The sequence below is a fragment of the Thalassotalea mangrovi genome, assembly GCF_005116735.1.
GTDB lineage: Bacteria > Pseudomonadota > Gammaproteobacteria > Enterobacterales > Alteromonadaceae > Thalassotalea_A > Thalassotalea_A mangrovi.
This window is the reverse complement of sequence record NZ_SWDB01000030.1, coordinates 1-57,671: the sequence shown is the minus strand read 5'-3', so window position 1 is coordinate 57,671 and position 57,671 is coordinate 1. Positions and strand designations below refer to the sequence as shown.

Sequence of the window (57,671 nt, the reverse complement as noted above, 5' to 3'; positions counted from 1 at the left end):
AATCCAGTGCATCGGGAAAATAACGGCGCAAGCCTTCCATCCGCTTATTAGCAAGCCGGGTAAGGATCATTCCTGGCAGCAAGTAGCCAATACCGACTAAACCAGCCACTAAATAGATACTCACCGTGGTACTGATATCTGGGTTTAGTTTCACCATGACAAAGGCGATAGCACCGAACACCAGTAACATCAATAACTTGACCGCGTTGTAGATTTTCAGTGCATTGTTGGAAAGGAACCCGGCATGGATCAGCAATCGACGGGTATCTTTATCGCCAGCAAATGAGTTACCCGCCAACGGCACTTTCGACAGGTTTTTCTCCAATGAATTTTTCAGATAATCCAGATTAGCTTTAGGTTTTCTCTGGTGATCGCGCATCCCGTCAATTTTAGCTCGCACCGGAGAATATGCCCCGGTAAACAATAGGTTTAAGGCAATGGCCAATGTGACTCCAGCCGCACCCGCCACCAGGTAAAATGCCATTTGCGCAGTTTGTCTGTCATCAATGACACTATTTAAAAAACCTAATAGATAATCCATCTCACACCTCTTCGACTTTCGTCGCTTGGCTATACATCAATTTTAATTAACTTACCGATCCACCAAATCCCAAAAACCATACCAACTCCGCCCCACTTCAATAAATCCAGGCCATCAGGGGTGCTGGTAAGAGTCGAGATATACCCTGGTGAGCTCATATACAACACCGCAAACAAGACAAATGGTGTTAACACTAAAACCCAGCCAGACATACGCCCTTCTGCGGTTAGCGTTCTTACTTTGCGCTTAAACTTAAAGCGTTTACGGATTAGGTCAGACAGCCCTTCGACTTTTTCAGCCAGGTTACCGCCAGTTTCCTTTTGAATACTTACTGAGCTGGCAAACGCCATTGCCGATGTCGTAGGTACCCGCTGCACAAATAACACTAAAGCGGTACGGACATCGGTGCCATAATTGATCTGATTAAACAGATGATGAAATTCTTCGCTCAACTCACCCTGGGTTTCTTCGCACACTAATTTAAGTGCTTCAGAAAATGCATACCCTGCCTGCAGGCCACGTTTTAACACATCAAGAGCTTCAGGAAATTGCTCTTCCATTTTCTGCATGCGATTATCAATTTTTCGCTTCAGCTGAAAGTGAAATAAAACCACAACAATGGCAAACAGGGCCAGGGAAAATACCAGGTCGCGACTCAAAAAGAAGGTGATGAGGGCCAATAACACAGCCGTACCCAAGGCAATGGTCGTATACTGATGACCAAATAGTTTAGAGCCGGAAAGTTGCAGTTTATACGTCAGGTTTTTCACCCATTCAATACTTTCCAGTGTCCGCGCCAGCGCCGATAACTTTTCCAGACGATTCTCAAGTACTAGGTCGACTTTAGTAGAATTGTGATCTTCAACAATGCTGTTAAGGTGTTTTTTCAGTAATTTGTTTTTTGCCCGTTGCGGACTGTAAACCGAGATAAAAAATGACTGGGACAAAAAGATCACAGCCGCAAACACGAGTAATAAAAACGCTAACTGATTGCTCATTGCTCTCTCCTTAATATATGCCTTTAAAATACTGGCATTTTAAAGTCGACGCCAAACACCGAGTTTGGCAGGTTAATTCCTTTCAATTGCAGTTGCTTATTGAAGTTAGGAATAACACCAGTAGCGACAAATTCACCAAGAACTTTGCCATCTTCATCACGCCCATTGCGGGCAAAACGAAAAATTTCCGACATGGTAATTACATCACCTTCCATGCCGTTGACTTCCTGGATACTGGTGATTCGGCGCCGGCCATCCTCATTTCGCTGAGTCTGAATAACCACATCAATTGCCGATGCAATTTGTGAACGGATATTTACCACCGGCATATCAAATCCTGCCATACACACCATGTTTTCCATCCGCCCCAGGGCATCACGCGGCGAGTTAGCGTGTAACGTCGTCAGCGAGCCTTCGTGCCCGGTATTCATTGCCGCCAGCATGTCTAGCGCCTCAGCACCACGCACCTCACCTATCACGATACGATCCGGGCGCATCCGCAGGCAGTTGCGTACCAGATCCCGTTGATGAATTTCGCCCTTACCCTCAATATTCGCCACCCGGGTTTCCAGGCGCACCGTATGAGGTTGTTGTAACTGCAGCTCGGCCGAATCCTCGATAGTGATAATGCGTTCATTGGCAGGGATATAGCCGGAAAGAATATTAAGCAAGGTGGTTTTACCACTGCCGGTACCACCAGAGATCAAGACGTTTAATTTTCCTTCGACTATGGCATGGATAAACTGCCCCATCTCCGCACTCATTGAACCAAATTCAATCAGTTGCTCGGCTTTGAGTTTTTCAACGGTAAAACGCCGAATCGACAGACACGGACCGTCCAATGCGAGTGGCGGGATAATGGCATTTACCCGTGAACCATCAGCGAGACGAGCATCCACCATAGGGGTAGACTCATCAATACGACGACCAACTCCAGAGACAACGCGATCAATAATGTTTAATAAATGCCTGTCGTCATAAAAGGTGACTGGAACCTTCTCCAGGATGCCGTTTTTCTCAACAAAAATATTATTGTGATTATTCACCAGGATATCGGAAATCGACGGATCAGCGAGCAAGGTCTCCAGGGGCCCTAACCCAAGAATCTCATCAATAATCAGCTTAATCAGCTTTTTTCTTGAGCTTATGTTTAACGGATGCGAACTGGCATTGAGTAGCTGATTACACAATTCAGTTATCTGTTCTTTCGCGTCTTTCTCGTCCATGCTTTCCAGCACCGCGAGATCCAGCATTTTCAGAATTTGTGCAAATATATCCTGCTTTAATGCCAGCTCTTTAACACCGAGGACATCATAATCCTGAGTAGTTTTTTGCAACGTAATCATACTTATTTCCTTGTATCCTTACCGATCAGGCGAGCCCAAAAACCAGGCCTGTTTATATTAATATCCATTGCAATCGGTGATGTTTTGGTGACGATATAGTTCAGTTGTTGGCGAATGCCAGCAGAGCCTTCAATTTTACTTAATGGTTTTCCTAAATCTGTGGCAGCACTGGCCAGTTCAAAGTTATTTTGCACAACAAAGACCGAGTCGATACCGATAGCCTGTTTTATATCATCAATGGAAATACTGATGTGCTTTTCACTATAGCGGTTTACAATCAGGTGAATTTTGCCTTTATCTATCTGCTGCCAGTTTATCAGCTGTTTAACGAGGGCTTTCGACTCACGTATGCTGGCAATATTTTGTTGCACCACCACGTAAATAATATCGGAACTTAACACCATATTGAGATGGTTTGCCTCCAGTCCCCGCGATAAATCGGCAATGACCAGTTCAAAGTGATAGCGCATTTTATTGATCAACAGGGCAATATCTTTTTCGTCAATACAGCTCAGTTCTGTTAAATGGGAATACGGCTTTACCGGCAACAGGCAAAGGTTATTGGCTTTACTCATCATCGATTTGATCGCAATTCCATCGAGGCTGCCCACCTCCATCAATGCATTATCCAGGTAGTATTCTGGCTCCACCCCAAGCATATTTGCTAACGAACCATGTTGAAAATCTCCATCATAAAGGGCAATTCCCTCTTTATATTGCTCGCTATAGATTTGCCCGATGGCATGACTTAAAAAGCTGGCACCCGAGCCGCCTTTACCATTAATAATGGAAACAATGGGGGCCAGCTTTACTTGCTGGGCAATTTGTACCACGATGCGCTCAACCGCAGGGAAAATTTCCTGCTCAAAGTTATCCAGGGGGATAAAGTCCCTGATCTGCAACTGAATGGCTCTACGCATCAAGTCTGCGGCAATATTATCGCCCACAAGTAACACGTGTTTCTCTGCCATATGCGCCTGTTCAAGCACTGACAGGGTGAGGTGTTGATCGCCTGAATCAACCAATAGAATAAACTGATAATCAGAAAGCTCTTCCGGTAGCCTGGGTTCAATAGCAACCATTAAATTGTGAGCCTGATCTAATGTTTTTTTGATCGCTGCGCCAATTACCGGGTTGGTACAGACCACCAGGCAATGTACCAGAAAAGGCAATGAAATTTGCTTACCCTGGGGTAAATCCAAGCCATCAGCTAGGGGTAATGTAGACACTTCATTGAGTTCGATGAGTCTGGTATTCATGATGATCCCTTAATCTTAAGTGCAATCGGTGTAACCCCAGCGGGTTACACCAAGGCTTTCTCTAGGTAACACAGTGGTAAATGTCGGAGAATTTAACGTCAGGCTGACAAATGGTATCAGTAACTGATGCTGGTAATTGACAATATCGGCACGGACAAAATTAATCTGCGTATGACTACTAGCGGGTGTACCAGCATCGGTTAAATAGCTGATTTGTAAATTTGCCGTTGACAGGTTTGGCAATAAGTTATCGTTAGCAAACGTCGCTAGATCACTCATCGGCACCGGTACGGAAATCGATGTCGGGTCACTGGTATCAGACAATAAATTACATACGGTGGCCAGACGGGCTCCCCGCCTTGAAACCTCTGTTAGCACGTTCCAGGTAAAAAATAACCGGCCTATTTCCAGTACCGCAAACAAGAACAGGAAGAAAATAGCGCCAACTATGGCAAACTCGACGGTGTAAACGCCTCTTTGAGTCTGTAATTTAGACATCGATTACCCTCATCGTGTATTGAGCCGAAATAGGGAAATTAAGGTTAATCTCGGTGTCACTGAAAAAGCCGGGAATAAAGTCAGCAAAGATAGGTTGCCAATAGTAGGTAACGGCAATGGTAATCAAATCATCACTTTCACTAACAACGATTGTCATCACACCATCCTGGTCGACATTAGGCAGCAATGAAGTGCCGGGTGTCAGCTGCCCATATTTAATAATGTTATTTATTTCATTGGAGATTTGGCTTAAATCAACGGCGCCGGTCGTTCCCGGGCTGGCATGACTAGTAGCGAAGCGAGTCGCGTCTCGGACGGTTTTGGTCAGAGCATTATACTGATACATTAAGCGGCCAAACTCACTGGTGGCAAAAAACAACAATAAGAAAAACGGCAAAATAATGGTCAGTTCTATTGCCGCCACCCCCTGCTGATTTTTCCGGCTCTTGTATGTCAATGTTTTCATTTTGCCATTCCTAGGAGTCGCTGCTGTCTGGTACATGGTAGAGCACTATCGTATAGGGACCATTGTTATCCGTAGCCTGCCAACTGGCTGCCCCTTCAGAGGTGCAGTTTTCGATAAACTGGCCAACGATAAAGGAATCCTGGCCGCCATGAGAGGTGATCGGCTGCATAATATAAAAACACCCGGTGCCCAGATAGTTGATTGTGGTTTGACCATTTTCGTCACCGGTGCAATGAGCAATGGGAATATTAAGGATGCGACGATCAACGCTTGCTGTCTCGCTGGCTTCTACGATGTTATTGACAAACACATCCTGACCCTGTCCGCTATCAGCAGCGCTTGCCGGGCATTCCGCCGTCGCATCATAGTCCTCATAATCATAAAAATCCTGAGTCTGATAGCTGTCGGTATCCTCGTCATAGGCGTAATATCCCTGACTCAGTGTTTCACCAGCCATTTTTGTCGTAAATCTCTCCGATGGATTCACAGGTCCCATCGCAGTAACCTGTACAATTTCCGGTAAGGCATTATTGGAATCCAGTTCGATTAGATCACCATGACAAGTATTCACATCTCGGGGATATTCGTCGGCCGGAAGTTGTGGTGTATCTATGCCAAATCGAGTATTCAGGCCATTATATATAGGGCCAACCGTGTTTCCAGGTTCCGTTTCCAGACCTGCGGTACTGGGAGAGAAACAAATATCGTTCTGAAAAGCAGCACCGGCCAGACTGCGCATCGCATCATTACCACCAGCATCGCCAGGCAAACGAACAATTTGAAAATTGCCTGGTCCTACTTCCGGATCTGAGTTGGAGCCAGTTTTCATCAGTTGAATCTGGTTATAGTCATAACCAAATAAATGATCATCCTGAGATCCCCCCGGAGGCGGTGGTGTACCACAGGCCATAATCGGCGCTAGATCATTGTAGCAATCGACAATTTCCGTACTTGGGCCGGCCAGCGCCGATGCCGATACCTCTTTGTCAAAGCCAAACACATTGGCCAGATAACTACTAAGCGCCAAGTCGTGCATCACCACTTTAACGTAGGTTGCCGAACCTAATGTTGAACTGATAAACGGGTCAGGACGCTCGGAAAAGTCGATTTCCAGATGTGGCGTGACGCTGATACTAAACTCATCGGCACTGGTATAGGTAAAACTTGCCTGAAGATCAGCATTTTCAGTAGCCTGAAGATTCTGATTAATAATTGCCAATGCCGCTAATCGAGCCTCATCATGACTGGCTCCAAGATCGATTTCTTTGGCCGCATGAAGCGCTGCACTATCAACAATGTTTTGCAAACGAGTTTTGCTCAACAGCATATGCCCACCATCCAGCGCCAAGGCGCTTAAACCGATCAGAGAAAGCAGGGAGATAGTAAATACCACAATAATATTTCCCTGTTGTTTTCTTAACGGTTTTAAATAATTAGACATTACATTCACGACTGATACCCTTTTGTTATTTACACGACTAGCTCAGAGCAACTTTTATCAATTGCGGCTAGTAGAACCTGAAGAAGAGCCAGCCGTAGAAGACGTACTGGCCCGGCCTTCCTTAGGTGCATAAGTACTTTTACGATAGTTATTCATCGCCTCTTGTCCTAGCGCGCCATTTAAAGAATTCACGACACCAGCATTGGTTTCTGGTGCAGATGGGTCAAGTATCTGCTGATCGATAATCGCCAGGTATTTTCCGGAGTTAGTAAACTTGGTCTCGACTACTTCCATTTCCTGGCTAACTTCCTCTGAGCCGTTATTGCTGCTGCACCCTGCCGTAAATAAAATTGTCATGCTAATCAGTGCGCAAGTATTCATTAACGTATTCATGCTATTTCCTTATTTTTACAGACGAACCGATTTAAAGGTTTGCCAGCTCATGGCCGTATTTTTGTTCGGTGCCACCGTCATCCGGCAATAACGTCTGATCATCCAGCTTTACCTGCCCATCCGATGCCTGTTGCTGCTTTTCCACCAATACTGGACGAGAGGACATGGTTCCTAACAGGTAAAACTCAAGATCACCTGGCTCTACAAAACCATCGGTTGGCAGTGAAATACCTTCTTTATTAAATGGACGAACCAGGCGGGGTGTTACCATAATCACCAGCTCGGTTTGACCTTTAACAAACTCCTGCGAGCGGAATAACTGACCAAGGATAGGAATATCCCCCAATCCCGGTATTTTATTAACGGACTCACGAAAGGTATCGCTAATCAAGCCACCGATAGCAATGGTTTGACCATCGCCGAGCTCCACAGTAGTTGACGTCGTTCGTTTTACTATTGAGGGCACTGTCATTTGAGTATTGGTTTCATCTGGCATGATAGAAATTGAAGCTGCATTACTCAGCTCACTGACTAACACTTTTAAATTAAGATTAATTTGCCCGGAATCTAATATGGTAGGAACAAAGCTAACACCAACACCAAAATCACGATATTGAATGGTAATACCATCTCTGTCTGGCACCGGGATAGGGAACTCGCCGCCAGATAAAAACTCCGCTGACTGGCCACTTAATGCGGTAATATTCGGCTCTGCCAAAATCTTTGCCAGGCCATTTTTTTTAGCTACATCCAGAGCAAAATCAAATAACAAATCGCCATCTACTAAGGATCCGAAAAAACCTCGTTCAATGGCGTCTGACAGTCCCAGCGAGTTGAGTAAATCAGAACCTGAAGCAATACCTACATTGCCATCACTGCCATCCACGGCCAGAAGCATTTTTGAATCCAGGCGACGGGCGACTTCGCTTTGAACTTCGGCAACGGTCACTTCCAGCATGACCTGATGACCGCCGCCAACCGACATCATATTGACAACCTTACTTTCGGCATCACCTACAGACGCTGCTTGCGCATAACCTTCCGCCAAATCCATGGCCTGGCTCATTTTATTCAATGAGGTGACTTCGCCGGTTAATACAAGGTTCCCTTGTGATGATTCAATGCCAATCGGCTCATCGGGAAGATACCGGTAAAAACGTTCGCGCAAGCCATTTAAATCATGGCTGACTTCCAGGTTTAAAATATCAATGACTTTGTCGTTTTTATCCCAAATCAGCACGTTAGTATGGCCAAGAGATTTACCAACAACATATAAGGTGCCTTGCCTTAGTACTAATATATCGGCGATTTCTGGGTTGCCGATCGACACCCGGCTAATATTACCGGCTACATTCAGGTGTTTAGACTGAAAAATTGGTATTTTAATACTGGAGCTTTCCAGTTCCGTGTTACCACCCGCATTGGCAGGACTGCGCACAAATAATACAAATAACAGTATCAGGCAGCAGGTGAATAAGTGTTTCGCTAATTCCATAGATTTCATCGATAAATTCCTTCTTATTCGGTTCCTTTAACCTTGACTGTTTCAGTCGCTACCACACGGATCACCTGAACTTTATGATCGACAAGCTTCGGTGGCTGGATCCCGTTCTTGGTTTTCCTAGTTTCCTTAATTGATTTTGGCACTGCCGTTGTCATCACCATTGGCTGCGGTTGTTGTGTTTGATGCGATGCCACTTTCGGCTCGCCACCATTTTCATGGGGGTTTCTCAGAGCTAACTGAATTGCCCCTTTACTCTGCGCACTCATTAACACTTCAGCCTGCTTAATATCGACCTCTAACGTCACCGCCCGCACCACCTGTGGCTTGTTTTCGTCATTCGAAGCGCGTTGATCGATGGCTAATATCTTAATATTTGACAGCACCAATTCAGTGGCCGTTTCAGCTCCACGTTCACGATAGGTGGTCAAAACATCAACCCGGTCACCGGGTAGAATAAAGCCCGATACACCGACAATGTCATTAACCCGAATGCTCACTGCCCGTTTGTTTTTCGGAATAAGACTGGCCAGGCTGCTACCCTCACCTTTTTTCACTAAGCGTTGCTGACGAATAATATCGCCACTGTAAAGTGGGTTTTTTACCAGCATATCGGTAGCCTGAGCTCTATCCGTTAACGCGCCTTTTGGCACCATGGCTTCAGGTACAAACTTTTCGTTTAAATGTTTAGGTTCCAGCGTCGTACCAGGGTTAAGGTTACTGTTGACGGTGATTACCTTTACCATGCCAGTAACGTTTTCCTGAGGGCGATTATCCGCAATCCAGTTTCTAGCCATGTAGACAGCGCCCAGCCCGAATATCAGCGAAAGCAGGATAAAGACGAGTGTATTCTTATTCATTGTTTCTCCTTAACAATCGGCGCAATGTTGGCTCCGACGGTTCCATTCAAACGAAATAACTTTTCCAGGCAAAGTCGAGTAATTCCTGGCTTACCTGCCGTTCTAATGTTTTAAACGCCATTTGATCACCCATGATTGAAAGCAAGTCTCGGGGATAACATGGCAGGAAAGCTTTGTTGTACTTACGGTGTAAATTTTCTATTAGATAGTTAAAATCCGTTTCAGGGCAGTTAATTCCGAATTCATCGCATGCCTGATACCAGACCTGGCTATATTGGTTTTGATCCATTGGCGCAAACGGGATTTTGTAACCAAGACGACGCAGGAAAGCGTCATCAATTAACTCACTAGGATCAAGATTGGTGGAGAACAGCATCATCAACTCGAATGGCACTTCAAAATGCAGGCCCGATATTAAAGATAGAAAATCACGTCGTTCTTCTAAGGGGATAATCCAGCGATTAAACAGCTCCTTAGGGCTCACCTTTTGCCGCCCTAAATCGTCCAGCAGTAAAATGCCATTATTCGCTTTTACCTGCAGTGGCGCCCGATAAGTTCTTGAATTGGCATCAAACTTGGTTTCCAGCATATCCAGGTGCAATTCACCGCCGGTTACCACTAAAGGCCTTTTGCATAACACCCAACGTGGATCATGGCCGGAATCGAGCTTTAATAAAGATTGCTGGTCAGGCTTAGATTCGACCGACTGATGAATTTCCGGATCAAACACCTGAATGATTTCATTATTTACTTCTATAGCGTTTGGGATAAGGACATTATCGCCGAAAATTTTATTAAGCTGCCTGCAAAAAAAGCTTTTTCCGGTTCCTGGTAAGCCGTAAATGAGAATGGGTTTTGATGAGTTTAGCGCGGGTCCAACATTTTCTACCAAATCATCGGCAAAGTTAACGCCGGCAAAGGCTTGATTAAATACTTTTTCAGTGACCGGCTCGCTGCGATTCGATTGTGCCCGACATACCTTGTGGTATTGTTTTATGGGTACTGGTGCGACACCGATATAGCCACTTTTTAGCATGGCTTTTTCTGCCTGGATGCTACCAATGTGACTAATATCGAAACGGATTTCCCCCTGCAGATTACGAGAGGTGTTTTCAATCAGCGATTTACTTTTCCCGATTTCAATGAGCCCTTTAATCACCCCCCCAGAAAGAGCAAGGTGATTACAAAGTGCTGGAACCGAACTAGCGCCATGTAAATTTAGCGTTTTTAATAATAAATCTAACAACAGGTTTTCGCTGAGCCCGGTTTCATCAATATCGGTTGGGCGTGGAGCCAGAGCAATAGGGTTAATAGGCTGACTTACAAGTGTATTAGCACCGGCATCACGATCATCAGCTGTTGTTGCAGATAACGAACCTAATTTGATCTGCTCTTTCTGTACTGATGTACCTGAGGGTTGAAATTCCTGAATAAAGTTTTCCGGGGAAGTCGATGTGGGATTTTGCGAATCGCCATTATCACGCATTGAAACTAAGTCTCTGTCTTGCGCCTCAGAAACTTCGCTTTGTACCTTATTTATGTTTAATGAACCCACGTCACTTGTTACTGAGTCAAAATTCTGTTCGTTTTCTTTTTTGCCAAATCCAAACATTTAGCCCCCTTATATCCCTATTGAGTAACGAAACGATGAAATGGCCCATTGAATATCGGAGTTGTGACTACAAGCCCACAGCCAACCGATTGCTAACGCAGGTGCGTAAGGGACTCTAAGGGACGCGGCTTCTGATGGCTCGGGTTTAAGGTAATGCCTTAATATAATTATCTGATAATAACGAGATGCGGTTTTTTTAAGACCCGATAAACCTGTTTTCCATGCAGCAAGGACAATGCAGGTAATTACCCCTGCAATCACGGCATAGAGGATAGACCATAGTATCAACCAGGGGCCGGTAAACGTACCTACGGCAATCATTAACTTAACATCACCCGCCCCAAGTGCTCTTATCATAAATGCGGGTAACAACAGGGTGCATGCGACTAAACTTCCCAGTAACGCACTCCCCAATCCATTCCATCCAGACTGTAGAGCCTGGATCAATATTCCAATTGCAAATACGGCTAAGCAAAAAACATTGGGAATACGCTGAGTGCGTAAATCCGATGTCAACGCAATCAAAAAGATCAGCAGAGTCATTAAGATTTTGATGATATCAGGGTGTTCAAACACAGCGTATTCTCCAAGACTTAACATAACAAACTAATGAGTACCTACTAACAGCCTGTACCCACAGTGCCGCTTACAGCGCTACCAAGACAGTTAATTTCTGCAGTAGCATTAGTACCTAACGTGTTGAACGCTACTACCATGCCGCCTACCACCAGGCCACCAGCGATGGCATACTCAACCGCAGTTAAACCGCTTTCATCTTCGATGAACTCTTTCATCAGGTTTTTGAACTTAATCATTTAACTTTCTCCAAAAATAAATTTGTAAATAAGGCCAGGATTTACCCTTCCTTGTCTTAATAATTAACTTGTTCAGACTCCTAAAAACCTCCCCGAACAATCAGAATATAGGAGCTGAAAACAATAGGTGTTATCACCGTATTGCTAACTCTTACCTGAAATTGCGCTTGAGAAAAAAAGGGGAAACAGGCCTAGCTATTTGCTAAAGAAAAGTCGTTTTACAAACCTATAAGAAGAAGCATTAAACGAGAGGGAATGCTATGGGCTAAGTTGCGATGCTGACGCATCGCAACTGTTAAAGAGGTAAGCTTCGCTGGTGGATAAAATGTTCTTTTTGTCACATTTTGGAGGTAATCTGCGATGGTGGAAGAAAAGGGCTTCGCCGACCCCCTATTCAGGTTAAGAATGTGCTCTCGCGGTCATCCCGGCGACGGCCGGGATCTCGTTTTTAGGTTAGTTTGAGATTTCCTGTCGAAGCAGGAAATGACGCCCCTATCGGTTTAGTGGCGAAGTCTTAAGATTCGCCACTTTTGCAATGAGGAAACCTTCGCTGGTTATGGCCAAGGATGGTCGGTAAGCAGAAAATGCAGGAGCAATTTTCTGAGGATAAAATGTTCTTTTTGTCACATTTTGGAGGTAATGTTGTGACGCGGTAGTACGTTATCAAACCTTTTAAGGGTTAAGGGGAAACCGAAATATCCGCAATTACACTTATCGGGTTTTCAGGCAGGAGTAATTCAATCGCTAATTCGTTTCGCACGTCCGGTAATCTATCGCGACGATAGACATCATCAAAAAAATGCAGTTCACCGGATTCATTAAACCAGGCGGTATGATAGGCAATAAAGACCGGCAGTGGTTGCTTCATATTTATGGTTCGGGTTTCACCGCTGGATATTAATTCATCCAACTCGTTTTCAAATTTATAAGAATTTCTTGCCCGAGGTAGCAGGTAATTGGCCAGTAAATCTGGCTGCTCCACGCGCACACAGCCATGGCTTAAGGCTCGGGAGTTTCTTCTGAATAAATGCTTGGCAGGCGTATCATGTAAATAGATGGCTTGATTATTTGGAATATTAAAGCGAAATGCGCCCAGTGGATTGGTTTTCCCTGGCATTTGCACCAGGCGATGGGTTTCTAACCAGGCTTGTATATCCATTTGCGGCGCATCAATTTCGCGAACATCGGTATAGCGCCAGTAGCCTTGAACCAGGCGAAATTTCTTGCGAGAAAGATAAAGGTAATCTTCTTCATAGGCCGGTAGTAGTTCGTTCTTTATGATTTTAGGCGGCGGTGTCCAGGTCGGGTTCAAGGTCAGCCCCGAAATCGTAGAGATCATTTCCGGGGTTTGATTGTCGGTATCGCCAACAATGACCCGCATTTCCAGTTTCGGCTCACTATTTTCAACCAGGTGCAAGCGATAATGAGGAATATTAACCAATAGATAATCTTCAGGGGCCTGGGTTGGAAATTTTAGCCAGCGCCAAAGATTCGCCTGCAACATATGAAGCCGTTGCGACGCGGTTATCTTGAGAGCGGCAAGTGTTTTTTTACCGACCCGGCCATCCACCACTAAACCATGTCGCTGTTGAAATCGCTCAATCGCTTTGGTTGCCACCGCATCAAAAATATCCTGGCGATTCTGGGTTTGATAGCGGCGCGGCAGATCGCCGAGGGCGGTCAAGATTTCTCTTAATTTATAGATTTCCAGGTGCTGCTGCCCAAGTTTAGGTTCAAAATCCAACTTAAGGTTTGGCCACGGCTTCCGCGACAGCTGTTGGTAATCGTTAATGGCCGTTCGCAACAGCGAAACCTGCCGATAAGCGGGAATTAACAAAGAGTCCAGGCTCTGTCGATCATCTAAACCGATTAGTGTGCTGGCAATCGCATCTAACTGTTCAATATCCAGTTCACCTTGATTACTGCGATAGGTTAAGATCGACATAAGACTTGCAGTCAATGCCAGATCAATCGCTTGCGGCGTCGCCAGCATGTGCCCCTGAGGATTGAAAGGTAATAAGCCTAAATCTGAGCTTAATTCACGCATCATCCGCCCAGATGCGCTCAGTTCACCATCTTCAAACCATATCCATGCAATATTGCCGTGTTCTTTCAATAACTGGTATCGATATAGCAATTCATCCTGGGTTTGTTGTTCAGCCTGCACCAGTAACAAACCAAGATGTTGTTCGACTGGAATACCGGCGCTGAATAAGGATTCACTATGTCTATCAGTGAGTTCAATTTTACCGTTATCTAGTGGTAATTTCGCTACGCCAGCGGTTTTGTGCTCTGTTTGTTGTTCAAGAGCACGAGTTAAGGTAATGCCAACAATGGGGGGGGTTAACGTTGATTGATCTTCGCCTGCTGTCTGGTTATTTTCTTCAAAAGCATAAATCTGAAAACTACAGGCGAGGGTCAAAGCAAATAACGATTTTTTGAAAAAGTTTAACGTTAATTCGTAAAAACACGCGATTTTTTCTGCGCAAACTAACTTCATAATGAATTCGCCGTTTTTTTGATTGCCTGGCATGGTTTCACATCCAAAAATCGATTATCTGAAACCCAGAGCCACTGATGTCCTGTCATATCCACCCTCCACTTTCGACTCTGAGCCAACCTTTTTCTCAGGATCGAGCGCGGGAAAATGTTCTAGACGAAACTTTTGATAATGACTATAGGCTGAACTGCATCTGATCTCATTGTCTCCATCGCTAAAAGCCTTGGGAGTCAGTCCCAAATGTTCTTTAAAGGCGCGACTAAAATGCGAAGGGTTGGCAAATCCGAGATGGTAAGCAATGGACGTTACCGGGGTGTTGGTTTCAGCCAGTAAACGTTCCGATTCTTCCAGCTTGCGACAGATTAAATACTGGCTGCATGTCTGGCCGGTGAGCTCTTTAAACATGTGGCAAAGCCTGGAAATACTCAATGGTATGTCGCTAGAAAAGTCCTGGATTGACGTTCCTTTTTTAAACCCTTTCTCGATATTGTCCAGTAACTCCACGATGGGTTGGAATTTGTGCGAGTCTAATGAGCGAACTCCGCCATCCTGCTCTTTGCGGTGCAGCGACATAAGTTCCGCCGGTAGAATTCGATTTTTATCCAGGGAGTTGAACAAATTCCTTTTATCACCCTCACCGAAAGGCAGCATAAATACCTCTTCGATTTTATGGCGTAAAGCCACTCTCAGAAGCGGTATCGAGACATTTTGACAGAATAAGTAAATCAGCGACTCAGGAAATATGCTTCGAAGTTGTTGTAAATTATTAAAATGCTCCTTGGAACCATACGCTAATGCGTAAACAACAACCTCGGTTCCTGCCCTGGCATTTAATGCCTGTAGGCCGGACTTTGGGTGCGGTGGGTCTTGTTTTTGCTTAAATGATTCAAGCTCATCCATTGAGCGCAATAAAATGAAATCAAAAAAGTTTGGTAATTCTCTAATTACCATAGCAGACATGTCCTCATCGAAAGCGACAAGAAGCATACGACTCCTCGCATTACTCGATTCCATAACTAGATCCCTTCCATATAAAAGTTACTTTTCAGTAATTTTTCCAAACTCCGTTTTGCTGCTACAAAAGTCTAGTCGCTACTTTGAAATTGCTGTAATGCAGACCCCAAAACAGCCAGTTGTTTTTGTTGTTATCAGGCAGAACAGATGGTGTACATTTTTAAAGCTAGCTTAAGTTTATGAAAATGCTAATTTTATTTTTTGCAACTCAGGAATAACTCAAAAATATCTAGCTAATTAAATGAGTTAGGGCGTTTGGAATGTTTTAGCGAATATGAATGGAGATATGGAATTGAGGTTGAGCTTTTCGGTTAGAAAATCTGCCTCAGAAATGAACATGTTGAGCCAGAATAATTTCTATTGCTGATGTATCAGCCTGCTTTATGTAAGTGATAAATAGCCGATTCCCCGCCTAACTGGGGGAAGTTTCTAGACTCTGTGTATATAAAATTCAGTTTTTCAAGAAGTGCTCGCGAAGCTTCGTTGTCTGGTGCGGTAATGGCCATAATTTTAGTTAACCCTTTGTAAGTAAACTCTTCAGCCAATACCTGTCTTGTCGCCTCAAACCCAAATCCCTGGCCGGTAAACTCCTGTAAAAAAGCAAAGCCTAAATCTGGAGCAGGTAGGAAATCTCGTTGTAACAAGCCACAAATGCCGATAGGCTCCCCTTCTCCGTGGTTTTCTGCTCTGAGCGACACCAGATGCAGGGCGAAACCATGTTCCAGAAAGCTTTGCATCGGCCCGGTGCGAATATACTCCCTCGCCTGTTCTAAGTTTCGAACTTGTTTATCGCCAATAAACTGTAGAAACCCCGGATCATTTAACAGCTTTAAAATGAACGGCGCTTCATGTTCAGTCAGGGGGCGGATTACCAGGCGTTTGGTATACAGTGGGTACACGGCAATCAAAGTTATATAGTTAAAGGTGATTATTAAGGTGCGGGAAACACAGGAGAAAGTAAAGGGCTAAGTTGCGATGCTAGCGCATCGCAACTGTTATGGAGGGAGACTGCGTCGGTGAGAAAACCTTCTCGTTGTCAGGTTTCCGGGTGACAGCTGACGCGGTGACAACGAAGTGCCCTAATTTAAGTTTCAGGTGTCATCCCGGCGACGGCCGGGATCTCGTTTTTGGGGTTAGTTTTAGATTTCCTGTCGTGGCAGGAAATGACGCCCCAATAGGTTTAGTGGCGAAGTCGTACGATTCGCCACTGTTCGATGAGGTAATCTACGATGGTGGAAGAAAAGGGCTCCGCCGCCCCCTTTTTCGGGTGGAGAAAATGCTCTCGCGGTCATCCCTGCGACGGCCGGGATCTCGGCTTTTAAGCTCTAACAGAGGGAACTTCCACCTCCCACTTCCACCATAACTCTTGCTCTTTTCTAGGCGTAATCTTCGATTGCATGCTAGGAACGATTCATCGTGTGCCAGGAGCGATAGCGTGCTAGGAATGTAAGGTGCTGGAGCGAAGTATGCTTTTCGCTCCCTTGTAATTTAGGTTAATTTTGCGCAAAGTTAACGAAAGCCGTCTTTTTGTTCACTGGTCGTTTATGAATCAAGGTAAGTATTACTATCCGCTCGAAGATTACGTAAAGCTAAAACATCCAAGTTGGTGTATCAATGCCAGCATCTACGAAGTCAACATTCGCCAGTACACCAAAGAGGGCACATTCGAAGCCTTTAGTGAGCACTTACCCAGATTAAAGAAACTGGGGGTAAAAATCCTCTGGTTGATGCCTGTGCACCCGATTGGTCAGTTACACCGGAAAGGGGAGTTGGGAAGCCCCTATGCGATTACCGATCATATGAAAATTAATCCTGAGTTAGGGACTGATCAGGATTTTAAACAACTCATCGATGATATTCATAGCCTCGACATGTATGTGATTATCGACTGGGTGGCCAACCACAGTGCCTGGGATAATGCTTTAACCCAGACTCATCCGCATTGGTATAAAAAAACGGATGATGGCACTTTTCGCTCGACCACCTGGTTTGATTGGGACGATATTATCGAGTTTGATTTTCAGCAATCTGAATTACGACATTACATGATTAATGCGATGCGGCATTATCTGCAAACCTATCAAATTGATGGTTTTCGCTGTGACGTCGCCGGATTCGTGCCATTAAATTTCTGGCATCAGGCACGAGCCGAACTCGACCCGGAGCACAAGTTCTTCTGGCTGGCCGAATGGGAAGAGCGAGATTTGCACCAGAGTGCTTTCAATATGTCCTATGCCTGGCAATTAAACGACTTACTGGAGGATATTGCCCAGCAAAAGCGCCATGCAGAAAACCTTTGTGGTTATATTGCCAAGCACAACAACGCCTTCCCAGACAATGCTATGCGGATGAATTTTCTCGACAATCACGATAAAAACGCCTGGGATGGCAGTGTTCAACAACGATTTGGTGAGGCAGAAGAGACCCTACTTGCGATGACCCTGTTAATGGATGGCATGCCATTGCTTTATTCAGGCCAGGAAGTGGCATCGAGTCAGTCGCTGGCATTTTTTGATAAAGATCCGATTCAATGGCCGGATGACATTGAACAACACCCTCGTCATCTCTGGCTGCAAGCACTCATCCGATTAAAGTCACAAAACCCCGCCCTGCAAAATGGCCGCTTTGGCGGCGTCATGAATGAAATAAAGCATGACCAGCGTGACAAAGTGATCGCTTTTTACCGGCAAAACAAACGCCACTGTGTGGTTTTTATTGCCAACTTAACGCCGCAACCGATTCGAGTGAAATTACAACAACCCCTTAACCACTTGCCGCCGTTATCCTTGTTCATATCATCGGATAATAGCAATGTAATACTCGATGAAGATCTCGAGTTTCAGGGCTGGGGGTACGCGGTCTTCGCAAGCTAGCCGCGAAGACTCAAGCTCGTCGTCTTCGCGAGGTGGAGGGCTACGTCTGAAATCCTTGCCGGGTGGATTGCTGCGTCTTAAACTCCTCGCAGGGTGGAGTTCTGTGTCCTGATGTCCTCGAAAGGTGGAAAGGTTATGAAGTTCTGTCACTTCCACCTTCCACCTCCCTCTTCCACCACAACTGCTGCTTACGGTTAAGACCTTTTATTTCGTCATCCTCGCGTACGCGGGGAGCTCGCTTTTGCACTTTAGGTAGAGATTTCCTGTCGTGGCAGGAAATGACGAATTTAAGGTTAAGCAGCGTTGCCTACACCATGTTACTGTTGAATGGTTAATCTTCGATGTTGAAAGAAAAAGGTTCCGGCGTTCACCCTTTTCAGGTGGAGAAAATGTTCTCGCTGTCATCCCGGTGTCGACCGGGATCTTGCTCTTAAACTTTTTGCTAGGAGCAATCTTTGATTGCATGCTAGGAACGATTTTCAATCGTGTGCTAGGAGTGCAACGTGCTCGGAACGACGTGTGCTAGATTTGCAGCGTGCTATCGTCTCCCACCTCCCTCTTCCACCTTTCGGACACAATCCCTGACGTCCAAGAGAAGTCCGGGTTTGTGTCCGAACTGTAACTTTCCGTGATTTGTTGTTCTCAAAGCCCGGATCCGCTAACATAGCCTGCCATAAATGGGGCTGCGGCCATCCCCGGTCGGCCTCATGACAACAAAAACTATATACGCATTTTTCAACACACTTAATTCTGGAAGGCTCATGAATATTAAAGCTTTAATATCAGCCAGTTGGCTTGCTTTAATGCTGTCTACGTCAGTACAGGCGTCAGCAGTTAAGCAAACCAAAGGCGATTTTGAAGACAAGTTTCGCCAGTTAGAAGAAATTCTTCCAACTCCTAATGACTATCGTAATGCTGCCGGCGAACCTGGCAAGGAATACTGGCAACAGCAGGTTGATTACAAAATCAATGTGCAACTGGATGAAAACCAGCGCCGCCTGACCGCTAAGCAATCGGTCACTTATCACAATAACTCGCCATACAAATTAAAGTATTTGTGGCTGCAACTTGAGCAGAACCGCTTTAAGCCAGATTCCATTGCTGAGCGCAGTGGTGACTTTGGTGGTATCGGCCGTCGCGGTCCAAGCACTTCATTGGCGAAAGATGGTAACCCGGCACAAATCAGCCTGGGCGAATTACGTCGTCAGCAGTATTATGCCGATAACGACATTGGTTATGACATTACCAATGTTACTGATGAAGATGGCAATCCTTTAAAAATCACCATTACCGGTGCACAGGCTCGTATTGACTTACCAGAGCCATTAGAAAGCGGCGAAACTTTCGAGTTCAACCTGAACTTTGCTTTCAATATTCTTGAAGAAAATGCCGTTTCTGCACGCGCGGGTTATGAGCACTTCCCGGATGATGCTCGTGAAGGTGGTAACGACATCTTCCTTCTGGCGCAGTGGTTCCCTCGCCTTGCCGCGTTTTCTGATTACGAAGCCTGGCACAATAAAGAGTTTTTAGGTCGTGGTGAATTCACCCTGGAATTCGGTAACTATGATGTAAAAATGACCGTACCTGCGGATCACATTGTTGCCTCGACCGGGGTATTACAAAACCCGAAAAAAGTATTAACCAAAACTCAGCGCCAGCGCCTGGAACAGGCAAAAGATGCCAAGCGCCCGGTATTCGTTGTTACCGCTGAAGAAGCGTTGGAAAACGAAAAAGAAGGCACTAACAAGAGCAAAACCTGGCACTTTACTGCGAAAAACGTTCGCGATTTTGCCTGGGCCTCTTCGCGTAAATTCATGTGGGATGCCAAAGGATATGCTCAGGGCGGTAAAGAAATGCCACACGTGATGGCAATGTCTTTCTTCCCGAAAGAAGGTGGCGATTTATGGAAGAAGTATTCCACAGAATCCGTTATCCACACCATGGACGTCTACTCGCGTTACACCTTCGATTACCCTTATCCAACGGCAATCTCGGTTAATGGCCCGGTCGGTGGCATGGAATACCCGATGATCAGCTTTAACGGTCCACGTACTAAATGGCATGAAGACGGTTCCCGTACTTATACTTTGGCGGAAAAACGCTTTTTGATTGGTGTTGTTATCCATGAAGTGGGTCACAACTACTTCCCGATGATCGTTAACTCAGATGAGCGTCAATGGACCTGGATGGACGAAGGCCTGAACAGCTTCTTAGACGGCGTTGCCGGTCGTGAATGGGATCCAGATATTCCATGGGGTGTTGAGCCTCGCGATATCGTTGATTACATGAAATCCGACGTCCAGGTGCCGGTAATGACCCAGTCTGACAGCGTCTTGCGTTTAGGACCTAACGCCTACACCAAACCTGCTGCAGCATTAAATATCTTACGTGAAGTGATTATGGGCCGTGAACTGTTTGACTTTGCGTTTAAAGAATATGCGGTTCGATGGAAAAACAAACGTCCAACGCCTTCTGACTTTTTCCGTACTATGGAAGAAGCGTCTGGCATGGACCTTGACTGGTTCTGGCATGGCTGGTTCTACACCACAGATCACGTTGATATCGCCGTAGACAGTGTTCACAAACTTCGTCTGGATACCAAGAATCCGGATATCGATTTTGAGCGTCGTCGCCAGGAAGAAGCGGAAAAACCAAGCTCTTATTTTGTTGAGCGCAATAAGGCCGAAGGTAAAAAACTGTGGGTTGAGTTAAACCCGGACGTCAGCGATTTTTACGACGAAAACGATATCTTTACGGTTACCAACAAAGAGCGTAATACCTATAACAAATTTATGGCCGACTTGCTGCCGTGGGAGCGCAAAGCGCTTGAGCGTGCGGTAGAGGAAGATAAAAACTATTATGTGATTAACTTCTCCAACCTGGGTGGCCTGGTAATGCCAATCCTGCTGGAAATGACCTTTGTCGATGGCAGTGTCGAAATGCTGCACATTCCTGCGGAAATCTGGCGCCGTTCTCCGAAGAAGGTCAGCAAGCTGATTGTTACCGAGAAGGATAAAGAGTTAGCATCAATTACCGTTGACCCGAACTGGGAAACGGCTGATGTTAACAATCACAACAACCACTTCCCACGCAAGATCATCGACTCTCGTGTTGAAGCCTTTAAGAAGAAATCTTCCGCCAAAGGCGTTACCCGCGATATCATGCATGACTCAAAAACAGAGTTAAAAGAAGTGGAACAAAAGCCGTATAAAAAGTAATGAATGTTTTGACTAGATTTACTATCAATACGCAACCAGCAAAGAGCACCTTTTGGTGTTCTTTGCTTGCCATTGCCCTGATTGTGCTGACTCCGTTATCGGTAAATGCCCACCAGCAAAAAGAAGCGTACAGCACAGTATTATTCAACGATCGCACTGGTAATCTTGAGGTTGCCCATCGGTTTTATATTCACGATACCGAACATGCTTTAAGTCACTTGTTTAGTGGCAAGGCCGATATTATCTCGGACCCGGTAACCCAGCAAAAATTCGCTGAATACATACAGCACAAGTTTCGCTTATTGAACCAGGATAAAGCCTTACTTGAGCTCGGTAGCGTTGGCTATGAAGTAGAAGGTAAGTTTTTCTGGGTCTACCAGGAAATCCCGCAACCGGAAAACCTGACCGCTCTGTTCATTCAGATGCAGGCATTGCAGGAAATCTGGCCGGGACAAATCAATCAGGTCAATGTGGAACGCAACGGCAAAACCAAAGCGGTTCGCATTAATAAAGATGATGAGTGGTTGAAGCTTCCAGTCAATTTTTAAGGCGGTTTTAAAAAAGCTAATCGCGAATTTTAAAACCTGGTTACGAGTACGCGCTAATATAAATAGCGCTCCGAGTACATGAATCAAAGATTCATTCCGAGTTGCTTACAAGGATGTTGGTATGCAGAATTTGTCTGGAACTGAAATTCTGCACCCACAATCGCAGATTGTTCCGAGTAAAAAATTCCCGGAGTAAAATTTCATATTTTACGAATCAACAGCCAGTTCCAGACGCTGTCGATATACCTATATCCCTATAGGCAACCAAGAGCTGATTTGTCAGCGTACTCGTAACCCTTTAGCTTTTTTGTTTATTTTTTCTCCCATCACTCGCGTTTTTTGTTTTTCTGCTTGAAAGGTGAAAATCAGCAGGTATTATGCCGCGTCCTGAACTAATATGAGATGATACCAATCACATTAAATTATTGCTCACTCAGTGATAATTTAAAGGCTTTTAGACAAGGCTTTGATTGCAGAGAATGGTCGTTCCGTTATCAAAATCAGCCAAAATCAGTAACGCAGGATAAACGCCTTTAAAACTCACCCGGAGGGAGTTTATCAGAGGCCCATTTACGGCCCTATATTTCATTAATATAGAATGACTATATCAATGAAATCTATGTTGTAACTGAACCTCTGCCCTAACTCTGAGTTGTGCACAAGCTCAATGTGATTGGTATTAGCTTTTCATACACTATCTCGACGTTGGAGCCCTTACTTTTCATGAGACAGTTGCTATCTTCTCCGGTAAAAATGCCCCTCTCCGGTATTGAAAATCAAATTTACCAAAACGCCCTGAAATACATTTCCGAAATCAGCCTCAACCTGATGGCGGTCAAGGTGGAAAACCGGCCGCAGGACTTCTTAGGCTGGTGTATTGAACTCAATAACCTTTGCGAGCATGGTGTAAATCGCGACCTGCTTGATGAGCATCAGTTCAAGCCATTAAAGAAGCTTCAGGACATCCTGCAACAGGCCATTTCTATTGGCCAGCTAAAGATGACGCGCGTTACCCCCTGGCCGGTATTTGCAGGCTTTATTGAGCAAAATGGTGCGCTGCAATCATTGCCAGAGCGATTGCGCCTGCTTGCATATATTCAGCAGTTAAACAGTCAGAATCTAGCGGATATGAACGAAGCTGATCGTCTGGCTTATGCCGGCAAGCACACTAGTGTCCATGGTCCGGAGCAATACGATTTTGATGTTGAATGGTTCGCCAGTAGCAAAGCTGCGAAAACCTTTCATCGTTTATTGGCAGAGCAGCCGCAACGATTCGATGAGGCATTAGCATTAATCCCTATGGAGGGTGATGTGGATGCCAGGGCTTACAATCAGTTTGTAAAGAGCTACCAGGACATATTTAATGAGTTCGGTGAAGGCGATAAAGCGCCGCTGGCACCGGCAACACGATTGCTGGCAATGCGTCGCCCGGATCAGTTTATCGCCCTGAGCAACAGCAAAATGGATTGTTACACCCAGGCATTTGCTATCAGTCGCTTAAACAACCAGGGATTTGATACTTACTGGCACGAATTAATCGCGACCATGCGTGTGTGCCCCTGGTACCAAAATGCGATGCCAGAAGGCGAGCAGGAACAATTGCTTTATCAACATCGCGCGGTTTTACTGGATTTATTCCTGTTCGCCAACAACGAGCAGGCGGAGCAATCCAATTACCTGAAAATGAAAAACAAGCCGAAGAAGGCAGCTTCGATTCCGCGGGCAATGAAACGCAGCAAGGAATCCGCCGCGCAGATCGTCGATAAGGCAATTGAGGCGGAAGGCAAGCCAGAGTATTTGGTTAATAACCGCAGTTCGATTATCAGTAGCGTCGAGCAAGGCAAGAGCGTCACTCAGGTGATAAGTTTGATGAAGACTATCTTCGGCGATTAACGTCTTCGGCGACTAGCGAGACGTTAATCTCCGAAGAAGGTCGCAGGTCTCAGGTTTCAGGCCTCGGAGGGCGAACGGCCTTAAACTCAAGCCACTAGCACATTGCATTCCTAGCACGCTGGCAAGCCAGCTCCTGGCACACGATAAATCGTTCCGAGCATGCAATCGAAGATTGCGCCTAGCAAAGAGTAAGAGTTATGGTGGAAGGGGGAAGATTGCACCTGTTGAAGTTTAAAGAGCGAGATCCCAACTTTCGTGAGGATGACTGTGCTGAGGCGCTTCGTTGTCACCCCGAGACAGCATTGGTCACCTTTAGACAACCAGTATAGTTAGCAGGTTATAAAAGCTTCGTCATTTCCTGCCACGACAGGAAATCTCAGCCAAATTAAAAAGCGAGATCCCGGCCGACGCCGGGATGACTTTGAGCATTGCACAAGTTTCCGCCGATGTAATCCTAACGGAAAATTGCTCCTCCATTTTCTGCATACAAGCCATCCCTGTCCATAACCGATAACCTGACAACGAGAAGGTTATCTCCACCTGAAAAGGGTGGCCGGCGGAACCCTTTTCTTCCACTATCGAAGATTACCTCTAAAATTCGACAACGAGAGAATTTTCTCCACCATCGAAGATTACCTCTTAAACAGTAGCGTTGCGTCAGCAACGCTACTTAACCTTCCTTTCGCTCACAAACAGCCGCCATTTCACCCCAAGGCCGACGCCATAGGTAAACGAATCCTGGTACAGAGGACTGTCAGCATTAACGCTACCACTCCAGATACCAAAACGCACGCCAGCAAATACAGTAATGTCATCGTCATGCTCGTACTTAAGGGAAAACGCAGTTTTCGTGCCTAAGTAGCCAGCGCCTGCATCATAGGCGGGGCGAAAATCGGTCGCATAAACCTCATCAACCTGATAAAAATACTCATGAGTTTTCTCTGTCGCAAATATCGGTGCCGCGCTGATAAAAAAGGTGGTGTTGGCGATACCTATTTGATCCGACTCCCAGGAAAACTCAGGTTCGAATACGTAACCATGATGATCGATACCACTAAAGTCGGTAGAGAATACTCCCCTTAATTGTATGTTCAGCCACAGTTCTGACGTTGTCGAATCATTCAACCGCAAACTCACTTCAGGTCCCATCTCAAATAAGAAATCGAGATCTGGCATGCCACGGCGAATCTCACTATCCTCAGAATCCGAGTTAAAAGCTCCGGACAGGGACAGGTCGACTTTTATCCGTTCTTTCTCAACAGCGACCGCTTTAACAATGGCATCATCACCAATGCGCAGGTACTCGCCGCGATAAATAAAAAATGGCACCGGTAAAAGCTTATGCTGCGAGTCCGCTGAAGCCGGATAAAGCGCATCGCGAAAATAAGCACCGAACATGCCCGCTTCCCAGACAGGATCGCCGATTTCTCTCGGGTTGCTTAGCGGTCCACCCTGTTTTTTTGCAACGGCACTGGTCGACAGCAGCATCACTACCAACAATGAAAAGATTCTTTTTGTCACGACTCGATCAACGTTTTTCAGTATTTCTCAATTAATGCGGCAACGTTACCGATAATACTCGCAGAACTCAAGCCTGTGTATCACGGTCCGAGTCTTATTTATCCCACAGTTGGCCCCGGTTTTATGCTAGCATAGGGCAGATATGATGAACCCAAAGCAATCGAAGAGCGTTCACAAATGAGCAAGGCTGAACACGACAAAAAACCCGGGAAAGCAGGTGGCTTGCCTTCACTGACATCGACCGTAAAACACATTTTTCGCAGCGAGCAGTTGCGCGCCAACCTTTATAACCTGAAACGAGCCAATCAGGACAAGGGGTTTGATTGTCCCGGTTGCGCCTGGGGCGATAAAAAAGAAGGTCTGATTCAATTCTGTGAAAATGGCGCGAAAGCAATCGCCTGGGAGTCGACGGCAAAAACCATTGATCGTACATTCTTTGACCAGCACAGCGTCAGTTACCTGCGAAAACAAAGTGACTTCTGGCTCGAATATCAGGGTCGCCTTGCTGAGCCTCTGGTTTACGATGCCAGCACTGACAAATACCAGCCCATTAGTTGGGACGATGCCTTTGGGTTAATTGCACAAAGCCTCAATATGCTGGAATCTGCCAAACAGCTGGAACTATACACGTCTGGACGTGCCAGTAATGAAGCCGCCTATTTATATCAGCTATTTGGGCGCATGTTTGGCACCAATAACTTTCCGGATTGTTCCAACATGTGCCATGAGGCCAGCGGCGTCGCCCTGAATCAAAGTGTTGGGGTTGGTAAAGGAACCGTCACCCTTGATGATTTTGATCAGGCGGATGCGATTTTTGTGTTTGGCCAGAACCCTGGCAGTAATCATCCACGAATGATGAATGCGCTGCGCAGCGCCGCTCGCAAGGGCTGTAAAATCGTCACCTTTAATAACCTCAAAGAAGTAGCTTTGGAGCGTTTTGCCAGCCCGCAAGACCCAATGGAGCTGTTAACGCCGATGGCGACAAAAATCTCCCACGCCTACTTTACGCCGAAACTCGGGGGTGACATGGCGGCGATTCGGGGTATGGTGAAATACATGCTCGAACAAGACGAGATAGCAAAAGAGAAAGGCACAAAACGGGTTATCGACGAGGTATTTGTTACTGAGCACACTCAGAGCATTGAGGAATACATTAAAGCGGTCAGCAATACCCCATGGTCGAAAATCTGTGAGCAATCGGGATTAAGCCAGAAAGACATCGAGCAGGCAGCGAAAATCTATTTGAGTGCCGATAAGGTCATCTGTACCTGGGCAATGGGACTGACCCAACACAAACATTCGGTGATCAGCATTCAGGAAATCGTCAACCTGCAATTGCTGCGAGGAAACCTGGGTAAACCTGGTGCAGGATTATGCCCGGTTCGTGGTCACTCCAATGTTCAGGGCAACCGCACGGTAGGCATTAACGAAAAACCGAAAAGCGCATTTATCGATGCCCTGAATCAACGATTTTCGAGCAACTTTGATAAAGAGCCGGGTCATAACACCTATCACGCCATTAAAGCGATGGCATCAGGTGAGAGTAAAGTACTTATCTGCTTAGGCGGTAATATTGCCGCTGCGGCACCAGACACTCAATTAACCTGTGATGCTATAGCAAACTGTGATTTGACCGTACAGATCAGTACCAAATTAAACCGCTCGCATCTCTACCCTGGCAAGCAGGCGCTGATCCTGCCCTGTTTAGGACGCACCGAATTAGACCGACAGGCGAGTGGCGAGCAGGCGATTACGGTTGAGGATACTTTTTCGATGGTACATGCTTCAATGGGTAAAATCGAGCCCGCATCACCGCACCTGAAATCAGAAACGGCGATTGTATGCGGTATCGCTGCAGCGACGTTAGCGAACAGCAATATAAACTGGCAGCAACTCGCCGATGATTATTGCCATATTCGCGATTTAATTGAGCAAACCATTCCTGGCTTCAGTCAGTTCAACGAAAGAATTGCTCAGCCAGGCGGCTTTTATCTCGGTAATAATGCCAGGGAACTGGTATTTGACACCACATCTGGCAAAGCCCAGTTTAGCGCCACAAAGCTACCGGAAAAGCTGATTGCGGAACAGTTCAGTGACAAATCAGACAGCAAGCATTCTTTATTAACCCTGCAAAGCATGCGTTCTCATGATCAGTACAATACCACCATCTATGGTTATGACGATCGCTATCGCGGTATCAGCAATAATCGCAGTGTGCTGTTCATTAATGAAAAAGATGCCAATAAATTAGGTTTTGCCGATGGCGACCTGGTAGATATTACCTCGGTTTGGGAAAACAACGAAACCCGTACCGTTAGCGGCTTTACCTTGTGTTTTTATGAGATCCCAAGGGGCAATGTCGCGGCATATTACCCGGAAACAAACCCCCTGGTGCCGCTTGACAGTGTCGGGGATGAATCGTACACGCCAACCTCGAAAGCCATCGCCGTGTATTTAAGCCAAAGCGAATCATCAAGGATCCTATAGTCTCGACAGAAGGGCACGACATTACCCCGTGGTATGGGGCGCTATGTTTTAGCGCTATTTATTGACGGGATTTATTGGCGGCGATAATAGCCTGGCGATCGCCCTGCTCCGACTCCAGAGTCAATGTCAGGGCGGTTATCTGCCAGCCTTTGCTGGCTGAGTCCCGCTGTAATTGAAACTGGTATTGCCCGCAAAGTTGCCAGAAATGTGGCCCTAAAAAATGTGATGCGATAATGTCAGCGTCAGCGGCAGCCGCATCGTCAATAATCGTTACTCTTACTTTGCTAAGGTGGTGCCAGGTGAGTTCAAAGCCCGGCAGAAAGTCCGCCCATTGTTTAATTAAATCCTGCCTCGATAGAGTCTGTACTTCACCGCCAAAGGTCGAGGTATAATCAAGCACGACTTGTTCCGAAAATAGCTGTTGTAATAATTCAAACTGATGATTATCGGCATAATTGGCAAAACTGAACAAACACTGTTTAATGGCGATATCATCAATATCCGGCGTTAAAATGGTTTGCATACGGTACTGAGCTTAAACGTTATCAATGACTAAAAGATTAGCCAATCATTACAAAATTCCCAATCCAAATACCGACTCTTGTGCTCATTATCGATGCTGTTTGCTATGAAATGACCGCAAAATCATGCACAATCTTACAATACCCAGCAATGTAACCGGAACCGTAACTTGTTGATAAAACTTCATACCCTGCAAGGATATATCCAGAATATATTTCTCGCCGAATACCATCACGGCCTGCTGTTACTGGACGGGTGCTCAAGGGCTGATGTGGGTATGGTGAAAATGTTTATTGAACAGGAATTAAAGCGCCCGGCATCAGACTTGAAACTAGTAATCGTCACTCACATGCACCCCGATCACGCCGGTGGCGCCCATAAGTTTCGCAAGGTATTTGGCTGTCAGATTGCCGCCGCCAATGTCGAAGGTCACTGGTACCGCGGGTTAGATGGCGTGTTAATGCATTGGACAGATCTGGCCCTGACGCAATGGGTTGCCAAGCGCCGCAACCGAAAACCCCAGGCCGTTCATTACCCGCGCAAACTCAACGCCGATATTTTGCTCGACGATGGCGATTTAATACCGGGCTTTGAAGATTGGCAGGTACTGTTCACCCAAGGACACACGGATCGGGATTTATCGTTATACCACCGCGATTCCAATCAAGTGTACATCGCTGACTTACTGGTGCGGGTGAAAGGCAAACTGGTGCCACCGTTTCCAGTGTTTTACCCACGGCGATATCGAGATTCCCTGCACCGAGTTCAAGCGTTGCCGGGGGTTAAATTGCTGATGGCGCATGGACCGGATGTCAGCATATCGGCGGCTGAATTCGATGAGATAATCGACCTGGCACCAACGACTCCAACGACTCACTGGCGCTCAATTAAGAGTAAATTTAAAAAGGCGATTAGTTAAAGTTTTCGGCGAAATCGGCTGGTGATTCGATAAACGCTTCGCCGGCTAAATTGGGCTGACAAGCGATGAAAAAACCATCGTTCGCCATTCCTGGCAACCACTTTTCAGTAAATTTCGTTAATTCAATTTGCAATGGCTGGTATTCACTATGTTCTTGTTCAGCCCACAGCTGAGCAAGCTGTTCATGGGAAAACAACAGCAGGCATTGCTCTTCGCCGGTATCAATAAGCAAACAGCCACTGGAATTTGCCAGCGTCCACACCTGGCCAATCTCTGTCATGGATTTTATCAGGTGATCAAAGCGCACCTGATCGCTCATGCTATCAATGGCTTGAATTTGTTTTTCAGTAAGAGTTGTCATAGTGATTAACGGTATAGGGTTTGCGGGAATATTAGCAAAACTCAATGGAAGATAAAATTTTCGGGCTTAATTTATGACAAACCGGACGAAAAGTCCGGTTAGTGGAAGATAAATAGCTAGGTAACTAAGTAATTTGGTATCGCCCTGGTTTATGGTTCAGGGTAAGCAGTAAATTCACGACTATCGCGCCAACAATAGACAGGAAAATCAGGTTAACCGGCATAATGAAAAATGCGGTGACGAGAATCGATAAATCGACCCCCATTTGGAATTTACCGGCGCGAATACCGTATCGCTCCTGTAAAAATACCGCCATGATTCCGACACCACCGACACTTGAACGATGTCGGAAAAACGCCAGCACGCCCATCGCAATTAAAAACCCGCCCATCACCGAGGCGAAAAGTGGATCGATGGAGTTCACTTCAACAAACAGATGCAGGTAGTCGGACAGCACCGATACCAGGGCAACAGAGAAAAAGCTGTTAATGGTAAAGCGGGCTCCCATTTTCATCCAGGCTAAGGCATAAAATGGCAGGTTAATTAAGAAAAACGACATCCCAAAACTGAACGGTGACACTTTTGACAGGATCAGGGCCATACCGGCAGCACCGCCGGTAATGATACCAACCTTTTCAAATAACAGTACGCCCATGGCAATCATTAAGCCACCACAAACATAGGCAAGAAAGTCTTCAATTAATGAGTGATTTTTTTTGGGTGCAGATGGGTTAGCCATCTCGTCACCACGAGTCACAGCGGTCATGTTGTCCTGGGAAAATAATAAATCGAAAAAACGCGCGAATTATACTGGTTGCTCGATGATGATCAATGGATTTAGAGTATTTATTCTTAACTTAATTACATATAGTTACAGGATTTGGCAACTAAAGTTTACTTTTTAGCCGCTTTATTGCGATTTTTGACAAGGAAATTACAAAAGCGACTAAAAAACAGGGTTCAGGTTTCCGGTCTCAGGTCTCGGAGGGCGAACGGCCTTAACCGACATTTCAGGTACACTGCGTTTCGGGTACATAAACCCAAAGGGTTTATTCCGGGAACGCCAATAATAAAACATTGGCTTCGGGTATGTAACTCTATGAGTTACTTCGAGTAACTTGGCGAAGCTGCTAGCACGCTGGCAAGCCAGCTCCTGGCACACGATTAAGAATCGTTCCTGGCATGCAATCGAAGATTGCGCCTAGCAAACGCCTGCTATTAGGTAGCGAGTACATAAGGTCTTCGACCTTATTCCGGGTACGTAAAATTAAAATTTTACTACGGGTAAAGGCGTTTCGTTGACACCCTTAGTCAACTTTCGACACCTCTAGACACCCTAGAACCTTCGCAGACCTCTGGGCCTTCGTCATTTCCTGCCACGACAGGAAATCTCCGCCTAAAGCTGTAAAGCGAGATCCCGGCCGACGCCGGGATGACAAAAGCCTAAGGCGTTTCGTTTTCACCCTTAGACACCTTTTGACATTCTTAGTCAGCTTACGACACGCTTTGTCACCTGATTTACCTACAAAAAAGCCAGAGACCGTGTCTCTGGCTTTTCTAGCATTATATAAGTTACCTTACTTTGGCGCTTGTACTTTACCATGGCCGTAGACATCGTCACGGCCCGGCTTGCCCATGTCCTCAGCAAGCTCTCGTAGTTTTGCTTCCACATGGGTAGGGTTCATATTGCCCCCGTTCGCACCAATGATTAGTGCGGCTACACCTGCAGCATGAGGTGCTGACATGGATGTACCAACCGACCAGTACCAGCCACCATTACCGGTGCTGAATACAAAATCGAATACATAGCAGGGACGGACTAAGCCGGCGACATTACACGCATCGAATCCACCCGACATAAACGCACTGGTGTAATCACCACCTGGCGCAGCAAAGTCAATCGCCGACTGTCCATAGTTTGAGTAAATCGCCAGATGATCAGTAAAGGTCGCCGAATCTTTGCCCCATAAACGCGGACCTAATGCCGATATTGAATTAACAGCAGGTAAATCTGCCGGTAACTTCATCAGGCTATCAGAATGATCCAGATCGGTTCCTTCATTTCCGGCAGAAGCAATTAATGTTACGCCATTTTGCTTCGCGTAGTTAGCTGCTTTGCCATAGGTTTGAATAAACTGGGCAATGCTGGCGGTTTCAAATTGAATATCATCAGAAGTATCGTATGGCGTACCTTCGATATCGTACAGACCATTTCTGCGAACCGACAACCCTAAACTCATATTAGCAACGTCAGCACCAATATTTGCGGCGTACACCATTGCCTGCATGGTACCATAAGAATCACCAGACCCCGTATCAGCAGACAACGCTTTTAAGATAACCAGCTCCGCCTCTGGTGCGACACCAATAGTGCCAAAGCCATTATCAGCTGCAGCGATGGTGCCCGCAGTATGAGAGCCATGGTTGAAAGAATCAGGTCCCGCATAATCCCAGGTCTCTTCCGGTACAAAAGAACGGCTTAATTCTATATTAATGTTAGGTGCCAGGTCGGGATGTCCGCCATCTGCACCAGAATCGATCACCGCAACTCGAACCCCCTTACCGCGATTACCGGCATTCCAGGCTTCGACAGCACCAACTGCCTGATGACCCCATTGAAGGTCAAACAAGAAGTCATCGTCTGCGCTGTTTGGTGGATTTAAATAGTCTTCAGCTACCGTCAACTGAGCACCAACAGGAACATTTTCAATCTTTGGAATGAATGCCGATGCATTAGGCACAACGTTTAAACCTGAACTTTTAGCAGCTTCCAGTGTTGAAAACTCGACCTTACAGACCGAGATTTCTTCGATACAGTCGAGCACCGAACCACCGGCATTAGCGACAACTTTATTGACTTTATTTTGATTAAATTTTCCGCCGGCATCATATAAAAACTCAAGAGCATTGGCGTTTGCAGACATTCCTAACGACAGTGCCATGGCACTATACAGGATAGATTTTTTCATAGTTATTCCTTCTAGAAATTATTGTTTTTTATAACTACTAAGGTGGGTATTACACATAAAGTTATAGATTAAACACTCACAACTGGTCAACCACCAATTAACACTTTCTCGCGCATTCACACTCACGAATAGGGCTTTAGGGCAAAAAAATATATTAGAGTGAAAAAGAGGGGCTGAAGACCGTTTATGGCATTTATCATCAACTAATGCCGGAGAGATACCAAAGCGAAAAAAAAGCCGGGGCACTTGCCCCGGCTTATCATTTTTTTAATGTCTAACGACGTTGATTACTTGATGCGACGACGCATACCCGCCATAGCTAATAGCATTAACGCTAAGTAACCTAAAGAACCACCGCTCTTCTTCTCCTGACCAGGAGGAGTGATACAGCTACCATCGTCCTCATTGGCATTAGGATTATAGTTAGATGCCGCAGAGTTCGTACAACCACGCTCGATGCCATCAGAGATCACATTTAGCATAAATGTGGTGCTGGCTTTATCTGCTGGATTTTCAACATCAGCAACGGTAACCGTCACTTCTGTCATACCGTGGAAGTTTTCAGCTGGAACAATAGTAATGCTTGCGCCAGATTCGTGATTTTCAACGATACCAGTAACATTTTCACCAGAGACGCTGATTGCATTTACGGTCGTTAATTCAGAGTTGTCTGCGTAATAAACGTTTACGTCTACAGATTCATTCTCATTAACTTCCATATCGGCAATCGCTGATAATTGAATGTTGCTAGGCGTTGCTAATGTATGGCTCATTTCAAAATCCGCCATACCATCTACTACGCTGGTAGCCGTCATCACTTGATCCGTACCTACTGCATCACGCTTAACCTGCGTCCAGATAGTCACTTCAAATTGAGAAGACTCAGGACCATAATAGTCATAACAGATTACCAATCCATCGTGTAGCTTGCTATCAAGGTCGTCAAACGCAAATTCTTCACCTTTGAAACCACCAGAGATTGGGCCTCGTGAATACATTGGACCAGTGAAACCTTGCAGACCAATCGCACCACGACCATTTTGCGTACCGAAGTCTACATTGTCATAAGCATAATAAAGCTCGTGCTCATTTTTACCATGACGGGTATTAACATTGAAGATAACCTGATAATCATAGCGATCATCTTTCTCTTCCCAGATGTAAGGACGACCCGGAGCTGAGAAGTCACGACCACCGTATGCATAGGTACGAGCGTTATCTACTTCAATAATACCCCAACCTGTTGCTGTGCTCGCTAATGAAATACCCGCTTTTTCGCTCCAGTTATTTACTAGAGGAACAGACATCATCTCTGTGCCAGTATTCATGTCAGCTAAACCAACACCACGCCAAAGAGGACCTACCGATTCATAAGGGAACGAGTTGTATGGGAAGCCTAAATGGAATGGCCAGAAGAACGGCTGTTGCCACAAATCAAATACACCCGTACCACGTAACTGAATGGAGTTTTGTGGGTTAATATTTAACCGGTCTGTATTGTTGTACAAATGCCAAGAGTCATAACTGCCATTAAACATTGCAGAGACTGGCAATACTACACCTTCGCGATAAAGGATGTTGTTGTCACCAACTGGATTGCCATTGGCATCGACACCTTTATTAAAGCCACTGAATATTGGCGTAAATCCAAACTCTTCCAGGTCAACATAACCACCTGGGTTTGAATTACCAAAGTTCGGCATACGACACATTGCATCATCCACGTTAGTAGTTTGAATATAATGTGGAGAAACGCCTGCCGTGTCTGGTTGTACACCAGAGATAGTTACAACATTACCGTCAACACTGATATCCGTTACGATCTCATCATTAGATGTGAAGATATCTTCTGCACCAAACTGAAGACCTTCAGGCATATTAGCAGTGATGGTAAACGCACGATCCGCACCTGTATCGTTCGGTTGAACTTCAAACGTGTAAGGAACAATATCGCCAGCACGTGCTCGAGTCTGGGTTACATCAAGGTGCACATCATCAACACCACGCTCCAGCTTGAATGCAACTTTACCTACATTTCCAGCATTAACTTCAGAGGTACCGAAATCTAATACAGAAAAGTAGATGTCGCCTTCCATCATTTCAGGGATGTCATATCCGAGCGTCGCGCTTACGGTGTCTTTACCATTAGTTGGCTCAACATGTAATGACATGTTAGAGGCCACTTCATCGGTAACTACTGCAACCGCATAACTGAACACTTCATCCTCTAAATCAGGATAGCGCTCTGTCCAGTTTGGTCCTTGCCCTAATAACTTACCTGGATTGTAGATTACAGCCCAATAAGTGCCTTCTTCTGGATTATTAATATTACAGAAGTTGTTATATTGGATGTGGTTAGAAACACAAAGGATTTCTTCATACGGATCCGCTTCACCGTTACCATTGTAATCCTTACCTACATAAACTAGCGCATTACCTTTATCAAGGTTACCTTCAAGGCCAGATTCCAAGGTACCTTGCGACTCAACCATTAAACGCTTGGCGCCGGCAGGAACTTGGATCATCTCAACATGCGTTGCTTCATCAATGCGGAAAGACGCAGGAATGCTGGCATCGGAAGAGCTCGACCAAGGGAAGTAACCATCATCATCTTTCGGAAGCGCTACTGTTTTCACATCCGCTTTTACTGGTGCATACACACGAGTATACGGATTATCCAAAGCAGGTAATTCCAGATCGTTAAATTGGAAACTACCTTCGTTGCGGTGAGCAACGGCACGAAGACGCGCAGGCATACCGTTTTTAGAGAATTTAAACGCAAGTGGAAGATGAACTTCTGAGCTTAAACCATTGGCTTCAGTCAGGATTACGTCAGAATGTAACTCAACTTCAGCGTTAGAGAACCAGTCCTGAGTATCCATAATAGATGCTTCAAACACAACCGTCTGCGTTTCACCAGCTTTCAGGCTAAATTCGCTCGGAGTTGCCGAGATGTTCACACCATTTTGCGCGGATTGCTGACGTACGTCGAAGTTCCAGTTTAATACATCGGAGTGATCTACCGACCAGGAGCCATCTTTGGTTGCTTTGAATGTACGAGTCCACTGACAGGTAGGCTTACATTCGAAGTTAACTAACTGAGGAATATTAAGGCGATGTACCTGACCACCGTTGTTTGGATTCGCAGCTTTGAAGTTCTCAATCGTCTCATCCATTACAAGACCTGTGTCGATCGCTTCTGCAACATTGATTCGACCCGCACCGGCACGGTAGATGAATGCCTCACCCTCATCGCCATTCGCTTCATTCAGACGACGATAACGAACTACGTTATCAGCTGTTAGCATTAATGCCGATTGTACTTCCGTAGGTGTCCAATCAGGGTGTGCCTGACGGATAAGCGCCATAGCACCTGCAACATGTGGAGATGCCATCGAAGTACCGCTGATGGCGATATAATCAGTGTTCCCCATATTACCAACAAACGGGTGTTCGTCCGCATAAGCCGCGTAAATGTTTACGCCTGGCGCAGCAATTTGTGGGATCAACATTTCCGGCGTAGATTGACTTGGGCCACGAGATGAGAATGGCGCTAACCAGTCACCATTTTCTTCATTATGATCATTGTAAATCGCTGTTTTACCAATCGTGATCATGTGACCTTTTTCTGAGTAATGATCAATCCAGTCAGCGAAACCATAACGGTAGCCTTCAGCGCCGTATGTGGTAACTTCACCATCCCATTGTTCACGAGTCAAATGAATCGAAGGTAAGTCGTACGCAACGATCGGTACACTATCGCCATTACGATAGTTATACATGATGAAACCATCTGCACCACCAGCTTTAACATTGGCAACCTTGGCGGTACGGGCAATACCGTTAGGATCGCTAAGGTCATTACGCTGACAGACAACGATAACGTTAGTGTCACCGCTAGCAGCACCAACGATTGGAGTACCATCTTTATAAAAATCAAATGTGCCAGCAGGGAATTCTGTACCACAGTACCCACCCCAGTCTTTGTTGCCATTGATATCGGCATAATCTTTCGCCCAGACAACCACACCGGTAACTTCTGTATCGTTGATTGAACCACCAACACGGCCTGATTCACTCCACCAAGGAACTTCAGAACCTAATGGCGCACCAGCTTCATCATTAGCAAAACCGGCATATGAAAGAGGCGTTTCAACTTTAGTCACTCGATCATGAGTGGTTGCGGCAACAGAAGCTAGCCACGGAGAAGCATGGTCGATATAACCAAAGTACTCGCCAGCACCAGTCGGTTGACCACCATTACCCGCAGCAACGGCAACGTTTATGCCAGCTTCACGAGCAGCAAGGAAACCAAGCTCTACACCGTCGTCCCAAGGAGAAGTGCTATCCTGACCACCGATAGAGAAGTTGATGACGTCAACGCCGTCCTGAATGGCATCTTCAATACCGCCAATCATCGACTCCCACGGACAGCCACGATACCCCGAGTCATTACTCCCATGACAAACCTGATAGGAAATAATGTTCGCATGAGGTGCCACACCGGACAGGTTAAACATGTCTTCTTTGACCAGGCTACCATCTGCTGGCTGACCAGTAAATTCTGGCAATACAAAATCTACGTTATTCAGAACGTTACCCGCGGCGGTACCCGCTACGTGAGAACCATGACCTTGGTAATCTTCACCAATCGCAGGGAAACCAGGGATCATATCGTCAAATGCATCGGTAATAACGTCATAAGAACGAATACCGATTAGCTTATCGTTACATAAGCTTTCGTTACCCGCTTCGGCACAAGCACCGACGTATACCCCTTCACCCCAAGGGTTAGTGTGGTCATAACCATCACCACCAATATCGGCAAAAGACGGGTGATCCGAGTTTATACCGGTATCGATGATACCCATAATGATACCTTCACCCTTAAAAGGTACACCTTGGTCGGTTGCTCCTGTCCACACCTGGTCAGCACTGATTTTTTGAGGGCCAGCATCTGTATGTAGTTCGTACGTTTTAGCACGGTGTACAAACTCGACCTGTGGCAGTTGTGATACACGTTTAGCTTCGTCCTGAGTCATCTCAACCGTATAGGCATTGACGGCAGTGGTAAATTGCTTACGAACTTCTTTCGTACCGACAACACGATTCATTTCAGCAATGGCTGCTTGCTGCTTATCCTGTAAGTAGTTGGTATATTTAACAATACGTTCAGTGGTTGGCTTGCCCGCCTCGAAAAGGCTGTCAATACCCATGTCACGGCGTAGCGTTTCTACATGAGTACCGTCAAGGCCATTAATACCGCCAGTGTATAATGCGGTAGGCTTGTCCTTTAAACGAACAACATAAACCTGTTCGCCGGTAATATCCGCTTCTTCAACAAATTTGGTGCGCTGAGAGTTTACTTGAACGTTTATGCCATCATTTTCCAACATTGAACCGGTTGCGGTTTGATTGTTGGCGCTAAGTTGAAATTCATTGATCTGCTCCTGGGTCAGGTTTGGTGCTTGCAACGCATGAATCTCATCCGTTGGCGCTAAACCTGCAGCAGCGTACATTGAACCGGCGCTGTATAACGCTACGGCTAATGCACTAGTAATGCTGTTTATTCTCACCTTAAAAACTCCAATTAGTAGTTATAATTGTTATGACCAAATATTTTGGTAGCGTAAGGTATAACCGGATCTGGGCAACCAGCGCGAGGATAATCGTGTAGCATTTTGTAGCATCAGGTACGCAGGCTTTCGTACATGTAAGTCGCAGGAAACAGCTTCAAGTTTAAGTAACTAGCTGATAATGGGTTGCTATTGCCAGTAATCGATTTTTACGAAAAAAAGCCTTACCGCTGTCAATAAATGGAGATTGAGGCTGGAATTGACGACTGCAATGTGGCAACCGTAAATTTTCATTAAGGATAATAAAGACGGAGAGTTTAGACGGTTTGTTAATTAACCTTAAAGTCAATATTTAGACTAAAACAGTGAATGTCTATCAACATTATGAGGTAAAAATAATTGTTGTTCGAGTGCTTTGTTTGTTGCTAAATTCTATGTTTTTTCACGATAGATAACATTAAAAAACGCCCGATTACGGGCGTTTTAAGATGCTTAGGCTGGATTACTACGTACGAAAACGTGTTAAGCCAAGTAATCCCAGACCAAACATTAACATAGTAGTAGGTTCTGGTACGCCTGTTGGTGGTTCATCTCCTGTCACCACAGTTACTGACTCGAGATAACCTTCAAAGTTCTTACAATCCGTAAAAGTTCGTGTTCTGCATCCATCAGGAACCGTAAGTACAAATGTGGTGCCGATAAACATGCTGCCAAAACCATTACCGTCTGCGGCCTGATCGTAATCAGCAGCATTGTACCAATCTCCATCAACCGCAAACCAGCCATAGGCAGTATCCGAATGAGCATCACCTGGCCCACCATTAAGCAGTAGGCTTGATAGCGAGACTTCCTGGTCAAAGGTTAACACCAGCACTTCACCGACCGACCAGTTATCACCTTGAGGACTCCCATCAACTCCGATACCAGCAATTGGTGGTGCAAGATCTTGTCGAGCAGTCCGAAATATTCCACCAGAATCCTCGGCAGTTATCGTCAAGTTGATGCCATTACAGCTAAAGCCAAGGCCTTCAGCGTTTCCCACCACATCAGTCTGAGAGGTCGAAGAAGCAAAACCAAATGTGGTTTCGTCGCCCATAGAAGAGCAGAAGGTAACGCCTGTCATAGGAGCCGCGGCGGACTGATAGCTTATGACTAAAGCCATCAAAGCTAGGCCGCTTTTGATAAGTTTTTTCATTTCGTATCCTTTAAAGAGTTGTTAGTATTGTTACGCTTTAATAAATCTTCCGTTAATATCTCCATTTAAAGCATTGATTCGGCTTGCAAAAATCACACCAACAAAAAAAAATCATAAACAACCTTGCCAGAACCCCTGTCACAAGTGCGATACAAAGGTTTAGCAAGGCTTGTGGCTAACTTGCATTTCAAATGCCCACAGTAAAAAATGTTGACACTAAAATCGCAAGAGCCCGTTAACTTGCTGAAAATGAGTCTAAAAACTCTAAAAAATTGTCTTATTGGGATGCAATACGGCAATTTCCTATGAAATTGCTGCTATTTGTGAAAATAACCAGACGCCTGGGCTGAATGTATGCACGGATATGTAAATAATGCTGACAATCACCTCCCGTTTAGCCATATTCAATGTAATAAGAGCACAAGGATTTGTTTACTTCATCGCTCGCACTGTTAAGATATCACCGCCTCGCAACTGCTAAGTTGCGACTACAACAAAAATGACATTGAACCCAGATACCGGACACTAAGCAGCAAATGTCGATTTTCCTCAAGTTAAAACAATTATTTCTGCGGCAATTACTGCACTTACCCTGGCAGGGGGTATTATTGCTAACCCTCGGCTATATCCTAATCAGCTGGATTCTGCTCAGCTTAAGCGGTGAGCAGGTATTAATTGGCGATGATAATTTCATTTATTACCTGATGGTTACCGCATCAACGGTAGGTTATGGCGATTATTCGCCACAAACCGCTGCCGGCAAATATGTGGTATCCCTGTTTGTGATCCCGGCCGGGCTTAGCTTATTCGGTTTATTAATTGGTCGTGTCGTTGGCTTCTTTTCTGAGCAATGGCGCAAAGGAGTAAAAGGCTTGAAAACACTAAATTTTGACAATCATATTTTGGTGATTGGCTGGAACGAGGCTCGCACCATGCAGTTACTGAAGCTGCTAAAGCGGGAGATGCAATACCATAGCGATAAGCAGGATATTGCCCTTTGTGTGCGCGCCGAAATTGAAAATCCGCAACCGGAAGAAATCGGCTTCGTCAGGGTGTTGCATTTTACCAGCGATGACGAAATGCAACGCGCCGGTGTCAGTAATGCCAGTTGCATCATTATCGACACTCAGGATGATGACGTCACCATGACCACCGCTTTATATTGTGCATCAAAAAATCCAAACGCCCATACCATCGCGTATTTTAAAGATGATCGACTTGGCGATTTATTAAAACAACATTGTCCTAATATAGAGTGCATGCCGTCGGTTGGTGTCGAATTAATTGCAAAATCAGCGGTCGATCCGGGGTCGAGTTTATTGCACCACCAACTGTTGGATGTCGGCGAAGGCATGACTCAGTATTCAATCCAGTATCAGGGTACTGATACACTGAAAGTCAAAGATGTATTCCTGCGCCTGAAAGAACACTACCAGGCAACCCTTATTGGTATTTCTCCCAACGGTTATGATACCTTGCAACTCAATCCGGAATTGCACCACAGCATCGTGCCAAACAGTACCTTGTACTACATTGCCGATGAACGCCTTAACAATATTGACTGGAAACTGTTTACCCATGTTTAACTGGTTTAAAAAGAAAACAACAACCACTGCCGATAGTGCCCCGGAAGTATTGGGCCTGCGCCTCGGCGGTGCCTTTGATTTAGATCCGGTCAAGATGACCTTTATCGAACCAGAACTGATCATCGACGGTGCCGCAAAAACCCAGTTTATTGAAGCCGTTGGTGTGGTCAAACTGGATCAGCAATCTACTGTATTACGCTATTACACCGATGACGAAGGCTATGTGCAGGTATTGCTGCGAGGTGGCATGCAGGATGAGCACATAGAAGACGTTAAGCTGATGTATTTTTTTGACACCAAAGGGATTGCCAGCGATAAGGACTGGGAAAGTGCGCTGAAGCACGACATCAGCCAGGCAAACCTTTACCTGCAGGGGCATACGTTCAAGCGCGTCTGGGAAGACAGCGGTGATATGTCTCCACCGGTTGCGATGACGGAAAAAACTTACCATAAAGATGGTTCAATCACCGAAACCGATCAGTTTGCGATGCTCTACGAACGGGACTTTGGCGAGCATAAGTTTGAATATGCGATGCTCATCGGTGAAGAAAAAATCATTAACAATCAACACGATCGTTGCCTGGTAACGGTTACCGGTTTCGATCTGCAACCTTCAGACATTTATATTATTTAATTTACTCAGGAATATCACATGGAATCTGTTAGCAGTATACTCGCAGGGCTTGGTAGCTTTGCCATTTATTTTTTCATCAGTCTGTTTATGCTGGTGGTTTTCAAATGGATCTACGCCTTTGTCACACCGCACGATGAGTGGCAATTGGTAAAAGAACAACAAAACACCGCCGCCGCCATTGGTTTAATGGGCGCCGTCATTGGCTTTGCCATCGCGCTGGCAGGTGCCATATCTAATTCCATCGCCCTGCTCGATTTTGTCATTTGGGGGGTTGTCGCCTTAATCGCACAAATTCTCGCCTTTGTTATGGTACGCCTTATTTTTATGCCAAAAATTGTCGAGCGAATTATTAACAATGAAGTGACCGCAGGTATCGTCCTGGCTGGTATGTCCATCGCCGTAGGTTTGCTAAATGCTGCCTGCATGACTTACTAAACCTGGTTTAGAAAAGGACAAAATGATGAAACGCAGTCAATCAATAAACCTGGGCCGAATGCGCAAGATTTCGGCGGCAAAAGTCATTAAGCCGCTGGCGGTTGTTGCCGGCGTATCGACATTAACTGCCTGTGGTAATGATCAACAGGCAACCGTGTATAAAGATCTGGACCATTGCGCCATCGATAATCCAGGACTTGAAGAGCAATGCCAGAGCGCTTATCAACAGGCACTGCAGGAAGCGGAGCAAAGTGGTCCGAAATATCCGCGACAACACTTATGCGAAGAAGAGTTTGGCAGTGGCCGGTGTTATCAATACACCATGAACAATGGCCAGAACGTATTCGTACCGCTGATGGCTGGCTTTTTGTTCTCGCAGTTTATGGATAATCGCTATCGCTCAGCACCGCTTTACACATCATACAGTTACCATTCTCCGTTTTATGGATACTGGTCTTCGGTCGATGGCAAGCGCTATGGACGAGCAAAATACGGCAAGACTAAGGTCAATAAAAAAGCGTTTGATGCCAAACCGAAAGTCACCCGCACCATTTCCCGCGGCGGCTTTGGCTCTAAAGTGGCAGCCAGTTCATCGTTCCGCGGCAGTTCTTCTCGCGGTGGCTGGGGCGGTTAAGTTTGATTCGCTTTCCCAGTAAAGAACGGCCTGACTGGCAGCAACGGGCATCTCAGTTTGGTTTTCACTTTCATACTATGTACGGCCAGCCATACTGGGATGAGACTAATTATTACCAGTTCACTTTAGAGCAAATTGAGGCGGACCTGGAAGCGCCCAGCGAAACCATCCACCAGCTTTGCCTGCAAGCGGTCGAAAACGTCCTCAATGATGATGCCCTGTTAGCAAAATTTCAGATCCCACAACCATTCTGGGACTGGATAAAGGCTTCCTGGCAAAATCAGGAGCCTTGCTTATATGCTCGTCTTGATTTGGCATACAACGGCAGTGGCGACGCTAAGCTCTATGAAAACAATGCCGATACCCCAACCAGTTTATACGAGTCGGGCTTCTGGCAATGGTTGTGGCTGGAAGATAAAGTCAATCGTGGCGATATTCATCGACGTGCTGACCAGTTTAACAGTATTCAGGAAAAGCTGGTGCAACGATTTGCACGACTTCATCAGGATAACCTCGGTGAGGTATTGCATTTTGCCTGTTGTAAAGATACCGAAGAGGACAGGGGTACCGTTCAATATCTTCAGGATTGTGCCGAGGAAGCTGGCATTGCCTGTAAATTTGTATATATCGAAGATATTGGTCACGGTGAGGGAGAAGTGCTGACAGATTTAGATGATCAGGTCATTACCTGGATGTTTAAACTCTATCCCTGGGAGTTTATGCTACGTGAAGAATACGCCCCACTGCTGTTAACGGCAAAAGTGAAATGGCTTGAACCGCCCTGGAAAGCGATTATTTCCAATAAGGCAATCTTGCCGGTGCTATGGCAAATGTTTCCCGACCACCCTAACCTTTTGCCAGCCTATTTTAGCGAACAGGACGCCAAACAGCATTTGTCGCGCTATGTGAAAAAGCCAATCTTTGCCCGGGAAGGGGCAAATGTCAGTATATACAGTAACGGTGAAGAGATTGTGCATTCAGACGGCCCATATGGTGAAGAAGGCTTTATTTATCAGGCTTACTATCCTATGCCAAAATTTGGCGATGACCATACCCTGATCGGCTCCTGGTTGATCGACTATCAAGCCTGCGGCCTGTCGATACGTGAAGACAAGGCGCTGATTACCCAGGACTTATCGCGGTTTGTGCCGCATATCATTGTGGATTAATTTTTCGACTTGTCGAAAATTGAACCACAATGAGGTTTCAGGCCTCGGTGGGCGAATGGCCTAAACCTAAAGCAACTAGCACGTTTCACTCCTGGCACACGATTATAATCGTTCCTAGCATGCAATCAAAGATTGCGCCTAGAAAAAGCGAGATCCCCGCGTACGCGAGGATGACGAAATTAGAGATGTCAGGTTTCGTCATTTACTGCCACGACAGGAAATCTCAAGCCCAGAAAGCAAAAGCGAGATCCCGGCCTTCGCCGGGATGACATCCTAAACCTAAACTCAAGGCTATTCGTTGTCACCCTTAGACACCTTTCGGCACCCATAGACACCCAACATAGAAAACCGGTTTCAGGTTTCAGGCCTCGGAGGGCGAATGGCCTAAACCTAAAGCAACTAGCACGTTTCACTCCTGGCACACGATTAAAATCGTTCCTAGCATGCAATCAAAGATTACGCCTAGGAAAAGCGAGATCCCCGCGTACGCGAGGATGACGAAATTAGAGATGTCAGGTTTCGTCATTTCCTGCCACGACAGGAAATCTCAAGCCCAGAAAGCAAAAGCGAGATCCCGACCTTCGCCGGAATGACATCCTAAACCTAAACTCAAGGTTCTTCGTTGTCGCCGAAAATTGCTCCTGCATTTTCGGCATACTGATCATCCATGACCATAACCGACATTAGTCTGTCACCCGGAAACCTAACCAAGTAAAGGTTTTCTCACCGACGTCAGTCTCCCACCTCGAGCAGTAGCATTGTGTCAGTAATGCTACTAAACCTCAGTTTCGTCATTTCCTGCCACGACAGGAAATCTTAGCCTAGAGCGTAAAAGCGAGATCCCGGCCTTCGCCGGGATGACATCCTAAACCTAAACTCAAGGCTATTCGTTGTCACCCATAGACACCTTTAGACATCCTTAGGCACCCTGTCGCGACGCAGTCCTCACCGAAAAATGCTCCTGCATTTTCGGCATACAGGTCATCCATGACCATAACCGATGCTAATCGTCACCGATAACCTGACAGCGAGATGGCGTTTGTCACCGACGCAGTCTCCCTCCTCGAGCAGCGACGCTGCGTCAGCATTGTCGCTTAGCCCTTGCCTTCCGCTGCCCTTCCTTTTACTCTGGTTAAAAAATAACAAGAATTCAGCATATGAATGAATCCAGTCCCCCAGAGAAAGCGAACCTTGGTTTTTGGACCGCAACGTCAGTTGTGACCGGCAGCATGATAGGTAGTGGCGTATTTTTACTACCCGCTTCATTGGCTAATTTTGGCAGTATCAGTCTTGGCGGCTGGATATTTACCGCCCTTGGTTCCCTGTCCCTTGCTTACGTATTTGCCAAATTATCGCAATACATTCGTGGTTCCGGAGGCCAGTATTTGTATTGTCGGCAGGCATTTGGACCACTTGCGGGGTTCTTCACCGCCTGGGGTTACTGGTTATGTGTGGTGTCCGCCAATGCGGCTATCACGATTGCCCTCGTCAGTTACCTGACAGTATTCTTTCCGGTCCTGAAATCCTCAAATACCCTGTCGCTGCTTACCACCCTGGGATTTATCTGGGGGTTAGCCCTGATTAATATCCGCGGGGTTAAACTCGCTGGTAAAGTTCAGCTTTTTACCACCCTGTTAAAACTTTTGCCGCTACTGGCTGTGGCCTTTATCGGTCTTCTCTATGTTAACCCCGAGCATTTTCAACCAGTTAACCTGAGTGAACAATCAGACTTTTCCGCATTAACCGCAACGGCAGCCCTTACCATGTGGGCATTCGTGGGGATGGAAGCGGCGAACAATATTGCCGGTGAAATTAAATCTCCGGAAAAAAACGTGCCAAGAGCTGCCCTGTTAGGGACGTTTATCAGCGCGATTGTCTACATTCTCGGTTTTATTGCAGTACTTGGCATCATTCCACCGGAAGTATTGCAACAATCGAATGCTCCCTATGCTGATACCGCGGCATTTTTGTGGGGCGATATTGGCTACTACCTGATAGCCGTATGTGCGGTGATTTCCTGCTTTGGTGCCCTTAACGGTTGGACGCTCGCGGTGGCGCAAATCCCCCTGGCGGCAGCTAAAGAAAACATGTTTTTAGCCAGCTTTGGCAAATTGTCGCGATACCAGACTCCGGCAAACGGCATCATAATATCCACCATTCTGGTCAGTATTCTGGTATTGATGAACTACAACGAAAGCCTGATAGAACAATTTACCATTGTTATATTGCTGTCGACCCTAACCTCGGTGTTACCCTACCTGGTATCCTCGTTGGCACATATTAAAATGTCTGGTAAGAACAGCGTCCGCTACTCACTGATGAATACGTCAATCAGTGCGTTTGCGGCAGTATTCTCTGCCTGGATCATCTACAGTATCGGCGCCAAGACCGTGATTATGGGGATTATATTGCTGGCTGCAGGGTTTCCTATGTACGTTTATCTGCAGCGAAAGACAAGACGTGAGCAAAGCTCACAATTACCGGGGTCGAACTAAATCCGCGTGCAATAGTCGGTGAAATAAATGCTCACCGGCCTCTTTGCTTACTGACAAACGGCCGGTTTCAAAACCAAAACTGTTGAGACCTGTTTGCACCGATTCGCAAATCTCCGCATCTTCCTGCTGAACCACATCGGCAACCTTGATACTCATGGATTTAAAGGCGTCTTCGATTTGCGGGGCAAAGAAATAATCAAACACCACCTCGGTTTGTTGAGCGGATACAGGCAAAACCCGCATCACTCCGCAGACCCCCTGATAGCAGTTAAACATCAGGTTCGGGTACAACCATACATAATTTGCTGTCCCCTGGCGCACCTGACTGATATCCGAATCTGAGGGTTTGGTCGGACATGACTGCCAGCAAACCTTGTCCAGGGTTTCAATTTTATAGGCTTTATTATCCAAAGCACTGCTCAGGCCTCGGTGCAAGACCGGTACATGAAAACCACCATCGAGGTAATTATCCACATAGACTTTCCAATTGCATTGCAACCGATAACACCGGCTTTGATAATAATCACAATCTCGCATTTTCAGGCTATCCAGCCGCTGCCAGAGAGTTTCTGAAGACTTAAATAACGGCTTAGCGTTGGGGTCAAAACAAATAAATAACCAGTGCCAGTATTGCTGGCATTGTATTTCCTTAAGGCCGAGTTGCTCTGGATTGAATTGATTGACCCCGGCAAACTCACGGTAACCAATTAACTGTCCGTCCAGTGCATAGGTCCAGCCATGATAGGGGCATACCAGACGCTGGCAATTACCTTGCGCACTATCTTTACCAGAACCTTTTAATATCGCTCCATGGTGACGACAAACGTTATAAAAGGCACGAATTTTCCCTGCAGATTTCGTTAGAATCACTGGTTGTTCGGCAATGTTCAGGGTAAGAAAATCGCCATCGTCACGCAGCTCATCAACCCGGGCCACCAGCAACCACTGATAATAGAAGACTGTTTTTCGTTCCAGCTGGTAGATACTGTCATCCTGATACCAGGCACTGGGTGGGGTGCTGGCGTCAGCCAGAGCTAGTTCAATTTGATAATCGTTAACAGACTGAGGAATGGCATTGGGCATCGAAGATTTACCTGAACAAAAGAGGAGCATAACTCCTCTTTTGTTATCGACTTGAATATTTGAACGTAATTCAGCCTGGTATTATCTTCCACGTTGATGGAAGCGACGGATTCCAAACAGGCCAAATATTGCGCCAGCAAACAATAATAAAGTGCCAGGCTCGGGAATTCCTTGAGGCGGCTCACCAATAAATAAGGTTACGGATTCCAGATAACCGGTAAACTGATTGGTGGCACCAGCAATGGTAAATGCGGTTCCGGCCATCGGCATATCCAGAGCCGAACCAACCATAGAGTAATCTGCAGTGTCGAGAATATTACCGCCCACCAACACCAGGCCATCAGCCATTTCCTGATGACCATCCTGTCCCATCAAGCCATTAAAACTCATCGCCGTAATGGTGACAAATTCGTTAAAGGAGAGAATTAACACATCGCCAGAGGCCAGGTTATCACCGTCGCTGTTACTGTCGACCCCTAATCCACCATTGGCTGGAAAATCCTGAATCACGATAGCCTGGCTGGTAGCAATTAACTCCAGTCCAAAATAGCTAAATGACAAACCCATGCCTTCACCCTCGATATCGGCAGAGACCAGGTCAAAAATAAAGGTAACAGAACCGTCTTCATTTTCGATATAGTCGGACTGACCGGGGATGACGGCGGCAAAGCTGAATGAACTGAAAACCAGAAAACAAGCTGTCAGACATAGTTGTTTGAGGTGTTTCATAAACTCTCCTAAACCGATTCAATCATTCGTTTACGGCAATACTGCAGGGAGTTTATTGTTACTATGGTTACACCTGACAAATCGCTATGTGCATTGCTCAAACAAAGCAACATGAATATGCAGGAATTACGCCAAACCAGACCTGCCAATAAATCAGATTAAATATCAATAAGTTGAATTTAGCCATTGAGCAGCAATCAATGAATGCTGCCCAACCTGTAAAATAAACTGACAGTGGCCTGTTGTCAGTTATGATTCAACGGCAATCATCTTAATGTTTTAGCTGGGTTTGGATCTGCTTGATTAAACTTTCGATATTTGCAGTGCCGACATAGTTGGGACGAATCAAAAATGCCAGGGTACGATGTGGACCGGGTTCATCCAAATGTACCGCACTTAACTCGCTGCTGTTGTTCACCAAGGCATCCAGAGCCATCTCAGGTACCAGCGTGCTACCAAGTTTGCCCGCTACCATTTGCACTAGAGTCGTTAAACTGGTTGCACTGAAATTTGAATCATTTTGACTTTCCGGTAAATGACAGGCAGCCAAAGCATGCTCTTTAAGACAATGCCCATCTTTTAGTAGTAACAGGTGCGATACATCCATTTCATCAGAGCGAATCTGGCTGCGCTTTGCCAATGCGTCATCTTTGTGGGTTATCCAGTAAAAATCTTCCTGCCAGAATTCAAACGCAATTAGCCCCTCATGGGGAAATGGCAAGGCTAGTATCGCCGTATCTAACTCACCTCGTCGCACCATATCGACCAATACATTAGATTTGTCTTCGACGATTTTGAGTTGCGATTCCGGATAAGCGCGGCGTACGCCTGGCAGCACTTTGGGCAGTAAATATGGGGCTATGGTCGGGATCACCCCAATACTCATCGGCATCGATAGCGGTTGTTTATGCATGGTCGCCAGCATCTGCAACTCATCGACATCAAGTTTTATTTTACGGGCCTGTTGCAAGATGCTTTTGCCTAACTCCGTTACCAGTACTTTTTTATTGTCGCGTTCGAATATCGCCACCCCAAGTTGCTTTTCCAACTCATTTATTGCCGTACTCAATGCCGATTGCGAGACCGAACAATGGTCTGCGGCATTTTTAAAGTGCAGGTATTTCTCCACCGCAAGGGCGTAGTGAATTTGTTTTAACGAAATCATGATCACACGGTAATTCAATAAAAATGATTATTAAATTCTAATTAATTAATTTTATTAATCAACACCTGATCGTTAATCTAACCACATCGATTCGGGGCAACCCAATTTAAATTAACTAAAACAGAGGACATAACAATGGCTAAAATCAATCAGTCTATTCCAGAGTTTAAAGCAGAAGCGTTTCACAATGGTGAATTTAAAACTATCACCAATGACGATGTGAAAGGCAAGTGGTCAATCTTCTTATTCTACCCGGCAGACTTCACCTTTATCTGCCCAACCGAACTTGAAGATATGGCAAACCACTACCCGGAACTGCAAGAGCTGGGTGTAGAAGTGTACGCCGTATCTACCGACACGCACTTCTCTCACAAAGCATGGCACGACACCAGCGATGCTATCGGCAAAATCAAATTCCCGATGCTTGGTGACCAGACCGGTAACATCACCCGTGGCTTTGATGTGATGATCGAAGAAGATCACATGGCCATGCGCGGCACTTTCCTGGCTGACCCAGACGGTATTATCCAGGTTGCCGAAATTCACAACGGTGGTATCGGACGCAGTGCTAAAGACATGGTTCGCAAAGTTAAAGCAGCACAGTATGTTCGTGCCAATGACGGTGAAGTATGTCCAGCGGCGTGGGAGCAAGGTGAAGCAACCCTGACTCCAAGCCTGGATCTGGTAGGTAAAATCTAAACCACTGATACTTGGCAACGCGAGCGAACCGATATGGTTCGCTCATTACCTAATACCAATCCCATTAAATTATTGCTCACTCAGTGAGAATTTAAAGGCATTTAGGCAAGGCTTTGATTGCAGAGAATGGTTACTCCATTGTCAAAATCAGTAACGCAGAATAAATGCCTTTAAAACTCACCCGTAGGGAGTTTAGCAGAGGCCCATTTCCGGCCCTATATTTCATTAATATAGAATGACTATATCAATGAAATCTATGTTGTAACCGAACCTCTGCCCTAACTCTGAGTTGTGCACAAACTTAATGTGATTGGTATAACCCTTTATCCGGGACGTAAAACCTATGTTAACCAAAGATATTTTAAATGCTGTTAAAGCGTATACCAACAAGATGACAAATACTGTCACCCTGGTTTTGCAACCGGGTGAACACCCTAAACGTCAGGAACTGGAAAGTTTCCTGCAACAACTAACATCCGTCAGTGACAACCTGCAGTGGCGTAGCGAAAGCTTTGACTTAGGACTGAACAGTCCGCTTAGCTTTGCTATTGAAGTGAATGGTGAACTCAATGGCATCGTATTTTCCGGTATTCCCGGCGGCCACGAATTTAACTCATTAATCCTGGCAATTTTGCAATCCGCAGGCTCTGACTTAAAACTGGATAATCACTTGCAAGGTTTGATTAAAGGCGTGAATAAGCCGCTGCACTTTGAAGTATTTATCAGCTTGTCTTGTCACAACTGTCCGGACGTAGTGCAGGCACTCAATCAATTCGCCCTTTTGAATCCGCATATCAGTAGCGAAATGATCGATGGCGGCCTGTATCCGGAATTAATTGAATCGCGTAATATTCAAGGTGTTCCAAGTGTTTATTTAAATGGCGAACCGTTTGCAAACGGTAAAGTCGATACCGCTGTATTGATTGACAAATTACAGCAAAAACTCGGCGCCGAATTACAACCTGTGGCTGCAAACAAAGAACTACCGACACAGGACGTTACCGTCATCGGTGGTGGACCTGCCGGGGTATCAGCAGCGATTTACAGTGCGCGCAAAGGCTTAAAGGTAACCTTAATTGCCGACCGCATTGGCGGACAGGTAAAAGATACCGTTGGCATCGAGAATTTAATTTCAGTCTCGAAAACAACCGGTACTGAATTAACCGGTAACTTAATCAATCACCTTAATGATTATGAGATCAACTTGCGAGAACATATTCGGGTTGATCGCATTGAAAAAGGCACGTTGAAAACCCTGCACCTGTCTAGTGGCGAGGTACTGACAACCAAGACCCTGATCATCGCAACTGGTGCCAAATGGCGTGAGTTGGGCGTCGAAGGTGAAAAGGAAAACCTTGGCCAGGGTGTTGCCTATTGTCCACACTGCGATGGACCATTTTTCAAAGGCAAAGACGTTGCAGTGATCGGTGGTGGTAATTCCGGCGTCGAAGCAGCATTGGATTTGGCGGGCATGGTAAAAAGTGTAACCTTGTTTGAATTTCTGCCGGAACTAAAAGCCGACCGGGTATTGGTTGAAAAAGCAGAGGCAAACCCAAACATTACCATTATCAAAAATGCCAAAACGGAAAAAGTCGTAAGCGATGGTAGCAAAGTGACGGGCCTGCAATATCAGGATCGTGTATCTGGTGACAGCCATGAAGTCGCGCTTGACGGTATCTTTGTGCAAATTGGCCTGGTTCCAAACTCGGATTTTGTCGATGGTTTGGTTGAACGTAACCGCTTTGGCGAAATTATTATTGATGAAAAAGGACAGACATCTGAACCTGGGATTTTCGCCTGCGGTGACGTAACTACGGTTCCGTACAAGCAAATCGTCATCGCCATGGGCGAAGGCTCAAAAGCTTCGCTGTCAGCATTTGATTACCTGCTTCGGGCAGCATAGCTACAGCAATGAGGCATCATAAATTTAACTAAAATGCTCGCACTTCCCTAAGCGTTGCGGACAACCTGCATTCATGCAGTTGTCCGCTTTTTTTTGACCTTTCATCGCACTCACTAAAGTAATCCTGACTAAATTAACTAAAGCTAGCGTAGCGACATCGGCCCGCTACAAAAAATTAAACAAACCCTGTCGTTTTAAAATTGTCACTGTAGATGTTAATAGCTAAAATGAGCAAAGCCTTCGAATAATCTCATTATCTCAATGAAATCATTTCCTTCTCTCTATTTTAGTAATTTGTTGCTTACCATAGGCACGGGTCTGTTAACTACCTACCTGTCGTTGTACCTGACCGCCCAAAACGTTAACACATTCTGGATCGGCTTAATGATGACCAGCTATTATGCCGGCCTGCTAACTGGCTCTAAGATTGGTTATTTACTAATTAAGCGAGTCGGTCACATTCGTGCCTACGCTGCCAGTACTGGGATGATTATCGCCTGTTGTGCCATGCATGCGTTTAGCAATGATACTCAGGTGTGGCTATTGGTACGATTTATCTTCGGCATGGGGATGATGTGCAACTTTATGGTGTTGGAGAGCTGGTTAAATGAGCAGGCAGAGCCTGAACAACGGGGCAGCGTATTTGCATTTTATATGGTCACCAGTTATCTCGGCATGGTGATCGGTCAATACACGGTATCCTGGTTCCCTGACCTTGGTGTTGAGCCTTTATTGTTGGTGATAATTTGCGTATCGCTTTGCATTATCCCAATCGCCATTACCCGCAGGATCCATCCGGCGCCATTAAAACCAACAACGATTAGCGTATTTTCCTATTGGCGAAAAACCCCACAGGCACTAACTACGATATTATTATCCAGTATGATCGTTGCCAGCTTTTACGGACTGACACCAGTATTGATGAAAGAGTCAGGCTTAACTGCTCAACAAATAGCCCTGGTGATGAGTGCCACGGTACTGGCCGGTTTACTGGCGCAATGGCCAATGGGTTGGCTGTCGGATCGCTACTCAAGGAGTCATTTAATTCGTATCAATGCCCTGTGCCTGGCGATTATCTGCGGGCTGATTTTTATCATACCCTTTGATTATAATTACGCGGTTTACTTAAGTAGCCTGTTTGGCCTGTTCGCATTTTCCTTTTATTCGCTTGCCTCGGCACTGGCCAACTCCCGAGTCAGCCAGGATGATCGTGTAGGTGTTTCATCGGCACTGTTAGTAACCTTTGGTATCGGCGCAAGCTTAGGTTCGGCTGGCGTTGCGGTGCTCATGGACCGTTTTGGTTATGGTTTGTTGTATGGGGTAATGGCGGCCATCTGCTTGTTGTTATTGTTAATCTTATCGCTATTGCATGCTCGCATGCGCTCTGAAAACCCTGAAAATAGTGAGTTTATCGTTACCGCATCAGATTTAACCACATCGCCATTGGCGGCGGTGATGGATCCAAGGATTGATGAACCGGTGGCCCATGAACAATTACTGGATGAAAAGGAAGAAGATAAAGAAGCGGATGCCGATGATGATATCGAAGATGAACAGGATAAAGAAACTACCAGGGAAAACAGCTAAGCAGAAGGATGGCTTTACCAACCTTCTGCCACTGTAATTAGCTCAACGGCGATATCTGATAAACCTTGCGCCAAGCAGGCCAGATAACATTAACAGGATGGTTCCTGGTTCAGGTACGCCTAACGGCTCTTCGCGAACAAAGAATGTTATAGACTCGACGTAGCCGGTAAAATCAGCTGTCGCTACCACATCAAAACTCTTGACCAAGCCACCGTCCGGTAACATACCCTGCCCCGTCAAAGAATAGTCTGCCGCATCAATACTAAAACCATTAACAGAGACCATACCATCAGCCATTTCCTGATGTCCGTCACCTGCAATCAAGCCATTAAACGAGATACTGACTAACTCAATAAACTCAAACTCTCCCAGAGTAGGGAAATCAAATGTCAGGCTTTCACCGCCCGCCAGATTATCTCCATCAGCGCCATTGTAGAGCCCCAGGCCGCCATCAGCCGGGTAATCTTGAACTACATTGCCATCACCAGTGACCAGCAATTGCAGACCAAAATACTCAAACAACATTCCATCGCCCATACCGTCAATATCGGCCTCTACCAAATCAAAGATGAAAGTTAACGATCCATCATCATTTTCGATAAAATCGGATTGCCCATTTACTACCGCCGCATTGGCCGAGCCCAGGCACAATGCAAGCGCACTGACGGATAAAGCTTTCGAAATTATATTCATAGGTTGCCCCTCGATTCGTTAAGAAAATACTCGAAAGACATAATTGGAAGGGTATTATTATTGTCACTGCCAGTTACATCTTACCTTGTTACATCATGTACACTTCTCTTCAATCTAACTGCGGACGAGAAGGCCGGTTCTTTTCGTACTACCTGTACTACAAAGACTGCGAATGCTCGAAAAGGCAGGCTAGGCTTGAGATGCATTTTCTGCACCAAAATTCGCTTAAAACTAAATTTTTCGTAGTAAACAGAAGGTTAGATAGACTGGCTTGAAGTTGGAAAACTGTGAAGAATTCGTCAGCGTAAATTTGACTGACATATCCTGCTCTGGTGGGGATGCAAAAGCAGCAATATTTTGGGCTGACACACCTGGCATTGTCAGCCCTAAGGTAGTTTACCGTTGAGAGATATCGGCGAGATCTTTAGCAATCGAATGCTGAGGTCGTTCAATAATACGCCCCAGTTCCCGACCATCTTTGATGATTACAAAGGTAGGGGTAAATTTAACCTGGTACCTCTCTGCCTGACCATCAGGATCGGATTTTTGGTAATCCAGGGAAATAAGCTGATATTGCAGTTGTGGATGCTGTTCGGCCAGTTTGATAAACCTTGGAACTTCACGCTCAGAATCGTGGCACCAGGTACCAAAAAAGATTTTGACTTTGATATCACCGGTGATCGTCGCCAGTGCCGCTAAGTCCTGTTCTGTTGGCGTGAAGTTTTCATAAGATAAGGTGAATTTTGGATATTGCGTCAATAGCTCCTGTGCATCCATTGGCCCATAGGATGGCTCGGCAACAGCCGATGTGCCTGCCTGACAGGCGGTGAGAAATAACAGGCTGATGGTTAACATTCCCTGTTGCAGAATGTTTTTTGCATGGTTAATCAACATTAACTTTCCCTTGTTTTATTTAATAACTGCTGACTTTCCTGAAGAAAACGTTGAGCATAGTCACCAAACCAATCGGATATTTGACTAAAGGTCTTCAGAAATAATGTTTTATCATTGCATTCTACCGCACTTAAGAGGGTTAAAAAGCGCTCGGCATATCGTTTCATGACCGCGACATTGTCCGGGTTAGAAAAAATAATATCCGCATACAATTGCTTGTCCTGAGCAAACAGACGGCCAACCATCGCCAGCTCAAGGCGATATATCGGCGAGCTCATGTCCAGTAAACGTTGCAGGTCAACCCCTTCCTGCATGAGATGATAACCATAACTTATGGTAGAGAAATGGCGCATCACCTGCACCATGGCCATCGTCTGATCATGCTCATCGGCAGAATAATACTTTAACTCAGCGCCCCAAACCTGCAACTGTTGCATCAACCATTCGCAAGCCAGCAAATTCCGCCCCTCACAAACAATAACAGTTTGCTTGATCATACCAGTAACACCGGGGCCAAACATCGGGTGCAGGCCAACAACCGGTCCTTTATGCACCTTAAGCATTGTTTCTAATGGTTGAGATTTTACCGAGGTAATATCAGCGAGAATACACTGGCTGTCTAATCCTGATAATCGTTCGATTACCTGTTCAGTAACATTGATAGGTACCGCTACGATGACCAGGCTGGCACCGGTTAAGATGATGTCAGCCTTATCCCAGTCATCCTGCTCAAGGCTCTCGACCTGGTAACCCGAACGAATGAATAAATCGACAAAAATGCTGCCTAACTGACCTTTACCACCAATGACCACCACCTTGTTTACGCTGCCATTGACTTTCTGGTATCCCCGTTCATCCTGTGAGGAGTATGAGTCTCGCATGATCCGCTTAAACAGGTCCTGAACCAAATCTGCAGATACCTGGTATTCCGGACATTTGTCAGCAAGCCTAGCAAGCATTTGCTGTTCGCGAACCGGGTCAAATATGGCGACTCCCGCCTTACTTTTCAGCTCTCCGACCTTGCTGGTGACCTTGCGGCGTTGAGCAAGCAGACTCAGTAACTGATGATCAATTTCGTCAATTTGCTCGCGCAACGCCAAAAGATCGGCGTTAAATGTTTCATTTACCATCGTTATCTAGTCGTTGACTCGCTTGCTTAGCACTAAACCCAGTTTATTACTCATCGAGGATAATAGAGATTCGGTGGTTTGCCAATCGATACAGGCGTCGGTGACCGAAACCCCATAAGCCAATTCGTCTCTAGGCGTATCAGCGCTTTGGTTACCGGCGTGTAAATGACTTTCGAGCATCAGGCCGATAATCGATGTATTCCCTTCGCAAATCTGGTTTACCACATTATCGGCAACCAACGGCTGACGGTTGTGATCTTTACTGGAATTAGCATGCGAGCAATCAATCACCAGCGCTGGAATCAGGCCTTTGCCAAGCAGCTGTTGTTCGCATAAAGCGACATTTACCGAATCATAATTTGGTTTCTTCCCGCCCCGTAGAATCACATGACCATCCGGATTTCCGGACGTTTTAATCAAGGCCACCTGGCCTTTACGATTGATCCCCATAAAACGATGCGATGATGCGGCAGACTGTAATGCATTGATTGCCACATCGAGACTACCATTGGTACCATTTTTGAAACCTATCGGCATCGACAAACCACTAGCCATTTCGCGGTGAGTTTGTGATTCCGTGGTTCGCGCACCGATCGCTGACCAACTGAATAACTCCGCAAGATACTGAGGGGAGATGGGATCAAGCGCTTCGGTAGCCAGGGGTAGGCCAAGCTCGGTGAGATATAACAATAACTCACGGGCAGTTTTTAAGCCGCTGGTGACATCAAAGGTATTGTCCATGTGCGGATCATTAATTAGTCCCTTCCAGCCCACAGTCGTGCGCGGTTTTTCAAAATAAACCCGCATTACGATATACAGGGTATCTTTGTACTGGTCATGTAACGCTTTTAAACGCCGGCCATATTCTTTCGCCGCTTCCACATCATGTACCGAACAGGGGCCGGTAATAACTAACAGTCTCGAATCCCGTTTGTGAATAATATCGGCAATGATATCCCTGGATTGCAAAATCGACTGGCGATGATGCTCATTTAATGGGAACTGTTTACGGAGTTCTTCCGGGGTAATGAGGACTTCTTCTGAATTGACGTGAACGTCATTGAGTTTAGTACTGTGCATGATGACAACTTCCGATTAAAAGTTTAGGTAAAACAAAAAATTAAATGAAAAAATGAATACAGGGGATTGGTATAGGGTTACCAATAAAGATGGGTATGGCGGTAATATCGGAACTGTTGTTTAAAGTTTTGCATGAGTATTGTATTACGCTTTGGTGCTTTGTATTCGTTAATATAAGAAACATACTCGCCTGAGTGACTCCTTTTTAACAAGCATCAACGCCAGTGGCAAGTTTTATTTGCAGGTTTTGGAAAGGAAATATTACAACAGCATGAATTAAGCGAAGATACAAAGTGGGAGAGGAAGTTTTCCGGGTAGAAAATCAAGGGGTCAGTGTTGTTGATTTTCAACAACTCTGACCCTGAGCTATCCCCACAAATAATTCAGAGAAAACAAGGGAATAAATAGATAAATTCGAAGGAACTTTCA

At 45.7% G+C, this 57,671-nt stretch carries 45 protein-coding genes (1 of these 45 running past the window's edge); 15 read left to right on the top strand and 30 right to left on the bottom strand.

The window, feature by feature from the left end; translation table 11 throughout:
* The 16 genes from E8M12_RS12525 to E8M12_RS12450 form a co-directional block, all read right to left on the bottom strand.
* Positions 1-541, bottom strand: partial view of a type II secretion system F family protein gene (locus E8M12_RS12525; RefSeq protein WP_136736486.1) — the 5' portion only. The gene continues 428 nt to the left of window position 1, outside the view; the window shows 541 of its 969 coding nt (coding positions 1-541); it begins with the start codon at positions 539-541; its stop codon lies beyond the left edge, outside the window.
* A 29-nt stretch (positions 542-570) separates the two neighbouring features.
* Entirely contained in the window at positions 571-1,539 is a 969-nt protein-coding gene (locus tag E8M12_RS12520; protein ID WP_136736485.1) for a type II secretion system F family protein, read from the bottom strand.
* Positions 1,540-1,562: 23 nt separating this feature from the next.
* Entirely contained in the window at positions 1,563-2,885 is a 1,323-nt protein-coding gene (locus E8M12_RS12515) for a TadA family conjugal transfer-associated ATPase (RefSeq protein ID WP_136736484.1), read from the bottom strand.
* 2 nt (positions 2,886-2,887) lie between these two features.
* A complete protein-coding gene (locus E8M12_RS12510; RefSeq protein ID WP_136736482.1) occupies positions 2,888-4,144 on the bottom strand; it encodes a CpaE/TadZ family protein in 1,257 nt (418 codons plus the stop codon).
* A gap of 15 nt (positions 4,145-4,159) precedes the next feature.
* Positions 4,160-4,642: a TadE/TadG family type IV pilus assembly protein gene (locus E8M12_RS12505; protein ID WP_136736481.1), complete on the bottom strand. Its 483-nt coding sequence runs from the start codon at positions 4,640-4,642 to the stop codon at positions 4,160-4,162.
* Positions 4,635-5,108 carry a TadE/TadG family type IV pilus assembly protein gene (locus E8M12_RS12500; protein WP_136736480.1) on the bottom strand — a complete coding sequence of 158 codons (474 nt, stop codon included), beginning with the start codon at positions 5,106-5,108 and terminating at the stop codon, positions 4,635-4,637. Before E8M12_RS12500 ends, E8M12_RS12505 begins: the two co-directional genes overlap by 8 nt.
* Before the next feature lie 10 nt (positions 5,109-5,118).
* Positions 5,119-6,549 carry a TadE/TadG family type IV pilus assembly protein gene (locus tag E8M12_RS12495; RefSeq protein WP_136736479.1) on the bottom strand — a complete coding sequence of 477 codons (1,431 nt, stop codon included), beginning with the start codon at positions 6,547-6,549 and terminating at the stop codon, positions 5,119-5,121.
* A 57-nt stretch (positions 6,550-6,606) separates the two neighbouring features.
* Entirely contained in the window at positions 6,607-6,942 is a 336-nt protein-coding gene (locus tag E8M12_RS12490) for a hypothetical protein (protein ID WP_136736478.1), read from the bottom strand.
* Between the two features lie 31 nt (positions 6,943-6,973).
* On the bottom strand, positions 6,974-8,446 hold the full coding sequence (locus E8M12_RS12485; RefSeq protein ID WP_211245043.1) for a type II and III secretion system protein family protein: 1,473 nt from the start codon (positions 8,444-8,446) through the stop codon (positions 6,974-6,976).
* Positions 8,447-8,460: 14 nt separating this feature from the next.
* A complete protein-coding gene (gene cpaB / locus E8M12_RS12480; RefSeq protein ID WP_136736477.1) occupies positions 8,461-9,303 on the bottom strand; it encodes a Flp pilus assembly protein CpaB in 843 nt (280 codons plus the stop codon).
* A gap of 46 nt (positions 9,304-9,349) precedes the next feature.
* Positions 9,350-10,915 carry a DUF8689 domain-containing protein gene (locus E8M12_RS12475; RefSeq protein ID WP_246034135.1) on the bottom strand — a complete coding sequence of 522 codons (1,566 nt, stop codon included), beginning with the start codon at positions 10,913-10,915 and terminating at the stop codon, positions 9,350-9,352.
* 9 nt (positions 10,916-10,924) lie between these two features.
* A complete protein-coding gene (locus tag E8M12_RS12470; RefSeq protein ID WP_169303135.1) occupies positions 10,925-11,491 on the bottom strand; it encodes an A24 family peptidase in 567 nt (188 codons plus the stop codon).
* A gap of 44 nt (positions 11,492-11,535) precedes the next feature.
* Positions 11,536-11,730 (bottom strand): Flp family type IVb pilin, encoded by a 195-nt coding sequence (locus tag E8M12_RS12465; protein ID WP_136736475.1) that lies wholly within the window; start codon positions 11,728-11,730, stop codon positions 11,536-11,538.
* Positions 11,731-12,409: 679 nt separating this feature from the next.
* Positions 12,410-14,263: a L,D-transpeptidase family protein gene (locus E8M12_RS12460; RefSeq protein WP_136736474.1), complete on the bottom strand. Its 1,854-nt coding sequence runs from the start codon at positions 14,261-14,263 to the stop codon at positions 12,410-12,412.
* A 21-nt stretch (positions 14,264-14,284) separates the two neighbouring features.
* The gene (locus E8M12_RS12455; RefSeq protein ID WP_169303134.1) at positions 14,285-15,217 is read right to left on the bottom strand and encodes a helix-turn-helix transcriptional regulator; all 933 of its coding nucleotides are present in this window, start codon (positions 15,215-15,217) and stop codon (positions 14,285-14,287) included.
* Between the two features lie 398 nt (positions 15,218-15,615).
* Positions 15,616-16,143, bottom strand: coding sequence for a GNAT family N-acetyltransferase (locus E8M12_RS12450; protein ID WP_246034137.1), 528 nt, complete (start codon positions 16,141-16,143; stop codon positions 15,616-15,618).
* Positions 16,144-16,788: 645 nt separating this feature from the next.
* Between E8M12_RS12450 and E8M12_RS12445 the strand changes: the two genes are divergently transcribed.
* The 4 genes from E8M12_RS12445 to E8M12_RS12430 all read left to right on the top strand — a co-directional run bounded on the left by E8M12_RS12445 (position 16,789) and on the right by E8M12_RS12430 (position 23,776).
* The gene (locus E8M12_RS12445) at positions 16,789-18,117 is read left to right on the top strand and encodes an alpha-amylase family glycosyl hydrolase (protein ID WP_136736471.1); all 1,329 of its coding nucleotides are present in this window, start codon (positions 16,789-16,791) and stop codon (positions 18,115-18,117) included.
* Between the two features lie 761 nt (positions 18,118-18,878).
* A complete protein-coding gene (locus E8M12_RS12440) occupies positions 18,879-21,335 on the top strand; it encodes a M1 family metallopeptidase (protein ID WP_169303133.1) in 2,457 nt (818 codons plus the stop codon).
* Positions 21,336-21,343: 8 nt separating this feature from the next.
* Entirely contained in the window at positions 21,344-21,883 is a 540-nt protein-coding gene (locus E8M12_RS12435; protein WP_246034133.1) for a DUF6702 family protein, read from the top strand.
* 723 nt (positions 21,884-22,606) lie between these two features.
* Positions 22,607-23,776 carry a hypothetical protein gene (locus tag E8M12_RS12430; RefSeq protein WP_136736470.1) on the top strand — a complete coding sequence of 390 codons (1,170 nt, stop codon included), beginning with the start codon at positions 22,607-22,609 and terminating at the stop codon, positions 23,774-23,776.
* A gap of 666 nt (positions 23,777-24,442) precedes the next feature.
* Here E8M12_RS12430 and E8M12_RS12425 read toward each other — a convergent pair.
* On the bottom strand, positions 24,443-25,297 hold the full coding sequence (locus E8M12_RS12425; RefSeq protein ID WP_136736469.1) for a MipA/OmpV family protein: 855 nt from the start codon (positions 25,295-25,297) through the stop codon (positions 24,443-24,445).
* A 177-nt stretch (positions 25,298-25,474) separates the two neighbouring features.
* Here E8M12_RS12425 and E8M12_RS12420 point away from each other — a divergent pair, with 177 nt between their 5' ends.
* Positions 25,475-27,784, top strand: coding sequence for an FdhF/YdeP family oxidoreductase (locus E8M12_RS12420; RefSeq protein ID WP_136736468.1), 2,310 nt, complete (start codon positions 25,475-25,477; stop codon positions 27,782-27,784).
* A gap of 58 nt (positions 27,785-27,842) precedes the next feature.
* On the opposite strand, the gene E8M12_RS12415 is transcribed toward E8M12_RS12420, so the two are convergent.
* Positions 27,843-28,307, bottom strand: coding sequence for a nuclear transport factor 2 family protein (locus E8M12_RS12415; RefSeq protein ID WP_136736467.1), 465 nt, complete (start codon positions 28,305-28,307; stop codon positions 27,843-27,845).
* A 174-nt stretch (positions 28,308-28,481) separates the two neighbouring features.
* Between E8M12_RS12415 and E8M12_RS12410 the strand changes: the two genes are divergently transcribed.
* Positions 28,482-29,225, top strand: a complete 744-nt coding sequence (locus E8M12_RS12410) for an MBL fold metallo-hydrolase (protein WP_136736542.1) — start codon at positions 28,482-28,484, stop codon at positions 29,223-29,225.
* Here the strand turns inward: E8M12_RS12410 and E8M12_RS12405 are convergent.
* The 5 genes from E8M12_RS12405 to E8M12_RS12385 form a co-directional block, all read right to left on the bottom strand.
* On the bottom strand, positions 29,218-29,586 hold the full coding sequence (locus tag E8M12_RS12405; RefSeq protein WP_136736466.1) for a DUF2750 domain-containing protein: 369 nt from the start codon (positions 29,584-29,586) through the stop codon (positions 29,218-29,220). The genes E8M12_RS12410 and E8M12_RS12405 overlap by 8 nt on opposite strands.
* Positions 29,587-29,710: 124 nt before the next feature.
* Positions 29,711-30,352, bottom strand: a complete 642-nt coding sequence (locus E8M12_RS12400) for a YitT family protein (protein WP_211245041.1) — start codon at positions 30,350-30,352, stop codon at positions 29,711-29,713.
* Between the two features lie 811 nt (positions 30,353-31,163).
* On the bottom strand, positions 31,164-32,555 hold the full coding sequence (locus tag E8M12_RS12395) for a S8 family peptidase (protein ID WP_136736465.1): 1,392 nt from the start codon (positions 32,553-32,555) through the stop codon (positions 31,164-31,166).
* A 287-nt stretch (positions 32,556-32,842) separates the two neighbouring features.
* Entirely contained in the window at positions 32,843-38,131 is a 5,289-nt protein-coding gene (locus E8M12_RS12390) for a S8 family serine peptidase (RefSeq protein ID WP_136736464.1), read from the bottom strand.
* A gap of 505 nt (positions 38,132-38,636) precedes the next feature.
* Entirely contained in the window at positions 38,637-39,326 is a 690-nt protein-coding gene (locus E8M12_RS12385; protein ID WP_136736463.1) for a PEP-CTERM sorting domain-containing protein, read from the bottom strand.
* A gap of 536 nt (positions 39,327-39,862) precedes the next feature.
* Here E8M12_RS12385 and E8M12_RS12380 point away from each other — a divergent pair.
* The 6 genes from E8M12_RS12380 (at position 39,863) to E8M12_RS12355 (ending at position 46,279) form a co-directional block, all read left to right on the top strand.
* A complete protein-coding gene (locus E8M12_RS12380) occupies positions 39,863-40,912 on the top strand; it encodes an ion channel (RefSeq protein ID WP_136736462.1) in 1,050 nt (349 codons plus the stop codon).
* Positions 40,905-41,546: a YjfK family protein gene (locus E8M12_RS12375; protein WP_136736461.1), complete on the top strand. Its 642-nt coding sequence runs from the start codon at positions 40,905-40,907 to the stop codon at positions 41,544-41,546. The genes E8M12_RS12380 and E8M12_RS12375 overlap by 8 nt, the downstream gene beginning before the upstream one ends.
* A gap of 18 nt (positions 41,547-41,564) precedes the next feature.
* The gene (locus E8M12_RS12370) at positions 41,565-41,981 is read left to right on the top strand and encodes a DUF350 domain-containing protein (RefSeq protein WP_136736460.1); all 417 of its coding nucleotides are present in this window, start codon (positions 41,565-41,567) and stop codon (positions 41,979-41,981) included.
* A gap of 22 nt (positions 41,982-42,003) precedes the next feature.
* Positions 42,004-42,615 carry a DUF1190 domain-containing protein gene (locus tag E8M12_RS12365; RefSeq protein ID WP_211245040.1) on the top strand — a complete coding sequence of 204 codons (612 nt, stop codon included), beginning with the start codon at positions 42,004-42,006 and terminating at the stop codon, positions 42,613-42,615.
* A gap of 2 nt (positions 42,616-42,617) precedes the next feature.
* Positions 42,618-43,784, top strand: a complete 1,167-nt coding sequence (locus E8M12_RS12360; RefSeq protein ID WP_136736459.1) for a glutathionylspermidine synthase family protein — start codon at positions 42,618-42,620, stop codon at positions 43,782-43,784.
* 1,157 nt (positions 43,785-44,941) lie between these two features.
* Positions 44,942-46,279: an amino acid permease gene (locus E8M12_RS12355; protein ID WP_136736458.1), complete on the top strand. Its 1,338-nt coding sequence runs from the start codon at positions 44,942-44,944 to the stop codon at positions 46,277-46,279.
* Here E8M12_RS12355 and E8M12_RS12350 read toward each other — a convergent pair.
* The 3 genes from E8M12_RS12350 to E8M12_RS12340 all read right to left on the bottom strand — a co-directional run bounded on the left by E8M12_RS12350 (position 46,262) and on the right by E8M12_RS12340 (position 49,256).
* Entirely contained in the window at positions 46,262-47,392 is a 1,131-nt protein-coding gene (locus E8M12_RS12350) for an aromatic ring-hydroxylating oxygenase subunit alpha (RefSeq protein WP_136736457.1), read from the bottom strand. The two genes, E8M12_RS12355 and E8M12_RS12350, sit on opposite strands and share 18 nt — an antisense overlap.
* A 51-nt stretch (positions 47,393-47,443) precedes the next feature.
* Entirely contained in the window at positions 47,444-48,091 is a 648-nt protein-coding gene (locus tag E8M12_RS12345) for a PEP-CTERM sorting domain-containing protein (RefSeq protein ID WP_136736456.1), read from the bottom strand.
* Positions 48,092-48,362: 271 nt separating this feature from the next.
* Positions 48,363-49,256 (bottom strand): hydrogen peroxide-inducible genes activator, encoded by an 894-nt coding sequence (locus E8M12_RS12340; protein ID WP_136736455.1) that lies wholly within the window; start codon positions 49,254-49,256, stop codon positions 48,363-48,365.
* Positions 49,257-49,385: 129 nt separating this feature from the next.
* On the opposite strand from E8M12_RS12340, the gene ahpC reads away from it, so the two are divergent.
* The 3 genes from ahpC to E8M12_RS12325 all read left to right on the top strand — a co-directional run bounded on the left by ahpC (position 49,386) and on the right by E8M12_RS12325 (position 53,445).
* A complete protein-coding gene (gene ahpC / locus E8M12_RS12335) occupies positions 49,386-49,955 on the top strand; it encodes an alkyl hydroperoxide reductase subunit C (RefSeq protein ID WP_211245044.1) in 570 nt (189 codons plus the stop codon).
* 343 nt (positions 49,956-50,298) lie between these two features.
* Entirely contained in the window at positions 50,299-51,858 is a 1,560-nt protein-coding gene (ahpF, locus tag E8M12_RS12330; RefSeq protein ID WP_136736453.1) for an alkyl hydroperoxide reductase subunit F, read from the top strand.
* A gap of 261 nt (positions 51,859-52,119) precedes the next feature.
* A complete protein-coding gene (locus tag E8M12_RS12325) occupies positions 52,120-53,445 on the top strand; it encodes an MFS transporter (protein ID WP_136736452.1) in 1,326 nt (441 codons plus the stop codon).
* A gap of 42 nt (positions 53,446-53,487) precedes the next feature.
* Here the strand turns inward: E8M12_RS12325 and E8M12_RS12320 are convergent, their stop codons facing one another.
* The 4 genes from E8M12_RS12320 to E8M12_RS12305 all read right to left on the bottom strand — a co-directional run bounded on the left by E8M12_RS12320 (position 53,488) and on the right by E8M12_RS12305 (position 57,242).
* A complete protein-coding gene (locus tag E8M12_RS12320; protein WP_136736451.1) occupies positions 53,488-54,138 on the bottom strand; it encodes a PEP-CTERM sorting domain-containing protein in 651 nt (216 codons plus the stop codon).
* A gap of 396 nt (positions 54,139-54,534) precedes the next feature.
* On the bottom strand, positions 54,535-55,032 hold the full coding sequence (locus E8M12_RS12315) for a TlpA family protein disulfide reductase (protein WP_136736450.1): 498 nt from the start codon (positions 55,030-55,032) through the stop codon (positions 54,535-54,537).
* Positions 55,032-56,162, bottom strand: a complete 1,131-nt coding sequence (gene tyrA, locus E8M12_RS12310) for a bifunctional chorismate mutase/prephenate dehydrogenase (protein ID WP_136736449.1) — start codon at positions 56,160-56,162, stop codon at positions 55,032-55,034. Before tyrA ends, E8M12_RS12315 begins: the two co-directional genes overlap by 1 nt.
* 6 nt (positions 56,163-56,168) lie before the next feature.
* Positions 56,169-57,242, bottom strand: a complete 1,074-nt coding sequence (locus tag E8M12_RS12305; protein ID WP_136736448.1) for a 3-deoxy-7-phosphoheptulonate synthase — start codon at positions 57,240-57,242, stop codon at positions 56,169-56,171.
* Positions 57,243-57,671 lie beyond the last annotated feature (429 nt).

Bases quoted from the DNA above. Each gene is read 5' to 3' on its own strand.
- E8M12_RS12520 (WP_136736485.1), bottom strand. From the start codon at position 1,539: ATGAGCAATCAGTTAGCGTTTTTATTACTCGTGTTTGCGGCTGTGATC.
- E8M12_RS12515 (WP_136736484.1), bottom strand. From the start codon at position 2,885: ATGATTACGTTGCAAAAAACTACTCAGGATTATGATGTCCTCGGTGTT.
- E8M12_RS12510 (WP_136736482.1), bottom strand. From the start codon at position 4,144: ATGAATACCAGACTCATCGAACTCAATGAAGTGTCTACATTACCCCTA.
- E8M12_RS12505 (WP_136736481.1), bottom strand. From the start codon at position 4,642: ATGTCTAAATTACAGACTCAAAGAGGCGTTTACACCGTCGAGTTTGCC.
- E8M12_RS12500 (WP_136736480.1), bottom strand. From the start codon at position 5,108: ATGAAAACATTGACATACAAGAGCCGGAAAAATCAGCAGGGGGTGGCG.
- E8M12_RS12495 (WP_136736479.1), bottom strand. From the start codon at position 6,549: ATGTCTAATTATTTAAAACCGTTAAGAAAACAACAGGGAAATATTATT.
- E8M12_RS12490 (WP_136736478.1), bottom strand. From the start codon at position 6,942: ATGAATACGTTAATGAATACTTGCGCACTGATTAGCATGACAATTTTA.
- E8M12_RS12485 (WP_211245043.1), bottom strand. From the start codon at position 8,446: ATGAAATCTATGGAATTAGCGAAACACTTATTCACCTGCTGCCTGATA.
- cpaB (WP_136736477.1), bottom strand. From the start codon at position 9,303: ATGAATAAGAATACACTCGTCTTTATCCTGCTTTCGCTGATATTCGGG.
- E8M12_RS12475 (WP_246034135.1), bottom strand. From the start codon at position 10,915: ATGTTTGGATTTGGCAAAAAAGAAAACGAACAGAATTTTGACTCAGTA.
- E8M12_RS12465 (WP_136736475.1), bottom strand. From the start codon at position 11,730: ATGATTAAGTTCAAAAACCTGATGAAAGAGTTCATCGAAGATGAAAGC.
- E8M12_RS12460 (WP_136736474.1), bottom strand. From the start codon at position 14,263: ATGCCAGGCAATCAAAAAAACGGCGAATTCATTATGAAGTTAGTTTGC.
- E8M12_RS12455 (WP_169303134.1), bottom strand. From the start codon at position 15,217: ATGCTTCTTGTCGCTTTCGATGAGGACATGTCTGCTATGGTAATTAGA.
- E8M12_RS12445 (WP_136736471.1), top strand. From the start codon at position 16,789: ATGAATCAAGGTAAGTATTACTATCCGCTCGAAGATTACGTAAAGCTA.
- E8M12_RS12440 (WP_169303133.1), top strand. From the start codon at position 18,879: ATGAATATTAAAGCTTTAATATCAGCCAGTTGGCTTGCTTTAATGCTG.
- E8M12_RS12430 (WP_136736470.1), top strand. From the start codon at position 22,607: ATGAGACAGTTGCTATCTTCTCCGGTAAAAATGCCCCTCTCCGGTATT.
- E8M12_RS12420 (WP_136736468.1), top strand. From the start codon at position 25,475: ATGAGCAAGGCTGAACACGACAAAAAACCCGGGAAAGCAGGTGGCTTG.
- E8M12_RS12415 (WP_136736467.1), bottom strand. From the start codon at position 28,307: ATGCAAACCATTTTAACGCCGGATATTGATGATATCGCCATTAAACAG.
- E8M12_RS12405 (WP_136736466.1), bottom strand. From the start codon at position 29,586: ATGACAACTCTTACTGAAAAACAAATTCAAGCCATTGATAGCATGAGC.
- E8M12_RS12400 (WP_211245041.1), bottom strand. From the start codon at position 30,352: ATGACCGCTGTGACTCGTGGTGACGAGATGGCTAACCCATCTGCACCC.
- E8M12_RS12395 (WP_136736465.1), bottom strand. From the start codon at position 32,555: ATGAAAAAATCTATCCTGTATAGTGCCATGGCACTGTCGTTAGGAATG.
- E8M12_RS12385 (WP_136736463.1), bottom strand. From the start codon at position 39,326: ATGAAAAAACTTATCAAAAGCGGCCTAGCTTTGATGGCTTTAGTCATA.
- E8M12_RS12380 (WP_136736462.1), top strand. From the start codon at position 39,863: ATGTCGATTTTCCTCAAGTTAAAACAATTATTTCTGCGGCAATTACTG.
- E8M12_RS12375 (WP_136736461.1), top strand. From the start codon at position 40,905: ATGTTTAACTGGTTTAAAAAGAAAACAACAACCACTGCCGATAGTGCC.
- E8M12_RS12370 (WP_136736460.1), top strand. From the start codon at position 41,565: ATGGAATCTGTTAGCAGTATACTCGCAGGGCTTGGTAGCTTTGCCATT.
- E8M12_RS12365 (WP_211245040.1), top strand. From the start codon at position 42,004: ATGATGAAACGCAGTCAATCAATAAACCTGGGCCGAATGCGCAAGATT.
- E8M12_RS12355 (WP_136736458.1), top strand. From the start codon at position 44,942: ATGAATGAATCCAGTCCCCCAGAGAAAGCGAACCTTGGTTTTTGGACC.
- E8M12_RS12350 (WP_136736457.1), bottom strand. From the start codon at position 47,392: ATGCTCCTCTTTTGTTCAGGTAAATCTTCGATGCCCAATGCCATTCCT.
- E8M12_RS12345 (WP_136736456.1), bottom strand. From the start codon at position 48,091: ATGAAACACCTCAAACAACTATGTCTGACAGCTTGTTTTCTGGTTTTC.
- E8M12_RS12340 (WP_136736455.1), bottom strand. From the start codon at position 49,256: ATGATTTCGTTAAAACAAATTCACTACGCCCTTGCGGTGGAGAAATAC.
- ahpF (WP_136736453.1), top strand. From the start codon at position 50,299: ATGTTAACCAAAGATATTTTAAATGCTGTTAAAGCGTATACCAACAAG.
- E8M12_RS12325 (WP_136736452.1), top strand. From the start codon at position 52,120: ATGAAATCATTTCCTTCTCTCTATTTTAGTAATTTGTTGCTTACCATA.
- E8M12_RS12320 (WP_136736451.1), bottom strand. From the start codon at position 54,138: ATGAATATAATTTCGAAAGCTTTATCCGTCAGTGCGCTTGCATTGTGC.
- E8M12_RS12315 (WP_136736450.1), bottom strand. From the start codon at position 55,032: ATGTTGATTAACCATGCAAAAAACATTCTGCAACAGGGAATGTTAACC.
- tyrA (WP_136736449.1), bottom strand. From the start codon at position 56,162: ATGGTAAATGAAACATTTAACGCCGATCTTTTGGCGTTGCGCGAGCAA.
- E8M12_RS12305 (WP_136736448.1), bottom strand. From the start codon at position 57,242: ATGCACAGTACTAAACTCAATGACGTTCACGTCAATTCAGAAGAAGTC.